The 55213-nt window shown below is 56.7% G+C and carries 55 protein-coding genes, 1 tRNA gene, 1 rRNA gene and 1 pseudogene (1 of these 58 cut by a window edge); 32 read left to right on the top strand and 26 right to left on the bottom strand.

Going from position 1 to position 55213, the window contains the following annotated elements:
• Positions 1-59, bottom strand: a pseudogene (locus tag EDC27_RS16620) (IS1380 family transposase); its annotated part reaches 169 nt to the left of the window's first position; the annotation flags it as partial.
• A gap of 33 nt (positions 60-92) precedes the next feature.
• Between EDC27_RS16620 and EDC27_RS14715 the strand changes: the two are divergent.
• The gene (locus tag EDC27_RS14715) at positions 93-605 is read left to right on the top strand and encodes a hypothetical protein (RefSeq protein ID WP_148045786.1); all 513 of its coding nucleotides are present in this window, start codon (positions 93-95) and stop codon (positions 603-605) included.
• A 127-nt stretch (positions 606-732) separates the two neighbouring features.
• Here EDC27_RS14715 and EDC27_RS14710 read toward each other — a convergent pair whose 3' ends face one another.
• From EDC27_RS14710 to EDC27_RS14700, 3 genes are read right to left on the bottom strand one after another with little or no spacing between them, the layout of a single operon-like run.
• Positions 733-2184, bottom strand: coding sequence for an efflux transporter outer membrane subunit (locus tag EDC27_RS14710; RefSeq protein ID WP_123291489.1), 1452 nt, complete (start codon positions 2182-2184; stop codon positions 733-735).
• A 26-nt stretch (positions 2185-2210) separates the two neighbouring features.
• The gene (locus EDC27_RS14705; RefSeq protein ID WP_123291394.1) at positions 2211-5339 is read right to left on the bottom strand and encodes an efflux RND transporter permease subunit; all 3129 of its coding nucleotides are present in this window, start codon (positions 5337-5339) and stop codon (positions 2211-2213) included.
• A 5-nt stretch (positions 5340-5344) separates the two neighbouring features.
• A complete protein-coding gene (locus EDC27_RS14700; RefSeq protein ID WP_170161851.1) occupies positions 5345-6574 on the bottom strand; it encodes an efflux RND transporter periplasmic adaptor subunit in 1230 nt (409 codons plus the stop codon).
• A gap of 283 nt (positions 6575-6857) precedes the next feature.
• On the opposite strand from EDC27_RS14700, the gene EDC27_RS14695 reads away from it, so the two are divergent.
• Complete coding sequence (locus EDC27_RS14695; RefSeq protein WP_123291392.1) at positions 6858-7523, top strand: TetR/AcrR family transcriptional regulator; 666 nt, start codon at positions 6858-6860, stop codon at positions 7521-7523.
• A 24-nt stretch (positions 7524-7547) separates the two neighbouring features.
• Here the strand turns inward: EDC27_RS14695 and EDC27_RS14690 are convergent, their stop codons facing one another.
• The 3 genes from EDC27_RS14690 to EDC27_RS14680 all read right to left on the bottom strand — a co-directional run bounded on the left by EDC27_RS14690 (position 7548) and on the right by EDC27_RS14680 (position 9406).
• Entirely contained in the window at positions 7548-7862 is a 315-nt protein-coding gene (locus EDC27_RS14690) for an AzlD family protein (protein WP_123291391.1), read from the bottom strand.
• Complete coding sequence (locus EDC27_RS14685) at positions 7855-8586, bottom strand: AzlC family ABC transporter permease (protein WP_211334924.1); 732 nt, start codon at positions 8584-8586, stop codon at positions 7855-7857. The genes EDC27_RS14690 and EDC27_RS14685 overlap by 8 nt, the downstream gene beginning before the upstream one ends.
• A gap of 70 nt (positions 8587-8656) precedes the next feature.
• Positions 8657-9406 (bottom strand): MBL fold metallo-hydrolase, encoded by a 750-nt coding sequence (locus tag EDC27_RS14680; RefSeq protein WP_245994626.1) that lies wholly within the window; start codon positions 9404-9406, stop codon positions 8657-8659.
• Positions 9407-9764: 358 nt separating this feature from the next.
• On the opposite strand from EDC27_RS14680, the gene EDC27_RS14675 reads away from it, so the two are divergent.
• From EDC27_RS14675 to EDC27_RS14665, 3 genes are all read left to right on the top strand, one after another.
• Positions 9765-9950, top strand: coding sequence for a hypothetical protein (locus EDC27_RS14675; RefSeq protein WP_170161850.1), 186 nt, complete (start codon positions 9765-9767; stop codon positions 9948-9950).
• Between the two features lie 276 nt (positions 9951-10226).
• Positions 10227-10649 (top strand): hypothetical protein, encoded by a 423-nt coding sequence (locus tag EDC27_RS14670; protein WP_148045785.1) that lies wholly within the window; start codon positions 10227-10229, stop codon positions 10647-10649.
• Between the two features lie 7 nt (positions 10650-10656).
• Complete coding sequence (locus EDC27_RS14665) at positions 10657-10836, top strand: hypothetical protein (protein WP_123291388.1); 180 nt, start codon at positions 10657-10659, stop codon at positions 10834-10836.
• Between the two features lie 748 nt (positions 10837-11584).
• On the opposite strand, the gene EDC27_RS14655 is transcribed toward EDC27_RS14665, so the two are convergent.
• The 5 genes from EDC27_RS14655 to EDC27_RS14635 all read right to left on the bottom strand — a co-directional run bounded on the left by EDC27_RS14655 (position 11585) and on the right by EDC27_RS14635 (position 16842).
• Positions 11585-13741, bottom strand: a complete 2157-nt coding sequence (locus tag EDC27_RS14655; RefSeq protein ID WP_211334923.1) for a tetrathionate reductase family octaheme c-type cytochrome — start codon at positions 13739-13741, stop codon at positions 11585-11587.
• On the bottom strand, positions 13738-14991 hold the full coding sequence (gene nrfD / locus EDC27_RS14650; protein ID WP_123291386.1) for an NrfD/PsrC family molybdoenzyme membrane anchor subunit: 1254 nt from the start codon (positions 14989-14991) through the stop codon (positions 13738-13740). The genes EDC27_RS14655 and nrfD overlap by 4 nt, the downstream gene beginning before the upstream one ends.
• Positions 14988-15914: a 4Fe-4S dicluster domain-containing protein gene (locus EDC27_RS14645; RefSeq protein ID WP_123291385.1), complete on the bottom strand. Its 927-nt coding sequence runs from the start codon at positions 15912-15914 to the stop codon at positions 14988-14990. Before EDC27_RS14645 ends, nrfD begins: the two co-directional genes overlap by 4 nt.
• Positions 15911-16360 (bottom strand): universal stress protein, encoded by a 450-nt coding sequence (locus tag EDC27_RS14640; protein ID WP_123291384.1) that lies wholly within the window; start codon positions 16358-16360, stop codon positions 15911-15913. The genes EDC27_RS14645 and EDC27_RS14640 overlap by 4 nt, the downstream gene beginning before the upstream one ends.
• 119 nt (positions 16361-16479) lie before the next feature.
• Complete coding sequence (locus EDC27_RS14635; protein WP_123291383.1) at positions 16480-16842, bottom strand: DsrE family protein; 363 nt, start codon at positions 16840-16842, stop codon at positions 16480-16482.
• A gap of 522 nt (positions 16843-17364) precedes the next feature.
• On the opposite strand from EDC27_RS14635, the gene EDC27_RS14630 reads away from it, so the two are divergent.
• The 10 genes from EDC27_RS14630 (at position 17365) to EDC27_RS14585 (ending at position 25700) form a co-directional block, all read left to right on the top strand.
• The gene (locus EDC27_RS14630) at positions 17365-17619 is read left to right on the top strand and encodes a sulfurtransferase TusA family protein (protein WP_123291382.1); all 255 of its coding nucleotides are present in this window, start codon (positions 17365-17367) and stop codon (positions 17617-17619) included.
• Positions 17620-17632: 13 nt separating this feature from the next.
• Positions 17633-18091, top strand: a complete 459-nt coding sequence (locus tag EDC27_RS14625; protein ID WP_123291381.1) for a hydrogenase iron-sulfur subunit — start codon at positions 17633-17635, stop codon at positions 18089-18091.
• A gap of 12 nt (positions 18092-18103) precedes the next feature.
• The gene (locus EDC27_RS14620; protein ID WP_123291380.1) at positions 18104-19414 is read left to right on the top strand and encodes a CoB--CoM heterodisulfide reductase iron-sulfur subunit A family protein; all 1311 of its coding nucleotides are present in this window, start codon (positions 18104-18106) and stop codon (positions 19412-19414) included.
• Positions 19415-19437: 23 nt separating this feature from the next.
• The gene (locus EDC27_RS14615) at positions 19438-21366 is read left to right on the top strand and encodes a CoB--CoM heterodisulfide reductase iron-sulfur subunit A family protein (protein WP_123291379.1); all 1929 of its coding nucleotides are present in this window, start codon (positions 19438-19440) and stop codon (positions 21364-21366) included.
• Positions 21367-21404: 38 nt separating this feature from the next.
• Positions 21405-21743, top strand: a complete 339-nt coding sequence (locus tag EDC27_RS14610) for a helix-turn-helix domain-containing protein (RefSeq protein WP_123291378.1) — start codon at positions 21405-21407, stop codon at positions 21741-21743.
• 42 nt (positions 21744-21785) lie between these two features.
• Positions 21786-22097 carry a 4Fe-4S dicluster domain-containing protein gene (locus EDC27_RS14605; protein ID WP_123291377.1) on the top strand — a complete coding sequence of 104 codons (312 nt, stop codon included), beginning with the start codon at positions 21786-21788 and terminating at the stop codon, positions 22095-22097.
• Positions 22090-23034, top strand: coding sequence for a (Fe-S)-binding protein (locus EDC27_RS14600; RefSeq protein ID WP_123291376.1), 945 nt, complete (start codon positions 22090-22092; stop codon positions 23032-23034). The genes EDC27_RS14605 and EDC27_RS14600 overlap by 8 nt, the downstream gene beginning before the upstream one ends.
• Positions 23035-23056: 22 nt before the next feature.
• Positions 23057-23425: a DsrE family protein gene (locus EDC27_RS14595; protein ID WP_123291375.1), complete on the top strand. Its 369-nt coding sequence runs from the start codon at positions 23057-23059 to the stop codon at positions 23423-23425.
• Positions 23426-23690: 265 nt separating this feature from the next.
• The gene (locus EDC27_RS15835; RefSeq protein ID WP_148045784.1) at positions 23691-23966 is read left to right on the top strand and encodes a hypothetical protein; all 276 of its coding nucleotides are present in this window, start codon (positions 23691-23693) and stop codon (positions 23964-23966) included.
• A 282-nt stretch (positions 23967-24248) separates the two neighbouring features.
• On the top strand, positions 24249-25700 hold the full coding sequence (locus tag EDC27_RS14585) for a sigma-54 interaction domain-containing protein (protein ID WP_245994623.1): 1452 nt from the start codon (positions 24249-24251) through the stop codon (positions 25698-25700).
• Between the two features lie 73 nt (positions 25701-25773).
• Here EDC27_RS14585 and EDC27_RS14580 read toward each other — a convergent pair whose 3' ends face one another.
• The 3 genes from EDC27_RS14580 to EDC27_RS14570 all read right to left on the bottom strand — a co-directional run bounded on the left by EDC27_RS14580 (position 25774) and on the right by EDC27_RS14570 (position 28229).
• Positions 25774-26112 carry a hypothetical protein gene (locus tag EDC27_RS14580; protein ID WP_123291372.1) on the bottom strand — a complete coding sequence of 113 codons (339 nt, stop codon included), beginning with the start codon at positions 26110-26112 and terminating at the stop codon, positions 25774-25776.
• A gap of 144 nt (positions 26113-26256) precedes the next feature.
• Entirely contained in the window at positions 26257-27483 is a 1227-nt protein-coding gene (locus EDC27_RS14575; RefSeq protein ID WP_123291371.1) for a SufB/SufD family protein, read from the bottom strand.
• Positions 27462-28229 (bottom strand): ABC transporter ATP-binding protein, encoded by a 768-nt coding sequence (locus EDC27_RS14570; protein WP_123291370.1) that lies wholly within the window; start codon positions 28227-28229, stop codon positions 27462-27464. The genes EDC27_RS14575 and EDC27_RS14570 overlap by 22 nt, the downstream gene beginning before the upstream one ends.
• 187 nt (positions 28230-28416) lie before the next feature.
• On the opposite strand from EDC27_RS14570, the gene EDC27_RS14565 reads away from it, so the two are divergent.
• Entirely contained in the window at positions 28417-30114 is a 1698-nt protein-coding gene (locus EDC27_RS14565) for a DUF6178 family protein (protein ID WP_123291369.1), read from the top strand.
• Between the two features lie 429 nt (positions 30115-30543).
• Here EDC27_RS14565 and mtaB read toward each other — a convergent pair whose 3' ends face one another.
• The 4 genes from mtaB to EDC27_RS14545 are packed head-to-tail and all read right to left on the bottom strand — an operon-like array spanning position 30544 to position 33855.
• Positions 30544-31845, bottom strand: a complete 1302-nt coding sequence (gene mtaB / locus EDC27_RS14560; RefSeq protein ID WP_123291368.1) for a tRNA (N(6)-L-threonylcarbamoyladenosine(37)-C(2))-methylthiotransferase MtaB — start codon at positions 31843-31845, stop codon at positions 30544-30546.
• 5 nt (positions 31846-31850) lie between these two features.
• Positions 31851-32933 (bottom strand): tRNA 2-thiouridine(34) synthase MnmA, encoded by a 1083-nt coding sequence (gene mnmA, locus EDC27_RS14555; protein WP_123291367.1) that lies wholly within the window; start codon positions 32931-32933, stop codon positions 31851-31853.
• Positions 32872-33363 carry a Fe-S cluster assembly scaffold protein NifU gene (gene nifU, locus EDC27_RS14550; protein WP_123291485.1) on the bottom strand — a complete coding sequence of 164 codons (492 nt, stop codon included), beginning with the start codon at positions 33361-33363 and terminating at the stop codon, positions 32872-32874. Before nifU ends, mnmA begins: the two co-directional genes overlap by 62 nt.
• 39 nt (positions 33364-33402) lie before the next feature.
• A complete protein-coding gene (locus tag EDC27_RS14545; RefSeq protein WP_123291366.1) occupies positions 33403-33855 on the bottom strand; it encodes an NIL domain-containing protein in 453 nt (150 codons plus the stop codon).
• Positions 33856-34090: 235 nt separating this feature from the next.
• Between EDC27_RS14545 and EDC27_RS14540 the strand changes: the two genes are divergently transcribed.
• The 6 genes from EDC27_RS14540 to EDC27_RS14515 all read left to right on the top strand — a co-directional run bounded on the left by EDC27_RS14540 (position 34091) and on the right by EDC27_RS14515 (position 39128).
• The gene (locus EDC27_RS14540; RefSeq protein WP_123291365.1) at positions 34091-35218 is read left to right on the top strand and encodes a M24 family metallopeptidase; all 1128 of its coding nucleotides are present in this window, start codon (positions 34091-34093) and stop codon (positions 35216-35218) included.
• Positions 35219-35246: 28 nt separating this feature from the next.
• Positions 35247-35690, top strand: a complete 444-nt coding sequence (locus tag EDC27_RS14535) for a CoA-binding protein (RefSeq protein WP_123291364.1) — start codon at positions 35247-35249, stop codon at positions 35688-35690.
• Positions 35691-35693: 3 nt separating this feature from the next.
• Positions 35694-36503: an LbetaH domain-containing protein gene (locus EDC27_RS14530; RefSeq protein ID WP_123291363.1), complete on the top strand. Its 810-nt coding sequence runs from the start codon at positions 35694-35696 to the stop codon at positions 36501-36503.
• Between the two features lie 92 nt (positions 36504-36595).
• Entirely contained in the window at positions 36596-37039 is a 444-nt protein-coding gene (locus EDC27_RS14525; RefSeq protein WP_148045783.1) for a methyltransferase domain-containing protein, read from the top strand.
• 138 nt (positions 37040-37177) lie between these two features.
• Positions 37178-38368 carry a pyridoxal phosphate-dependent aminotransferase gene (locus EDC27_RS14520; RefSeq protein WP_123291361.1) on the top strand — a complete coding sequence of 397 codons (1191 nt, stop codon included), beginning with the start codon at positions 37178-37180 and terminating at the stop codon, positions 38366-38368.
• Positions 38369-38372: 4 nt separating this feature from the next.
• Entirely contained in the window at positions 38373-39128 is a 756-nt protein-coding gene (locus EDC27_RS14515; protein WP_123291360.1) for an SPOR domain-containing protein, read from the top strand.
• Between the two features lie 335 nt (positions 39129-39463).
• On the opposite strand, the gene EDC27_RS14505 is transcribed toward EDC27_RS14515, so the two are convergent.
• Complete coding sequence (locus EDC27_RS14505; protein ID WP_123291359.1) at positions 39464-41422, bottom strand: ASKHA domain-containing protein; 1959 nt, start codon at positions 41420-41422, stop codon at positions 39464-39466.
• Positions 41423-41453: 31 nt separating this feature from the next.
• Between EDC27_RS14505 and EDC27_RS14500 the strand changes: the two genes are divergently transcribed.
• A complete protein-coding gene (locus EDC27_RS14500; RefSeq protein ID WP_123291358.1) occupies positions 41454-41648 on the top strand; it encodes a hypothetical protein in 195 nt (64 codons plus the stop codon).
• A gap of 131 nt (positions 41649-41779) precedes the next feature.
• Positions 41780-42217, top strand: a complete 438-nt coding sequence (locus tag EDC27_RS14495; protein WP_123291357.1) for a Smr/MutS family protein — start codon at positions 41780-41782, stop codon at positions 42215-42217.
• A gap of 142 nt (positions 42218-42359) precedes the next feature.
• Here EDC27_RS14495 and EDC27_RS14490 read toward each other — a convergent pair whose 3' ends face one another.
• Positions 42360-45347: a proline dehydrogenase family protein gene (locus tag EDC27_RS14490; protein ID WP_123291356.1), complete on the bottom strand. Its 2988-nt coding sequence runs from the start codon at positions 45345-45347 to the stop codon at positions 42360-42362.
• Positions 45348-45581: 234 nt separating this feature from the next.
• Between EDC27_RS14490 and EDC27_RS14485 the strand changes: the two genes are divergently transcribed.
• From EDC27_RS14485 to EDC27_RS14465, 5 genes are all read left to right on the top strand, one after another.
• Entirely contained in the window at positions 45582-46709 is a 1128-nt protein-coding gene (locus EDC27_RS14485; protein ID WP_123291355.1) for a branched-chain amino acid ABC transporter substrate-binding protein, read from the top strand.
• A 114-nt stretch (positions 46710-46823) separates the two neighbouring features.
• Complete coding sequence (locus tag EDC27_RS14480) at positions 46824-47729, top strand: branched-chain amino acid ABC transporter permease (RefSeq protein ID WP_123291354.1); 906 nt, start codon at positions 46824-46826, stop codon at positions 47727-47729.
• A complete protein-coding gene (locus tag EDC27_RS14475) occupies positions 47729-48685 on the top strand; it encodes a branched-chain amino acid ABC transporter permease (protein WP_211334931.1) in 957 nt (318 codons plus the stop codon). The genes EDC27_RS14480 and EDC27_RS14475 overlap by 1 nt, the downstream gene beginning before the upstream one ends.
• A complete protein-coding gene (locus EDC27_RS14470) occupies positions 48682-49446 on the top strand; it encodes an ABC transporter ATP-binding protein (protein ID WP_123291352.1) in 765 nt (254 codons plus the stop codon). Before EDC27_RS14475 ends, EDC27_RS14470 begins: the two co-directional genes overlap by 4 nt.
• 1 nt (position 49447) lies before the next feature.
• Positions 49448-50155, top strand: a complete 708-nt coding sequence (locus EDC27_RS14465) for an ABC transporter ATP-binding protein (RefSeq protein ID WP_123291351.1) — start codon at positions 49448-49450, stop codon at positions 50153-50155.
• 173 nt (positions 50156-50328) lie between these two features.
• Here the strand turns inward: EDC27_RS14465 and EDC27_RS14460 are convergent, their stop codons facing one another.
• Entirely contained in the window at positions 50329-51129 is an 801-nt protein-coding gene (locus tag EDC27_RS14460; protein WP_123291350.1) for an RNA 2'-phosphotransferase family protein, read from the bottom strand.
• A complete protein-coding gene (locus tag EDC27_RS14455) occupies positions 51126-52028 on the bottom strand; it encodes an arginase family protein (protein WP_123291349.1) in 903 nt (300 codons plus the stop codon). The genes EDC27_RS14460 and EDC27_RS14455 overlap by 4 nt, the downstream gene beginning before the upstream one ends.
• 105 nt (positions 52029-52133) lie before the next feature.
• Between EDC27_RS14455 and EDC27_RS14450 the strand changes: the two genes are divergently transcribed.
• From EDC27_RS14450 to rnhA, 3 genes are all read left to right on the top strand, one after another.
• A tRNA-Gly gene (locus tag EDC27_RS14450) sits at positions 52134-52208 on the top strand.
• A 71-nt stretch (positions 52209-52279) separates the two neighbouring features.
• Positions 52280-53299 carry a DHH family phosphoesterase gene (locus EDC27_RS14445; RefSeq protein ID WP_123291348.1) on the top strand — a complete coding sequence of 340 codons (1020 nt, stop codon included), beginning with the start codon at positions 52280-52282 and terminating at the stop codon, positions 53297-53299.
• A 128-nt stretch (positions 53300-53427) separates the two neighbouring features.
• Positions 53428-53874 carry a ribonuclease HI gene (rnhA, locus tag EDC27_RS14440; protein WP_123291484.1) on the top strand — a complete coding sequence of 149 codons (447 nt, stop codon included), beginning with the start codon at positions 53428-53430 and terminating at the stop codon, positions 53872-53874.
• 128 nt (positions 53875-54002) lie between these two features.
• On the opposite strand, the gene EDC27_RS14435 is transcribed toward rnhA, so the two are convergent.
• The 3 genes from EDC27_RS14435 to rrf all read right to left on the bottom strand — a co-directional run bounded on the left by EDC27_RS14435 (position 54003) and on the right by rrf (position 55113).
• Positions 54003-54506 (bottom strand): SoxR reducing system RseC family protein, encoded by a 504-nt coding sequence (locus EDC27_RS14435; RefSeq protein WP_170161849.1) that lies wholly within the window; start codon positions 54504-54506, stop codon positions 54003-54005.
• 51 nt (positions 54507-54557) lie between these two features.
• Positions 54558-54929 (bottom strand): hypothetical protein, encoded by a 372-nt coding sequence (locus EDC27_RS14430; protein WP_123291346.1) that lies wholly within the window; start codon positions 54927-54929, stop codon positions 54558-54560.
• Positions 54930-54996: 67 nt separating this feature from the next.
• Positions 54997-55113: ribosomal RNA gene (gene rrf / locus EDC27_RS14425) — 5S ribosomal RNA — on the bottom strand.
• Positions 55114-55213: the final 100 nt, after the last annotated feature.

Below are 55213 nucleotides of genomic sequence, written 5' to 3'. Positions count from 1 at the left end.
GGTGCGCCATCTCCCAGCAAGCCAAGCTGACCGATAAAGCGCAAAATGTTGGAGGTCAGAACGTTAAAAGCAGCCCTTGCCCGGACCGGACGATGGCACGTTCCGTCACCACTTCGTGGAAACTGGGGGACGGTGCGTCGATTCCTCAGTGTCCCGCCGTCGATGTGCCGGAAGCTCTTCAGGAAGGTCACCTTCGAGCCCTGCTCCTGCAAGACAGTGCGCTCTGGCAAGAAGGATTTCCGCAGGCTTGGGAATCTTTGAATCGGCTGGAATTTCTCGTGCTTCAGGACAACCTTTTGGGCCCCGCGGCCCGGTGGGCTCACGTGGTGCTGCCCACGGCTGGCTTTGGACAACAGGATGCCAACATGATCAACCAGGTGGTGCGCCTGCTGGCCCTGCACCAAGCCTGGACCGTCATGGGGAAAGTTTGCACGACTGGGACGGCATCAGCCGCCTCATGGCTGCCGACGGGGCCGCCTTTCCCAAAAGCCTGGATTCCGTTTAACAGGAATGGGCGAGGCTCTTTTTCGACAGCGCCGTGGCCGATGGGAACAAGGCCGCTGGCAAAAAAACAGCGCCTGGCGAATCTTTTGGTCAAGGCCTAGCGTGTTGGGAAAAACCCTTGTGGATGAGCTCGGCACGATCTTCTGTGGGAGCACGGCACGGCGCCAAAGGCGGGGCGATAACAGCCTGCAGTTCAAGGCCGCGCGTTGACAAGCGCTCAGGCTCCGCTCACGGATTCGCCGACGTGCTCGGCTGCCAGCCGCCTCCCAAAGCCTTGTAAAGCCGAATCAGGTTGGCCGTGACGGCGCCACGGCTTTGAGCGCGTTCGTCTTGAAAATTCTGCAGGGTACGCTGCGCATCTAAAACATCGGTAAAATCCACAAGGCCCGCTTGGTAGCGGTCTCCGGCGCGAAACGCCGCCTTTTGGGCGGCCTCAACGGCTTTATTCAGCTGCTCCAGCCGCCTTTGTTCCTTGGCAAAGGCCACAAGAGTATTTTCCACTTCTTCCAGAGCGTTCAATAAGGTGGATTCGTAGCGCAACAGGGCCTGCTCCTGCTGCGCGGTGCGAACCTCGATGGTCTGGCGAATCTTTCCGGCATCAAAAAGGCGCCATTGCACGGCGGGACCGATGGTCCAAAAACGGCTGGCCCACTCCAGAAGATCTGGTGCCCTTAGGGATTCCAAGCCAATGGTGCCCACAAGGCGAAATTTGGGGTAAAGCTCTGCCGATGCCTGGCCAATGCGGGCCGTGGCCGCTGCCAGGTTCCGTTCGGCTAGCCGAATGTCGGGGCGGTTTCGAAGCGCTTCGGCGGGAATGCCCACGGCCACGCGCGGTGGCACCGAAGGAATAGGGCGAGATTCGCCCAAAACCTTTTCCAGCGTTCCGGGTTCCTTACCCGCAAGCACCGCCAGTCGATTCTTTGCCGCTTCCAAACCGGCTTCCAGAGGGGCAACGGCGGCTCGCGTGTGTTCCAAATTGTAGAGTGACTGCTGAACGGGCAGTTCGTCAATAAGGCCCGCTTCATAGCGCGAGAGGTTCAATTCGTAAGTTTCCTCCTGCACGGCTATGTTTCGGCGCGTCAGATCCAAGCGTTCCTGAAAGGTGCGCAGTTCGACGTAAGCCAAAGCCGCTTCGGCCATGAGGCTCGCCCGCACGGCATCGTGGGCTGCTTGAGCGGCTTCCCAGTCGGCAAGGGCCGCCTCCACGGCCCGGCGCGTTCCGCCAAACAGGTCCAGCTCCCATCCTGCGTCAAAACCGGCCCGGTAAAATCCCGTTTCCATGGCCCGACTGGCGGTGCCATGCGCGCTGGTGCGCTGCCGCAAAGCTTGGCCCGCCGCATTCAGTGATGGAAAAAGATCGGCTCTTTGGGTGCCGAGAACCGCTCGAGCCTCTCGAACACGAGCTACGGCCACTTTGAGGTCCCTGTTGGCCTGCAGGACGCGACTCTCCACTTCGGTAAGAATAGGGTCGTCAAATGTTTTCCACCATTGAGCCAGAACGGCCTCGCTCAGGTTCGCGGCTTCAAACGGGCCGGTCTCCTGAGCGTGCCAGCGCTCCGGAACCTTGTTTTCCGGAGCGGTGTATTGAGGACCCACGGGAGCACAGCCCTGAGCAATGAGGGACATCACGACGACCCCTCCCAGAACCGTCCTTAAGAGCGCCCGTTCAAACCACGCCATGTAGCCTTCTCCCTTTCTGAACTCCATCAGGGTGTGCCACGATGCTTTTCGCGCCACGCTCGACCTTTTTCCCGCGCCGTCTGAAACACGTAAAAGAGATAGGGAATCAGAAAAATACCCACAAGCGTGCACACGAGCATGCCCGAAAAGACCGTGGTCCCGATGGCCCGGCGGCTGGCTGCGCCGGCTCCGGTGGCAATCACTAAGGGCGCCACCCCTAGAATAAAGGTGAATGCCGTCATGAGAACGGGGCGGAACCGAATGCCGGCACCCGCCAGCGCCGCTTCGGGGATGGACAAGCCACGCCTTCGACTGTCTCGAGCAAATTCCACGATGAGAATGGCATTCTTGGCAGACAGCCCCACCAGAAGCACCAATCCGATTTGCGCATAGATGCTCAAAGGCATGCCCATCACAGTCAGTCCGGCCAGAGCGCCTAGAGCTGCCACCGGGACATAAAAGATGATGGCCAGAGGAATGTTCCAGCTTTCGTATTGACCAACAAGAAACAGGTAACCAAAAAGAACCGCTAGAAAGAAAAGCCAGACCACCTGACCTGAGGCTTGTTTTTCCTGAAAAGACACCGACGACCATTCAAAGCCGTAGCCTGGCGGCAGCACCTTGGAAGCCAATCGTTCCATGGCCTCCATGGCTTGGCCGGAGGAATAGCCCGGGGCCGCCTGGCCGCTGAAATCCGCGCTGGGAAACTGATTGTAACGCTTCATCAATTGAGGACCCAGAATGGTGGACAGGGTGGCAAGGCTGGTGAGAGGAACAAGGGTTCCGGCATCACTTCGCACATACAGCCTTTGAATGTCGGAAAGATCGTCGCGGTAGGTCGCTTCCGCCTGCACCTTGACCTGGTACGTGCGATCCTGCAGGTTGAAGTCATTGACATAGGCCGATCCCAACTGGGCCTGCAGCGTTGAAAAAATGCGGCTTACGGGCACTTTCATATATTCGGCGCGGGTTCTGTCCACGTGGAGAAAGATCTGAGGCGTGTTGGCCGTGTAGGTGGTAAAGACTCGGGAGAGGGCCGGATCCTGATTGGCGGCCATCATGAGGGAGAGGGCCACGCCAAAGAGTTCCTGCGGGCTTTGGCCTTCTTGGGCCAAAAGCCGAAAATCAAAACCACCCGTCGTGCCCAGCCCGATGATGGCCGGTGGCGCAAAAGCAAAGGAATTGGCTTGGGGAATGGCGGCCAGGCGTGCCTGGACCTGCCTGACAATGTTCTCCACATGCAGTCGAGCGCCTGGCCTTTCGTCCCACGGCCTGAGAATGGCAATGCCAAATCCCACGTTGGCCGCACGGCCACTCAATAGGCTGAATCCGCTCACCCCGATGACGTCTTTCACGCCGTCGATAGAACGAATCTCTCCCGTGATGCGCTTCATCACTTCGTAGGTTCGTCCCAAGGACGCCCCTTCGGGAAGCTGCGTGTTAAAAAAGAAATAGCCCTGATCCTCTTCCGGAAGAAAACTGCTGGGGCTCCTTTGAAACAAAACCCCACTACCCACAAACACCCCGATTAGAATAAGCAATCCAAGAACAGCTTTGCGAATGAGCAAGGCGGATCCCGCCACGTAGCCTCGGCGCGCCCTAGCCAAGAACCGATTAAACCAAGCAAAAGGGCCGCGTTGAGGCGGCCGATGAGGCCGGAGGAGGATGGCGCACATGGCGGGACTCAGGGTCAGAGCGCACAGAGTGGAAATGAGCACCGAGGTGCAGATGGTCACAGCAAACTGTTTGTAGAGCTGCCCCGTGATGCCGGGCATAAAGCCCACCGGGACGAAAATGGCCAGAAGCACCAAGGTGGTGGCAATAATCGGGCCGGTCACCTGCTCCATGCTCTTGATGGCCGCATCCTTTGGCGAAAGGTTTTCCTCCGCCATGAGGCGAAACACGTTTTCCACCACAACGATGGCGTCGTCGACGACGAGACCAATGGCCATGATGAGGGCAAACAAGGAGATGGTGTTGGCGCTGTAGCCCAGGGCAAGAAGGACCGCAAAGGTCCCGATCAAAGATACCGGAATGGTCACCGTCGGCACCAAGGTCGCGCGCCAGTCCTGCAAAAAGACGTAATTGACGAGAAGCACCAGAAGAAAGGTAAGCCCTAAAGTCCATTGGATTTCTCGAATAGCTGCCGACACATAGCGAGTGGTGTCCAGAATGATTTCGTAAGCCATGTCCTGGGGCATGAACCTCGACAGGCGCTGCAGTTCGGCTCGAACGGCCTGCATGGTGTCCAAGGCGTTGGCTCCGGTGGCTCGGTACACGGCCAGCGTGGCGGCAGGGTTTCCGTTGAGCATGGAGTCGGTAGAATACTCCTTGGCGGCCAACTCCACGCGGGCAATGTCCTTCAAACGCACCAGCCCCCCCTGGTCGTTTCCACGAATGACGATGTTTTGAAATTCCTCGGGTTTATCCAGCCGCCCCTTGGCTCGAATGGTAAACTGAACCTGCTGTTCCGGCCCCATGGGTTCCCGGCCGATGGCCCCGACGGCGGCCTGAATGTTTTGACGCCGCACCGCGGCGATAACATCCTCAGCCGTCAGCCCCATGGCCGTGAGTCGGTCCGGGTTCATCCAAATGCGAAGGCTGTACTCCTTTTCTCCAAAGATGAACACGTCGCTCACCCCGGGCAGGCGCACCAATGCGTCCTTGACCACATTGCTCATGAAATGGCTCAGGGAAAGCATGGTTTGAGTGCCCTTGGGAGAATAAAAACTGACCGCCGCCATGATGTCCGAAGAACGGCGCCGCACCGTGATCCCTTGCGCCACCACTTCCGCAGGAAGCTTGGGTATGGCCAGTTGCACCCGGTTTTGCAAATTCACCTGGTCGATGTCGGGATTGGTGCCCACGGCAAAGGTGACCGATAACTGATAGGTGCCGTCGTCGGAACACGTGGATGACATATAGAGCATGTCTTCGACGCCGTTGACTTCCTTTTCGATGGGAGCAGCCACCGTCTGGGAAATCACCTCAGCCCCGGCGCCGGGGTAGGCGGCAGTGACGAAGATTTCCGGCGGTGTAATCTGAGGGTATTGGGCCACGGGGATGTTGAAGAGAGCAATGAGCCCTCCGATGGTGATGACGATGGACACCACCGCCGCAAGGCGCGGTCGTTCGATGAAAATCCGAGAAAACATGACCGCTACCCCCTTTGTTCCGTCAACACTTCAGGGCGCACCGTCTGGCCGGGCCGCACCTTCTGAAGGCCCTGCACGATGACCTGTTCCCCCTCCACCAGCCCTGAGGTCACGGCCCACTCGGTGCCCAGGGTCGGCCCAAGGCTGATGTATCGAGCCGCCACCGTGCCTGAAGCATCCACAATCAGGACGTAATGACCCTTTTGATCCACCAGAACGGCCGACTGCGGCACCACCGGCAAGGGGTTAGGGTCCCGAGCCTTGACCAGCACCGTGACGTACTGGCCGGGAATCAACAGCCCGTCCGGGTTGGGAAATACGGCTCGCACCGCAATGGTTCCCGTCGAAGGATCCACCTGGTTGTCCACAAACTGTACGGTACCCGTGGACGCATAGGCCGTCCCGTCCAGAAGCCGCAAGGAGGGGGCCAACACCCGATTGTTTTTTCCGGAAGCGGCTTCCCGCAAGGCGGCCTGAACCGCCGCCACATCGTTTTCACTGACTCCGTAGACGACACGGATCGGGTCTTCTTGGACAATGCGCGCAAGGACTCCGGAACTGGGCCCCACAAGGTTCCCCACCGTATAGGCCGTACGGCCGATGCGCCCGGTAATGGGTGAGGTCACCACCGTGTAGCTTAATTGGAGTTGATCGATGGCCAGCTGGGCCTTGGCCGCCTGCAAGCGCGCCGCTGCTTCCGCTCTTGCCGTCACCGCATTGTCCATGTCTGTGGCGGGAACACTTTCCGCGCGGGCTGCCCGAAGCCTTTTAAGATAGCGATCGGCCCGGTCCAGCGCGGCTTCGGCCTGGGCCACCTGGGCCTTGGATGCTTCCACACGGGCCTTGTAAAGGTCCTGCTCAATCACATAAAGCACATCGCCGGCACGCACCCGCGCTCCTTCCCGAAAACGCACTTCTTGAAGAAAACCCTCCACGCGAGCTCGAAGGTCCACCGTCTGCAACGCTTCCACATGGCCCACGTATTCCGTGGCCGGGTTTACGTCTTTGACTCGAACGGGCACGACACCTACGGGCACGGGCTTGTTCTGCCCCGAATTCGAAGGGTCGGCTCCAAGAATGGGATCGACCCCGGCCCACCCCAAAAGCCCAACCGTTAAAAAAAGAGCCGCCCACCACCTGGCGACTCTGACCGAGTTGTCGGCACAGCACACTCCGGCGCATCGCCTCCAATAGCGGCTCAACTCCTGACTCCTAAACCCTTTGCGCCCCTGCATGAACAAGCCCTCACCAAGAAAGGGTTGACAAATCCAAACGTCTACTTCAAATTGTGTTTTGAATTTCATATTTAAAAATTCGATGTGAAAAAGTCAACGGTTCTTTGGAAAGGCCGCGCACAGGGCAGGGCGGATCGGGCAGTGTCACCGGCCATCACCTTTCAAAGGGCCGCTCAGGGTCGACAAAAGGGCGGGATCCCTCTTGCCGGTTCAAGACCTCGTGGGTCATCTTCCGTGAAGGGCGCGGCTTTCACGCATCGAATGCGAAAGGACGGAGAAAAAAATGGCTCTGCGACGCGACGGGCTCGCCACACGCACACGGCTTTTGGAAGCCGCCTGCGAGGTCTTTGCCGAAAAGGGCTACCGCGGGGCCCGCCTCGTGGATATATGTCGTCGCGCAGGGGCCAACATCGCAGCAGTGAATTATCACTTTGGAGACAAGGCTTCCCTTTACGTGCAAGCGTGGAAACATGCCTTTCGCAAAGACTTGAAAGAGGGGCCTGTGGTGTCCGAGCATGTGCCGCCGCGGGAACGGTTCGCTGCCCTGATTCGTGACCTGCTGATCAACTTTGTGAAAAAGAGCCGCCACGGGCAGTTTACCCGTCTCTACTTTCAAGAACTGGCCAATCCCACAGGCCTCATTCGGGATGCGCTGCAGGAACTTATTGAGCCCCACCGCCTGTTTCTTCTCAAGCTGCTTTCCGACTTGACGGGACTGCCCACCAACGACGAGCGTCTTCTTTTCAGCGAACTGAGCATCATCAATCAGTGTCGGGCCGTCTTTACGGTGCGCCCGGAAGACCTGGAATACCTCTTGGGACAGCCCATATCCCAGGATCTCATCGACCGACTGGCCGAACATATCATTCGGTTTTCTTTGGGTGGGCTCAGGGCCGTAACCCCTTGCCTCGCCGTGGATGAAGAAGAGGATGCGCCACGGCCTTCCTGAGGCAAGCTCGCCTCACCGGTTCTTTCAGCCGGGAAACAGGTGTCGGGCCAGGCCCACAATGGTCATGCCCACCAGCATGGCCAGGAAAAGATTCTTTGTTTTCGCCGCGAGGGCGGCAGTGCACGCGGCGGCGAGAAAACCCCACGATCCGGCCGCCAAAATGTTGGGTGCCACCAAAGACACCAACAGGGTTCCCGGCAGGGCGTCCATAAATGTTCGAAACCGGCCGTGTTGAGGCAAGCAGTTGGCAAGAAGCAAGCCGCCGAGACGGAGGGCATAGGTGGTTAGAGCCGCGGCGCCAATGGCCAAGAAAGCTTGCATTTCCTGAACACTAGCCATGATGCCTCACACTCCCGCGCTTGCCGTCCATGAGCACGGCGCTCAAGGATCCCGCCGCCGCACCGCCGAGAATGTACCATTTGCCCGGAAGGATTTTTTCCACAACCACCGCGGCACATGCCGCAACCAACCACGGCACGGCGTCCTTTCTCCCACGCCACAAAGACACGGCCAAAGCCGTAAACACGGCCACAAAGGCAAAGTCCAGAGCGTAGGCGGCGGGGTTCTCAATGGCGGCGCCCAAACAATGTCCCGACAAGGTTCCCAGACACCAGGCCGAAACAATGCAGAGGCCACCGCCCAACAAAAAAGACGTGGACACCGCCCCGTTGCGGCGTCGAGCTGCCATGGCCACGGCCCAGTTCTCATCGGCCACCCAGTGCATTCGCGTGGCTTTGTGCCATAGGGAGGTGCCTCGAAAAAGGGGCTCCAGAGAGGCCCCGATCAGCAGATAGCGAAGATTGATGGCCAAAACGGCCAGGGTCATTTCCGCCAAGGGCAACGGCGGCACCCACAGGTCCACCATGACGAACTGAGCCGACCCGGCAAACACGGTGAGGTTCATCACAAGCAACTGCAGCCAGGTGATCTGTTTTTGAGCGGCCAGCATGCCGAGGACGCTGCCGTAGGCAGCCACACTGACCGCCACCGGCAGGTTGGCCACAAAGCCACAACGGAGTTCCTGCCTCGAGGAAGGTTGCATCACAGATAGGCTTTCAAGCATACCCATCCACCTCGTGTCTGCACCAAACTTAACCCCGGCAGGAGCAACACCAATAGTCCAGCATGGGCCCTCACTTTTCCAAGGGCAGCACAATGACCGGAACGGTCGCCATGGCCTTAAAGCGAGCGGCATCGTCCAGGGATCCGATGCCTTCGCCCACATGCATGGGCACGGCCACCCTGGGGCCAATGGCCGCCGCGGCGCGCACCGCTTCCTCCGCCGTCATCACATAGGTGCCGCTCACCGGCAACAGCGCCACATCGGGAGCGAGTCCGGCCATTTCTGGAATATGGTCCGTATCTCCCGCGTGATAGATTTGAAGGCCGTCCACCGTGATCAGAAACCCCACATGGCCGGCTTCCTTAGGGTGAAAGGGAACCCCGGGACTGCGAAACTTGGTGAGGTTATAAGCGGGAAGGGCTCGAAGGCCGACTCCCCTGACCGTCAAGGCATCGCCAGGTTTCACGGTGCGAATGTCTCCGGAAAACTTCGCCGCCGCAGCGGCTGTGGTCACGATGACGGAGTCCGCCTTACGAATCTTGGCCACGTCGGCCGGGGAGGCATGGTCAGAATGTTCGTGGGTGATGAGGATGAGATCGGCTGGTGGGCCGTCTTTGATTCGATAGGGATCGATGTAGACGACGGCATCCTTGCCGTCGATTCGAAAGCTATCATGCCCCAGCCAGTGAATTTTCTCCACCAGCGCTTGCACGTCCTTGACTTCGGCGGCCCGCGTGCCGAAAGCCATGCCCAGAAATCCAACGCCAAAGGCCGCAACCCCAATAACCAAATTCTTGAAAATCGAGCAGCCTTGGTCCATGGTTCATTCCTCCCTGTTGTCATGTCTTCTTGATCGCAGGTTCCGTGACAACTGTGATGAACAGTAGGCGCCAAGGCTCGTTTGGTCAAGCGGGCTGTGCGCTTGGCTTTCTGAATCGGCGCCAAAAGCGATTGCCGAATAAGTGCTCGCCGCGGCGCACGCCTCTTCCATCCCTTGATTGAATGCCGGAAAGGGTAGAATCTGGGCCGTTTCGTGGACTCGAGCCGGTCGGGGCCACTTAATTGGTGCAGCAAGCCGTGTGTGGAATGATTTTCTCGGACAAAGTGGGCAGCGATCTAAAGGGGCCTGGGCCGCGCAGCGCCGGCTCAACACGGAACCTATGCAGAAAGGAAACGCGATGATCCAAACAAGGCCCTTGATTGTTGGGGGTTGGGAGCTTGCGGTGTGCGGTCTCCGCATGATGCAAACGGCGGCTGCGGCGCCCACGAAAGTTCGCGCGCGCTCGGCCATTCTGGTGGACTTCACAGACGGTCATGTTCTTTACGAGCAGAACGCCGACGAGCCCATCGTCTCGGCCTCTTAGACCGAGGTGGTGATCCTTTACCTGGTTCACGAAGCCATCGAACAGGGCCGTCTCAACCCGTGGAAACACGGGCGCGTGAGCCGTGAGGCTGCTGCAGGCGAGTCTCGAATGGGGCTTTGAGCCGAAGACTTAGCCGGGGCGGGGAATTGATTGAGACCTAAACAGAGCGATTAAAGCATCAAAAACCTACCTCATGGGCTGCTGACGTGGTCGAGTAGCGTGATCGGGTGCATCCCATAACCGCGCAACAGTAGCCCAAAAGGTGGGCACATCACCATGAGACGTACCTTAACCGCGACAAAAGGCAAAGCAACGATCGACGGCGTTGAGGTGACCCACAATACGCTCACAGGCCTCGACGGTTTGCGTCTGTTTGTTCGCTATCTTTGCAACATCCAGATTTTTCGGCAGATCGGTACTTTCTTTGGCTCCACGCGAGGCCGCCGCACGGGGCAGCCGATCATCGAGATTTTCAAGCAACTGCTGTGTTTTTTTATGGACGGCACCGGGGCCGGCACCTGGTCGACATTGACGCCCAGGCCAAGGACGCGGGCTATGCTGCCGTACCCCGAGTGTGAGCCAGACAGATTGGTTTCCTTCCACGGCGTCAAGTCGTTTCGTCGAGCGCTGTTTGGCCGTCCGCAGGATCAAGATGCTCAGATGGTGCTGCCTTTTGCCCGGCCCCACACGGTGGGGTGACCTGGGCATGGGACAAGCCATCCATGCGGCGCTCACCAAAGCTGGATACGGTCCATGGCTTCAAGGGCAAGGGATCCTCGTCGGGGACCACAACCGGGGCAGTGAAGAGCTGGTGAGCCGGGCACTGAAGGATTTCGGCTTCGAGCAGCAGCCTTTTAAGCGCTTTGCCCCGCCATGCGGGCTTTGACGCCACGATGCTGGTGTTCTTTTTTTCTCTACGAGAGCTTCACGCACGACGTCTGCACGCCGGTGGTCGAGCCCGTAAGCTAAGCCACCTCGCCGCGCCGTAGGGTGATGGACATGGCCGCCAAGATCGTACGGCCCGGCCGCCGTGTGGTTTTGAAAGTGACGGGGGCAACCTTTGAGGCCCTCCATTACGAGAGGCTCTGGCAAAAAAGCGGGACGCCGCCCTGATATTGCTAGGGGTAAGGGACGTGCAGTGCCGAAGAGATGACCTGCACAGGAGGAGAGGTGTTTTCAAAAATGGCGTACATTTGACGATACACGAAACAGCAGGGCTCATTCGCAAAAGACATGGCCCAGTTCAGAAGCTGAAAGATGGCGATCGGTGAGCCCAAATCGACGCTTCAATGGTCAGCCAGACCATCGCCGGCTCTGTCGCGCTCCAGAATCGCTCCAATGAGGTTCCCACAGAGCAGTCCGCTCCAGCGCTTAACCCGTTTCGATTTTCGGGAAAAAAGGTCGCGCCTACAGCGCCCAAAGGTCCCTCAAAGGGTCAAAAGGCGGCCGGCATCTGTTTCCAGGGCGAGCCCGGTTGACACAAAGAAAATCCCTATAGGCCCCGTCAGCGCCGCCAAAGGGCAAGGTTCTTCAGGCACTCAGGCCGGCAGGGCAACTGCGACATTCGGCAGAGAAAAGACCTAGGGGATTCTTTCTCGAAGCCCCAGGGGCGGGCTCGCCCCTGGGATGGTGGTCTAGGGATTCTTCGGCAAGCTGGGTCCCTGGCCAAGGGGCAGTTGCTTGAAACGCCCGCCGTACACAATGGGATCCCCTTTGTAACCCAAGGATTGAAAACCGATGTAGTCCGTGACATTCAGAAGCTCGAGCGTGTCTCGGCCGGCATAATAGAGTTGCTGAAAATCAATGCCGCGGTAGGCCAAGGCCTTGAAATCAATGGATGCGGTGTTTTGATGGCATCGACCACAGTACGGCTCCTGCCTTAAACTTTCGTGGCACTGGACACAGGAAAGGGCTCGATTCTTAGGCGTGATCTCATGATTCAAGCCCCAGTACATGACCGTGTCCACCCACTTGAATGTCCCGCTGTAGGCAAGTCCGGCCGCCTTCATTCCGTTTTCTATGGACTTTTTCCAGTCAAGCGTCTTCCAATAACCGCCTTCGCCGAACAGGTGCGGCACCGCAATGACATTCCTTTGCGCGTCGGCAGGTTGGCGTCCTCGCATCACCTTGAAGGCATAGATTTTGGCCTGGGGATCTTGAATATCTCCGACGGGTTCCGTGAGCTTGACCGGGCCGTTGGGTTCAAAACGATCCCCAAGCACATAACGGCGCACTTTGCCGTTGTACCAGTAGTATTCAGGCTTAGCACTTTCCTTCCAGATAAATTCTCCCTTTTGCCACGAATAATCGGGCATGCCGTACTTGTCTTTTTTGGGTTTTCTTTTTTTATCACCGGCCTTGGACCAATCCCAAAACACTTTGGTCGCCTTGCACTTGGCGTAAATGGGGCTATGGCATGTGACGCACGCCACATGTTCGGTGTGCCGGTTCAGATGATGATTCAAGACGTTAGAGGCATCCCCGTGGGGCTGCGCCGTATGGCACGTTTCGCACGAATGGCTTCCTTCGACCACCGGAACGGAAGTGCTTCGGCCGGAAATCTTGTGATTTCGCGTCTTGTGGCAGTCTACACACTGAAAATCCATACCCCCCATGTGCACGTCACAATTGCGGGAAGGGTAGTAGAGGATGCTGTTCATATCTCCGTGCTTGACCGCATCGCCACCGCCTCCTGAAAAATGGCAATCACCGCAGTTCTTTCGAGTGGGCCGGCCGACATTTTGCGCGATTTTTCTCAGGTCCAATTCCTTGTAGGGCATACCCGCGCCCGTGGGAATCTTGGCATAAGTGCCGGTCGCGTCGTGGCACACAAGACAATCGATGCGTGTTCTGTCAGTAAAATCAAAGTTCGCGTCTTTCCATCCATAGCCGGCATGACAACTTGTGCACCGAGGCCAATTGGAAGGCAGAGCAATGCAGAAGTTGTTCACCGTTTTTGCTGCCTTGCCCAACGACACATCCTTTTCATGACCTTCAGTGTACGGAGAGGGACCTCGCAACAGCCAGTGAGTACTGGCAAGCATATCTTCCCCCGCTTTGGCATGGCACCTCAAACATTCCTTGGTGACGTCCATGGGTTCGGGATGGGGCGGCAGTTTCACCAAGGTGGAATGGTCGGGGACATTCTTGGCGTGGCACTCCGTGCAGCCCACGGGCCCCTTATCCCTTTCCATATGGCATCCCACGCATTGGAGATGGTAAGCGGCTTTCAGGCCGGGGCGCTCGGGCATGCCCGCCTGAAAAGCTTTTTGATGGCAGGCGGAACATCGCGTGGTCTCTTTGGCCGCTGGATCCTTTGGCCGGTAATGGTGACACACCGTGCAGTCGCCCACCACCACCGCATGTTTCTTGTGCATGAAACGCACATAGCCGTAATGATTTTCTTCGGCCTCAATCATCGGGCTCTTGAGCACCATGTAATCGATGGTGAGGTCCGTCAGTTTGGGAAAGGCATCCCCTAAGCGCCTCTTTCGCTCTACGGGCGTCTCCTTGACAACTTCCTTAACCAAAGGCACAGTTTCGCTTGCTCTCTTGAGGGCTTCTTCCAGATCCACGGCCCGCCACGGCGAGCCGTCTTCAAACACGGCCTTGGGCGGCGGTGGAGGACCCTTGGGAGCTTCCGCCCCGATAAGGTTTTGAAGATTGGAGAAAAGCAAAAGACCCATCGCAAGCAAAGCCACTCCCACAAATCCGATGAGGCGCCGCGGGCCAATCGAAAAACGGTGCAAGACGAGGGTCTTTTTCAGGCCTCCCGAGGATCGTCTTGTCATGACTCAGCCCTCCCTGGCACGGAGTGTGTTACGCCCAGCGATGTTCCATGGCTTGGGATTCGAGGCGGCAACACGGGAAGATAGGTCACCAGTACCCGATACAAAAACACGATGGCCGCCGTGAGCGCCGTCGTCACCGCCAGTTCCCCAATGGACGGCCAGTAACCTACGACCGCATAGGGAGACCTGTAGCCCACGAGAAACACATTAAGGCGATTGAGAACAACACCGGCAATGATGAGGCACGCACTGATAAAAAGCCCTCTTCGAGATCGCCGAACCGTCGGCATTCCCAGCAAAACAAAAGGTAGAAAAACCCCCACCACTATTTCCACCAGAAAAGAAAAGCTCTGCGCACTGGCTTCAAAAAGAAAGCGGTACGTTCCACGCACAAGAAGGTCCCCGATCTTGAGGACACCATAAATTCCAATAAACAGGAAGGTGTATCGGCTGAGCTGGGATAACACGGGTGTCTCGTCTTCTATGGGCAGGGATGCCGAGGCCAGCACGTTTTCAAATATCACCATGGGAAATCCCACGGCCACCGCCGAAATGAGAAACAACAGTGGCAAGATGGGCGTATACCATAGGGCGTGCAACTTGGTGGGAGCAATGAGCATGAGGGACCCCAGACCGGACTGATGCATGCAAGAAAGGACCACACCTGCGAGAATGAACACCCACATGACACGATCAAGTGTTCGATCCGCCACTTGAAGAAATTTTTCCAAAACGCCGTTCAAGACGGAAAGAGGACCGGGAAGACGCACGCCGTGCTTGTAACGTTCCGCCACAATGGGAAGGAATTCGATATAGAGCACATTGGTGTAGATCACCACACACATGGCCACTTCAAAAAGAACTGAGTTGCCCTGCCAATAAATGATGGGATGCCAAATGGCCCAATACCGGCCGATGTCGATCATCAAGGCAATGGGCACGAACGTGTAGCCAAGCATGGCCGTAAGAAGGGCCGGGCGCGTAATCGTTTCGTAGGCTTGCCGGCCAAACACATGGGCCAAAGCGGCCGTGGTGAACCCTCCCGCCGCAAGGGCTACCCCCGTGGCGACATCGATGGCAACCCAAATACCCCAGGGGGATGTTTGACTGAGGTTTGTCACGGCCCCCAGGCCACCCACAAACCGCGCAACCACAAAAACAAAACCCGGAATCATCAAGGCCACCAACACCAAGACCCCGGGCGTCCACAAAGGAACCGCCAGCGGGGCGGCCCTATGCCGCTCGCTCATGGTCCATCTCCTTTGTCCTCGGACGTTTGCTGTTCCTGCTTTTGTCGCCGATGGGTTCCGTACATGATGGCTCCCAATAGCCCATAGAGCGTGAGGGGCGCCCAAAAGTAGGCAAAAATCCCATGTTGAATCGATTCAGTCGTCTGAGGAATGGGCCGGTGCGGAAGCGTAAGAAATCCTAGCTTTTCAAAAGGTTCTCCGCTGATGTAGAGCCATGAGGTTCCGCCTACTTCCGATGCCCCGTATATGTGCGGAATGTAACGCGCAGGTTCTGCTTCAATTCTCTGGGCTGCCAACGCCAAGAGAACATTGCGCTTGCCAAAGGTGATGGCTTCCACAGGGCAAATGGCGGCGCAGCCGGGAACACCACCAGGCTGAGAAATCCTCTCAAAGCAGAAGGTGCACTTGCGCACGCGCGGCGTGATGGGGTCATTATACTCGTATTGAGGAATCTGAAAGGGGCAGGCGATCATGCAATAACGACATCCGATGCATTTGGATTCGTCATAGTGCACGGCGCCGTTGTCCCTTTTGGTCAGGGCGCCCACAATGCACGCCGACACACAGGCCGGGTCTTGGCAGTGCATGCATTGAACCTTGACGTAGGTGGGCACGAGCCGGTTTCGGTCGTCCACTTTTCCAGTATGGTATCGGTTGACAACCGTAAAGGACTGCGGTGTGGGGCGGCGTTGTGAGTCAAAGACCAGCATGTCGTCAAATGGGACGCTCGGCGCCGGAAGGTTGTTGACGGTGTTGCAGGCCTGTTCACACTTACGACACCCCACGCATCGAGTAAGATCCACCAGACATCCGTAAGGGTCATCGGGAACCCTTCGGGACACTCCCGGCCACGCGGACGAGGGAGCCACCGCCGCCGACGCAACTCCCGTAGCCGCCCATGTCAAAAACGTTCGCCGATTCATGGACTCAACGTCTCCTTCGCTTCACGAGGACATGGCACCAGCAAGACCGGGCACGGGGCGGTCTGGGCAATGGTGAGCCCCACCATTCCCAAGCGCGTAATGCCTGGCCGGTCACCCACTTGATGGCATCCCACGACCACCAGATCCGCCCTCGTCTCCTCGGCAAGTTTCACAACCTCCACAGCCGGGTCCGCTTCCCAACAGTTAAAGCCAAACCGCGAAACCCCTTGAAGAAGCGGCCGACATTCTCTGGTAAACCGTTCCTCGATTTCTCGCGTCATCTGCAGTATGCGTTCATCGGGCGTTTGCGGATGCGCAAGCCTGTAATCCAACGCATGAAAAATATGCAACCACGCCCCATGGACACTGGCCAAATAGGCCGCCATTCTCAAAGCTTCTAGGCCGGATTTGGAAAAACGAAAAGCGACAAGGATCCTTTTCACCATGGGGCCCAAACCGTGGGTTAAGGTTAGCGTGGCGCCACTGCCCCGCCGACATGCATAAAGTTTACGGAAAAAGGATGTTGCACTTCCCGTCGCCTAACGCCTAAAGGACTCCACTTTTTTTAGAACGTGAAGACCTTGTACTCGGGATCGGTCATCATCTTCACCAATACAGGCGCTGGCGAGATGACGGCACCTTCAATAAGATCATCTGGAGAAATCAAACGCTTGTCCGCGCAGGCCTTACATACGTGAATGGGGGCTTTTCGTTCAATGAGGGTATCCAAGAGATCTTTCATGTGTTCGCCCGTAGAGGAACGAATTCCTTCCGCCATGCCGATCTGAGCCCAATGAATGGCATCGTCGATCAAAAACACTTCCACGTGATGGCCATCAGCCGCCGCCAGACTTGCAAACTGCATGGCCCGCGTCGCACTGCCCGAACGCTCAAACCCAATGGAAATGACAAAACATAGTTTTTGCATCGTCCTCCTCCTCTGTCTTTGGGTGATCTTTTTCCTCGGCGCGTCTCGCCATTTCAAAACACAGGCTTTCACCAAATCCGCACCCGTTGAACTTCGAGGCAACTTGATGCAAAGTTCCCGCCACAATCCTCTTAAAATGAAAGGCAAAGGCCGGTGGGCTTGGCGTCTGTTTCCACGGGCCCTTCGTCGATGCGTCACCCCGGCATGTGTTAAGAATATGTAAACAGATGTTAACTTCTGATGTAAACGGGCGTTAAATATTTAACGTTCGCCGGCCGCGCGACAAAACGCCGCAGGCGTCCTTGTCAGGGAAAGCTCAGGCCCAAAAAAGTTCGGCTGCGTTTCGAAACCCGCATGGCCGGCCGGCTCAAGCATCGTTGTCGGCCCGCCCCGATGCGGGAATTCCAGCCTTTGTGTGACCAAGGTGTTTCCTGGCATAGGGTTTGCCTGGAAACGATAGCGGTTGTTAGGTCGAGTCGATTGGGTAACCCAAAAAATTCCACGATAAGAAAGGAGTATTTTATGTCTACAGTAGATTTGAACACGTTGCAAGTGGCTTCTGTGGTCGATGCGCGAGGAAGCGCCTGTCCGGGGCCTTTGTTGGAAGCCAAGAAAGCTATTGGCAAAGTTAAAGTCGGCGAGGTTTTGGAAATTCTTTCCAGCGATCCCGGCACCAAGAACGACATTCCCGTGTGGGCCAAGAAGGTGGGCCATGAATATCTGGGTCATTTAAGCGCGGCTGGTTACGAGCGCATTTTCGTTCGCCGCAAGAAATAAGCAAGGAAACCCAATGAATGCTGCCCCTTTTTCCGGCAAAATTTTGATTCTGGCGACGGAAAGTTGCGCCTACCCGGGGGCCGACGCCGTCGGGCAGGCGCACATGAACTATCCGCCCAACACTTACATTATCAAGGTAAAAGCGCCCGTCATGTTCCCGGAGAGCTTCTACCTCAAGTGCTTTGATAAGGGCATTGCGGGCATTCTCATCATGAGTTGCGGCGTGGAATGTCCCTACGAGGGGGCCTACGAAGCTTTAGCTAAGCGCATCGATCGCGTCTATCAGCTCATGAAAGAACGGGGTTTGGACATTCGCCGTCTTCGGCTCACATCCATCTGCACGGTGTGCACTCGAGCCTTTCTTAATGAGGTCCAGCAAATGAACGATCTAGTTCGCGAGCTGGGACCTCCGGGCCGTGAGCAGACGATGGCGAACCCTTCTGAAAAGGGGCTCAAAGCGGTGACCGCTTGAATGAGGTGAATCATGACATCGCGTGAGACGCTGCGCTTTGACGCGCTCGTGGTGGGAGGCGGTATTGCCGGTCTGCAGGCGGCTTTGGACCTGGCGGATCAAGACTACACGGTGGCGGTGGTGGAAAAGGACGCCTCCATCGGTGGCACCATGATTCGCCTTTCCAAGGTGTTTCCCACGTTGGATTGCGCCAGTTGTATCACGACACCCAAGATGGCCGCAGCGGCCCATCATAAGAACATTAGGCTTTTTACCTTTTGTGAACTGGAATCCCTGCACCCCAACGGATCGGGAACCTTTGAAGCACGGATTCTAAAAAAGCCCCGCTACGTGGACGAAAACCGATGCATTGGCTGTCGCCAATGTGAGTATCACTGCCCGGTGTACGTGCCTGACGAAAATCAGGGTGGTTTTGCGGCGCGCAAGGCCATCCGTGTGCCGTTTTCCAACGCAGTGCCTCAAATAGCCGTTCTGGACGCGGAGCACTGCATGCTTTGCGGCTCGTGTGCCACGGTATGCCCGACGGATGCCGTGTGCTACGATCAGGAACCGGACCCTGTGGTCCTGGAGGTCCTCGCCGTCATCGTGGCCACCGGATTTTCCACCATGCCTTTGGAAGACAAGCCTCAGTATGGCCAGGGCACCGTTCCCAACGTGATCACCGCTTTGCAGATGGAGCGCCTCTTGGCACCTCACGGGCCGTATAACCGGGTGCTCCGTCCTTCGGACGGCATGGAACCCGACTCCATCGCCTTTGTGCAGTGTGTCGGTTCTCGGGACAAGAGCCTTGGCGTTTCCTACTGTTCTCGAGTGTGCTGCATGTATGCCATCAAGCAGGCCATGCTCCTCTCTGGAGCCCTGCCTCTAGCCGACATCACCATCTATTACATGGATATTCGTGCTTTTGGAAAGAACTATGAGCAGTTTTTTCAAAACGCTCAGGCTATGGGCATTCATTTCGTGAAAGCCAAGGTCGCGTGGATAGAAGGAGCAGAAAACGGATCCGTGGCGGTACGCTACGAAGACCAAATGGGCAATGGAGTGACCACAGCCTGGCATGACCTAGTGGTCTTGTCCGTGGGCAAACTTCCCGGTTGGAATCCGGTGGGGCGAACGCCTCTTGAGACGGAAAGCGACGGCTTTCTTCGGAGTCCTTACGCCAAGATCGCCCCCACGATCACCGGGGTGGATGGCATCTTTGCGGCCGGAGCCGCCCTGGGGCCGAAGGATATTGTGGACAGCATTGCAGAGGCGAGTGCGGCCGCAGCTCATGCTGCCAGTTACCTCCTCCAGCGTAAAAGGGACCTGAATTGGGCAGCGTGATCCTCTCTTAAGGAGTGTTTTCAATGGAAAATCGAGCCGAAGCATCCGCAAGGAATGACCAAACAGCCCGAGTGGGTGTTTACATTTGCCACTGCGGCGGCAACATTTCCGACCATGTGGATGTGGAAAGCCTGGCGGACAAGGCTGAGCATCTTCCCGGCGTGGCGGCTGTTCGCCGCAATATGTTCATGTGCTCCGACCCGGGCCAGGCAATGATTCTGGAAGATCTCCAAAAGGGCGTGGTGGACCGCGTCGTGGTGGCGTCCTGTTCCCCGAGCCTGCATGAGACGACTTTTCGCCGGGTCTTGGAACGGGCGGGAGTCAATCCCTACATGTATGAGCATGCCAACATTCGGGAACAGGTGAGTTGGGTGCATCATGGAGACGCCGCCACGCAAAAGGCCTTAACCTTGATTGCCGCCGCCACAGCCAAAGCACGGCTTCTGCAGCCTTTGGATCCCTTGCGTGTGGAGGCACGGCAGCACGTCACGGTCATCGGCGCCGGCATGGCAGGCATGCGTGCCGCCTTGGATCTGGCAGACCGAGGCTTTAGCGTGGCGTGCATCGAAAAGACTCCGTGGGTCGGTGGCCGTGCTGCCGCCCTAGATCGCGTGGCACCGACGGGGGAGGCCGCCTCGGACCTCATCCTCTCCTTGGCTCGGCGCATCATGCAGCATCCGTCCATCACGTTTTATCCCTGTGCTCGGCTCGTGGGCTTTGATGGGTATGTGGGAAACTTTTCCCTGGACGTGGAAATTGTTCCCCCGGAGGTACCGAACGATGAGGAGCTGCGGCGGGCGCACGAGGCGTGGACGGCAAAGGAACCTGTGTTTGTGCCATCTCGAGGGGCCTTGATTGCGCCTGTGCCGTCAACTCCCCAGAGGTTTCGCTTGGAGACCGGTGCCGTGGTGCTGGCCACAGGGTTTCGGCCATACGTCCCAAAACACGGAGAATACGGCTACGGCGTTTATCGAGAAGTCCTCACGCTTCCCCAGTTTATCGAAGCCCTTCGAGATACAGCCCCTCAGAAAGGCTCGACGCTCACCATCGACGGGCGCCCCATTCGCAGTATGGCAATGATCCATTGTGTTGGAAGCCGTCAAATTCCAGGCCTTCACGAAGAAGGACCCTCAGGACACCTCAACGAGTACTGTTCACGAACATGCTGCGCAGCGACCCTCTTTGCCGCCGCACAGGTGCGGGAACGCTTTCCCCAAACTCACGTGTTTGACTTTTACAGGGACATTCGAACCTACGGGCGAGGACAGGAAGAAATTTACCAGCACGCGGCCAAGAACAAGGTGTTGTTTTTTCGATTTGAACCGGAAAACCCGCCTCAGGTGCAGCCCTTTGACGGCCCGGGCGGTTTCCCGCTCACCGTGAGCGTTCAGGACACGTTGACTTTTGGCGAGGAGGTGCATGTTCCGGTCGATCTCGTGGTGCTCGCCGTGGGTATGGAGCCGTCCGACATCGGCGACCTGGTGCATTTAATGAAACTTCCCGTTGGAGCCGATCGGTTCCTGCTGGAAGTCCATCCCAAACTGCGCCCCGTTGAAATGGCCACCACAGGGATCCTGCTCGCCGGAACTTGCCAAGCTCCCATGGATATCGGCGAATGCTGTAACGCCGCTTCCGCGGCCGCATCCAAGGCCGCGGTGCTTCTGTCCAAGGGTTTCGTGACCTTGGATCCCTTTGTGGCCGAAGTCGATGCCCAAAAATGCGAGGGCACCGGCGCATGCCTGGAAGCGTGCCTTCGCGAAGGCGCCATTCGATGGGTCGAAGGGCAAAGGAATGGTCAAACCGTTCGTCACGCCGAGGTGGTTGCCGCCCTGTGCCTCGGGTGCGGAGCCTGTGTGGCCGTATGTCCCACGGGCGCTATACAGGTCAAAGGATCCACGTTGGCCCAGTTTGAAGCCATGGTGGAAGCCATCGCCGCTGAAGTAGCGGCGTAGATGAAGGCCATGGCAGACGGGCCGGGAAGGAAAAGGCCATGGATTTTCTCACAGAGCGCAAGCCGACTAAAGCTCAACACAAGGAAACGCTCAAGCGCCTTCGCACCCTTCGTCAAGACACCGTGCAGCGCGTGGCCGCTCAGGTGAAAGCTCAAAAGAAATGCATCGCCTCGATCAAGAGCGCGCTTCGTGACGGACCAAAAACGGTGCCGGAAATCGCCGAAGCCACCGGCCTCTCCCCCCAGGAAACCCTTTGGTGGATTGCCTCCTTAAAAAAATACGGCATGATTTTCGAGAGGGACAAGTCTGGTGCCTACTTCACCTATGGCCTTGCAGAAGATCAGGTGCCGAAAAGCGCGCCACCCACCGAATCTTGACACACTGTGGTTTTTAGAAACGAACCAAAACGGAGGCCGACCATGGCACTTGTCGATATTAACTTTGCCGATGAATTGGAGCAGTTCGGAGCGCCCAAGACCCTCGAATGTTTTCACTGCGGCACGTGCGCTGCCATCTGCCCTCTCATCGATCAGCATTTCCCCCGTCAAATGATTCGTTACGCTCAAATCGGGGCTAAGGATCGCATTCTGGAACGGGGCGCCGAACTGTGGCGCTGCCTTCACTGCGGTCTGTGCACCCAGACCTGCCCTCGAGAAGCCGACCCGGGAGAAGTCATTTTGGCCCTGCGGCGCTATGTGCTGCATCATTGGAGGAGTTCCGATCATGTATGATCCTCAGTCCATCATTCAACTCATTGCAGGCAATGTCCGGGCCACGCGTAACCCTTTCGGGGCCTTTTCGTGGGTCCTGAACCGGTGGTGGAAAGGCCTTGGGCTTCCGCGACAGGGAGACACCTTACTGGCCACAGGCCTCATGGTCCAGTCGGTTCCCTTCATTGAAAAGATCACGGGGCACCTTGAGAGGCTGGAGGACACTCGCTGGGCCCCTTTTGTGGGCTACGGAGCATGGATTCCAAAGAAACTGGTGCAATTGGGGTCCCTTTTCATGGTGAGGCCCAAGGAGCAGGCCCCATACAACCAAATCCTCAAGGATGTGGTGACGCTTCTTCGCCATTCCGGCATAAGGTTCGCCTATCGCCCGGACCTGGATTTTTACAGTGGCATCCTGCTCTACGATTTAGGAGATCACGAGGCATTCGTGGCTCACGCACGTTTTGTGGCTTCACAGTTGCGCAAGGCGGGCGTTCGAACCCTCATCACAGTCGATCCTCACACAACCTACGCCTTCAAGGTCTTGTATCCACGATATGCCCAAGCCGTGTTCAATGTGCACCCCTATTTTGAACTCCTGCGGCTTAAGGCGCCTCAGAACGGCCACCGAGTCACCGTGCATGATCCCTGTTTTTACGGGCGGTATGTGAAGCTTTCTCATATACCTCGCCATGTGCTTCGCGATGCGGGTGTCGTCGTCTGCGACGTGCCGCAGTCAGGGCTTCTGACCCATTGCTGTGGGGGGCCGGCCGAATCCGTGTCGCCCAATTTATCCCGGCATATCGTGACTCGGCGAGTGGAACAGTTGCAGCGCACCGGGGCCCCCATTTTAGCCATGTGCCCAATATGTCTTGGCAATCTGAAAAAGGTCGGAGCAGAGGTAGAAGATCTGGCCTCCTTCCTGGTTCGGCATGTCCTCAAACCTTCGAAACATTAAACACACAGAGGAGTCGGGAAAAATGGCAGAGGCAGAAAAAATCGTCTACATCGTCACCCACGCCGGGGACGACCCAGAGCGGGCCAGTCTTCCTTTTGTGCTGGCCAATGCCGCCCAGGCCATGGACGTGGAAGCTGTGGTGGTGCTGCAAGGGCCAGGGGTTTTTCTGGCCACCCATGGCTGTCTGGAGCATGTGTTTGCGGCCGGGCTTCCGCCACTTAAGGATCTGGTGCAAAACTACGTGGATGCCGGTGGGAAAATTCTCGTGTGCGGCCCGTGCATTAAGGAGCGCCACATCGAAGAAAGCGAGCTGATTCCCGGCGCTCAAGTGACCGCCGCCGGCGCTTTGACCCAACACATTCTGGAAGCCAAGGCCACGCTGGTCTACTGAACCCACGGAGCGATAAAACAGCCGGGCGCCTTACAATGCGGCACAGACGACCATGCGTTTCAGTTCCGCAAGGTTGTGCGCCACCGCACTCAGGCGCCTTTCCAACCAGAAACGTTGCGCGCGGAAGGAAAGCCCCTCCAACAGCCGGTTCAACCTCTGGTTATTTTCCATCCATGGCTTCAAAAGATCCGCTCTCACGTGGTCTAAAGGGTTTGTCTTTCTTATCCAAGCGATGTTCCACCTGCGTTCCAATGGAGTTCATGCGATGGTTGGTGTCATGGATGCGATCCTGGGGTTCATCGATCCGCCGGCCCAATGCAGCCCGGACCGCGTCCATTCGCTCGCCTCGTGCAGATCGAACGGGCGGAATCCGCTGGGCCAGCTCAGCCCGGGCCGTTTCAATCTGCGGCCTTACCTCCACGCGCAACGCATTCGTGCGGCGGCTTCGATCCGTCAGGTGAGCGTTGGCGTCTTTCAGCTAGCTGTTGAAGTCAACCGGCCATCTTTCAACCGCGCCTGCCTGCGTCTGGAGGTCTTTTAATTCCTCCATGCGGACTCCAAATTCAGGAAGAAAGATTTCCTGGAGGGTTCCTGGAGCGGAAACCTCCACTCCCGTGCTAGGCACCTCGGCTCTCATGGGCTCACCACGCCCAACAGAGCCTTTTCGCAGCACATTTCGCAGCGCTGCATTCCATTCAATCGATCCTTTTTGGAGGAGCGATGCGAAAATCATGGCCATCTTTTCGCCGGCTTTCATGCGGACGCAGGTTACGGGCACTTCTGGTTGACACGAGAAAATGATATATAAGGATCGAGAAGCATAATGGCAGACAATCACCAACGCCGCGTGACGCAAGAGCACCACCATATGCCGGCCATTCAACGCCATCTCGAAGACATCGTGAACACCATGAACGACGGTCTGATGGTCGTCGGACCGGACGGATCCCTTCTTTTGGTTAATGACGCCCTCTGCCGCATGATCGGTTACCGACGAGATGAACTCCTGGGTCGATCGTGCACTCTTTTGGACTGCGACAGCTGCGAAGGGATCCTCCGTCATGGGGGCACTCACTGGTGCCGTCTTTTTACCCTTGGCAACATCCACCATAAGCGCTGCGTGGTGATGCGCAAAGATGGCAGTTACGTCAGCGTGCTCAAAAACGCCGCCGTGCTCAAAGACGACAAGGGCGACATCATCGCCGCCGTGGAAACCCTCACGGATATTTCCGAACTCGACCGCAAAGATGAACAAATTGTGCGCCTTTCCCGCCTCTTGGACAGTGAAAAGGGTTTTCGAGGCATCATCGGCCTTTCACCCCCCATGCAAAAGGTGTTTGATCTGACGGAAAAGGCCGCCCAGAGTGACGCGCCGGTGATCATCTATGGGGAAAGCGGCACGGGCAAGGAACTCATTGCTCGAGCTATTCATGATCTGGGCCCGCACCGAGAAGGCCCTTACATTCAAGTCAATTGTGCCGCGCTGAACGAATCGCTTCTGGAAAGTGAGCTGTTCGGTCATGTGAAGGGGGCGTTTACGGGGGCGACCAGTCATCGGGAAGGGCGTTTTGAAGCCGCCAACGGTGGCGACATTTTTCTTGACGAAATCGGGGATGTGCCGCTGTCCATTCAGGTCAAATTGTTGCGCGTCTTGGAAAACAAAACGGTGGAAAGGGTAGGGGACCATCGCCCCATTCGCGTGGACGTGCGCATCATCACAGCAACCAACCGCGATTTACCCAAAATGGTTCGCGAAGGGACTTTTCGGGAAGATTTCTTTTATCGCATCAATGTGATCCCGATTTATCTTCCTCCCTTACGCCAGAGAATGGAGGACCTGCCCCTTCTGGTGGATTTCTTTCTCGAACAACACCGTCGCAAAGGAAAGAGGGTTCAGGGTGTGCATCCTCAGGCCATGGCTGCCCTCATGGCCTACCGTTGGCCGGGAAACGTTCGAGAACTCAAGAGCACTCTGGAATATGCCTGCGTTGTGACTGAAGACGGGCTCATTCGGCCCGAGCACCTGCCACCCCATGTGATGCAAGCCCAAGATGTTGTGTGCACGACAAGAACCGCCCCATCTGGCTTTCCGCAAAAATCGACCGTTGATGCTCAAAAACCGCATCGAGACCGCCGCCAGGAGCTCATTGATGCGCTGCGCCGCACCGGGGGCAACCAGAGCGAGGCGGCTCGAATCCTTGGGATCAGCCGCGTCACGGTTTGGAACCGCATGAAGCGCTATCAGATTGATCTACGCAAGGTTATTGCCGAATAAATGAATTCGGCCATCGAAAGCGCCGAGGCATCGAGAATGGCGTGCCGTTTTCACGAAGGGCATTCCAATGGGATCACCGGGCCGTCAATTCTCCGGGAAATTGGCCCAGTGGTCGCTGGAAGGTATAGGCAAAGGGTTCAGCCACAAGCTTTTCGGTCACCGCATCCACACTGCCTGAAAAAGCCGCAAACGGCAAAGCGATAACCGTTCCCACAAGCCCGACAGCACACGCGGCAATGCCGATGGGGCGGGCAATGAGCACGTCAGCCAGCATAATCCCACCGTCCGGGCTCGATTCGGCAGCCTTCTGCTGGGCGTACGTTCCCGGGTTCTCGGCCCAGACGGGTTGCCATGCCATTAACACACCGGCTAAAGCCATCGCACAAACCCACAAGATGCCCCATCGTTTCATGATAAGCCCCTTCTAAGACCCTATTGGAAAATGCTCTTAGAGCCTCTTTCGGTGGGAGCAGTGCACCGCGAGCTCGTCTTGGACGGCTCGCGCCGCTCCCACCGATTCCGTGTCCTAACTAGTGTCTGTAATCTATGGAATAAACTACATAACATCCTTATCGCTTTGCTCCACGGCGCGATCGATTTCCGCTTTGAGCTGAGGCGGCAATCCCGGAATGTCCACGCTGAGAAATCCTCGCACGATGGTGGCAGTCGCCTCGTCTTCCGTGAGACCGCGAGACATGAGGTAGGCGATCTCTTCTGCGGCAATTTTCCCCACTGCCGCCTCATGGCTCATTTCCACACCGTCCACGTGACCTTCCAGTTCGGGAATGGCGTGAATGATCCCACCGTTAAGGATCAAGCCCTTGCATTCCAAATGCGCCTTAATGTCGGGCACTTCCCCGATGAGGTGCCCTCGCGCGATGATCTTTCCACCGTTGCTGATGGTTCGGGCCACAATTTCCGCCCGGGTGCCGGGTTTTTTTAGATAAACTCGGCCTCCCACATCGTACTCCGATCCCGGACTGCCCACGATAATGCTGTAGAATCGAGCGATGGAATTGTCGCCCACAAGGTGCGTGGTGGGATACATTTGCAGGGAACGCACAGGTTTCATGCACACATAGTTGTTGAGAAACAAGCCGCCTTCTTCCACCCGAGCCACGGACCGGGGCCGTACGGCCATGTCCTCTGCCCAGTTGTGGATCATGGTGAAGCTCAACTTTGCGTTCTTCTTGACAAAAAATTCCGAAATGCCCAGATGCGCGCCGCGCGTCATGTGGGGCGATGTGGAACATCCCGTGATGATGTGCAGTTCAGAATCCTCTTCGGCAATGATGATATTGTGCACGTTTTGTTGCAGGTTTTGCTTGTCAAGGTACAGACACGCCTGCACGGGGTAAATGGATTTGGCCCCCGGCAGCGCTCGAATCACATAGCCGTCATGCAGGTTCAGTTCCACGGCGGCGGTGTATTTATCCGCATCCACCGGCACGAGTTTCCAGTAGTAATCCCATATCCAGTCGTATTTTTCCAGAGCCTCTCTAATAGGTAGGACTTCAATCCCTTCCTGTTTCGCACCACAGCGCACCACAGAGGTATCCATTTGAATGTAGGTGCCGCTGCGCTCGGATTCTGTCACATCAAAGCCGGCCATGAGCAGCCTCTGCTTCTCCATAGCGGGAAGGGACAAAAGCTCCTCTTTATCCATAGGTCGGCGTTCAACCGGGCTTGTATTGAACTGACCCAGATCGATGTCGGCCCCAAGGGCCGCCGGCTTGTTCACCGCCTTGAGGGCTCTTTCTCTCAATTGCTCGCGATCGTGCATCGTACACACTCCTCATATCCCATTTCGCTGATACAGTGCAGAATTTCACGGGGATTGTCAGAACAGCTGAGCACCCCGTCATAGAGCACCTGGCCTTTGTCCGCGGTGAGATATTCCAGAATGTAGCCCGTGTGGGTAATGATGAGCCCCATCTTGGTGCGCTCCCGCTTGACCTGAAGCATGGATTTGATGTCCGTGGGAGCGCATTCTTTTTGAAGCAATCGCGCGATGGTCTGACTCACCAGCGCGATGTTTTCCATATCCACGCCGGATTCCGGCTCATCAAAGAGCATTAGGTCCGGGTCTTGCGCCATGAGCTGCAGCAGTTCGGACCTTTTGATTTCGCCGCCGGAAAACCCCGCGTTCACGTCTCGATCCAGGAAATCCTGAAAATTCACCTTGCGCGCCAACTCATGAACGTTGATCTCTCGGTCGCCGCCGCAAATCTTGACCATTTGATGCGTTTTGACGCCATGAATGGTCGGCGGTCTTTGGTACGCCATACCGATGCCCAATTTGGCCCGTTCATTGATGGGCAGGTGCGTGATGTCCACCCCCTTGAAAAAGATCTTGCCCCCGGTGACTTTGTACTGAGGGTAACCCATGATGGTCATGAGCAGAGACGTCTTTCCCGAGCCGTTGGGGCCGAAAAGAATGTGGGTTTCGCCCGGCTTAATTTCCAAGTCGATGTGTTTGAGGATTTTCTTTCCGGCCAGTTCCACTTCCAAGTCTTCGATCACCAGCATGGATGAACTCCTTTGTGTCGTCGTTCTCGTACCAACTTTTACAATTTCTACCCTAAGCACTAAAAACCCTGCAAGCAAGCGAAATCTTTTACTCCGCCTTGACTTTACCCCACCAGGGTGAATATGAGTCTTTGCCGAATTGCTCACCGGGCAACGACTTCAAGATGCACATTGGGATAGGAGACTCATGGCCAAAGACGTGATCGACTTGGAAGCCAAGCGATGGACCAAATTGCCGCCGCGTCTTCTGGCTCGGCACCTCATGACCCTTTCCGCCAAGGAACGCATGGAAACCATTATTTCCAGGCCAGATGCGGAAGCCGTGGCGGCCGCCTTATCCGACCAGGACTTCTACCTGACCGTCAAGGAAATCGGCGCGGAGGATGCCTTACCCTTGCTGGCTGTGGCCTCACTGGATCAGATCACCCACGTTTTTGACCTGGAAATGTGGCGCAAGGATCGCATCGTTCCCGGCCCGGCCATCCAGTGGTTGGATCGGCTGTTTCGCGCGGACCCCAAGCGCATGTTGGCCTGGCTCTATGCCGCGGATTTTGAACTGCTCGTTTCCCTGTTTAAAAAATGGATTCGCGTGGCTCAAAGGCCCGATGAGATCGATCCCTTGGAAGCCGTGGATTTTCTGCCGAAAAATACTTTGGACGATCAATACTATTGGGAAACGTTTTACCCCCAGTTTGAGCATCTCATTCGCCAAGTCCTGAGCTACCTTTTCGAGACGCACTACGGTTTTTACAAGGAACTCATGGACCACCTGCTGTGGGCTTTGGAGCCGGAAATGGAAGAGGAGGCCTATCGTTTTCATCGAGGCCGTTTGGAAGACCGCGCCATTCCTGATTATTACGATGCGCTGGAAATCTACAAGCCCTTGGACCTGCGCAGCATCCCTTTTGAAAAAATTCCTCTAAGCGAACCGTCGCAAGATGAGGGCCCGTCATCCCCGGGATTCGCGCTCATACCCATGGCGGAAGGAGCCTTACTACAGCGGGCTCTGGCGCAAGTGAACGATTCCCGCCTTGTGGACACTCTGCGCTGGGAAATGGCCGCCTTGGCCAACAAAATCGTGGTGGCTGACGGACTCGCTCCCGATGTCCCCGACGACTTGCACGAAGCGGCCGAAAAGGCCGCAGCCATGGTGAACCTTGGCCTGGATCTGCTCAGCGCGGGAAACGAGTCCCTGGCCTTAAGAGCTGTCCAGGAAGTGTACATGGAACACCTCTTTCGAGCAGCCCAGGCGAAGGTCTTCGGCGTGCAAAAAAGGCTGAAAGCGCTCCTGCGCGACGGCTGGATCGCGCGCTGGCCCCTGGGACAGACCATTCTGGACACTCCATGGGCCGAAAGGGTTGCCGCCCTTTTGCATAAAACCCCAAAGTTGTATCGAATCCAGGGGGCCAAACGGCCTCGCGTCGTGGAAACCTTTCTTCAGGACCGTCGCGATCTGCACGATGCCAGGACGTGGGTCGCCGTGGTGGAATCGGTCGAGCCCTTGTTTGACGTGGTCCAGGTCACCGTGGAAGACCTTCAAGGAAAGCTGTGGCTTGAGGGCCAGGTGCGCGTTCTCGAAGAGGTGACCCTGGGCGTTTTGCTTTTGACTGCTGCCGGTACCGCCCTTTTGACGGAACGATGGACCATGAAGCCCATTCCCCTGGCCCAGTGGCCTCGACTTTTTAGCCGAGCCACGCCCCAACGCTTAGAAACCCTTTTGCAAGAAATCGTGCACAGCAAAATTCAAGATTCCCAACAACGGCGCCTGGCATGGATCTACGTGGACGGGTTGCTCCAAAAGTATAGGGAAGAAACGGAATCCTTTGCCCCCCACAATGCGCCCGATGCGCGGCTCATGAGCCTCTTTCTCTTTGACCCCACCTAGGACGCCATGAAGATCCCTCCCAACTGTTACGCCCGCGCGAGTGGGAGTCTATAGATCATCGGCCATTGCGTCCCGAACCGAGCATCACCATGGCCTTTGTCACTGCCCTCGTCACTCCCGCGTAAACGGGAACCCATCCGCGTTTTGCCTTTTCCGTGGAACAACACCCAATCGTCACTCCCGCGCAAGCGGGAGTCTATCACCCACCATCTGGGCCTTCCGGGCTTTTGCTCGGGGTGCAGGCATATCCCACTCGAAAGGTGTTTCTGAGGCCCTGGCGACAGCGATGGGATAGAACGTGGAGTGTCATTTCGGTTGAGCGGCTTGCCGTCCGTTACAAAGGCATGCACCTCAAGAGCTTTAATAGGAGACTTGCTTGTTCGCCGCGATTATGCCTTATGCCGTGGCCGGGGGTGAAGAGCTTTTGGGTCAATCCAAAATGGTGCCAAAGAGGCCGGCGTCGGTCAACCGATTCACGCGAACCCGCACGAGACGGCCCGGTGCCACTGGGTGTTTTGTGGAAAAATGGATCGTGAGGTAGTTCTCCGACGTCCCTTTCCAGAGATTGGATGGCAGAGCGTTTTCCACTAAAACTTCAAGTACCGCCCCCACAAAACGTTGCTGAAAGGCCCTTTTTTTGCGCCGGCCCAGATCCCGCAGCACGCGCGCTCGCCCCTTGAGCACGTCGCCCACGGCCCGACCCTTCATGGCGGCCGCTTGCGTTCCAGGCCGCGGGGAGTACGGGAACACATGAAGGTAGGTCACAGGCAAGGATTCCAAAAGCCGCACCGTGCGCGAAAAATGCGCGTCCGTCTCTCCGGGAAATCCCACGATGACGTCAGCTCCAAAAGCCGCATGGGGAAATATTTTGTGCAGGGTCTGCACCGTGTCGGCATATTCTTCGGGGCCGTAAGGCCGGCCCATGGCGGCGAGAATCTCCCCATCGCCGCTCTGCAACGGCAGATGAAAATGGGGGCAAATCCAGGTATAGGTGGTGAGCGCTTGAAGAAGATTGCCGGTGATTTCTTTAGGTTCCAAAGAGCTGAGGCGAATCCTTGCGGAATGGCGCACTTTGTCCATGGCCTTTAGGAGTTCGCCCAGGCCGTCCACACCCAGGTCCAGGCCCCATTGCCCCAGATGAATACCCGTCAAGACCACTTCCCGATATCCAGCAGAGATCAGCCGCTCCAATTGCCGAATCACTTCCGAGGTTTCGAGGCTTCGGCTGCGCCCTCGACTGAACGGGACGATGCAGTAGCTACAAAAGGCGTCGCATCCATCCTGAACCTTGAGAAAGGCTCGGCTGCGATCGCCCAGCATGTTCGTCACGGGAAGGGGTTCCAAGGGACCGTAGCGCCGAGCATCTCCGACGGCGACACAGGGCTCATGCAATGAACCCGGCTTTTTCAACCAGGAGAGCAGTTGAAACTTTTCCTCGGTGCCCACGATATGGGTGGCCAGGCGTTCCTGAGCATACCGATCCCGGTGGATTTGCGCATCACAGCCCACCACGGCGATGTGCGCCTTGGGATTCGTGCGTGAGGCACGGCGCACAAGCTGCCGCGTCTGGTATGAGGCCTTGTTGGTGACCGCGCAACTGTGCACGATGTAGAGATCGGCTCTGGCGGAAAAAGGCACGGGCTGCCAACCAGCTCGAGTCAGGCTTTCAAAAAAGGCCGAACTCTCGTACTGGTTAACCTTGCAACCCAGTGTCTCCAAAGCGAACCGCATGAATCTCAAATCTCCCCTGAATTTTTCTGCAACACACCGCCGCCCAGGACCGTGCTTCCATCGTAAAAGACGGCGGCCTGCCCCGGCGTGACAGCCCGCTGTGGCGCTTCAAAGCGCACGCGCACCGTACCATTCGACTGAGGAAGAATCACGGCCGGAGCCGCACGATGCTGATAGCGAAGGCGCACGAAAGCTCGAAGGGGTTTCGAGGGCGGGTCGATGGAAACCCAGTTCAGTTGGCCCACAAGGGCTTCCGAAGCCAGTAGGTCCCGGGCCCGACCGACCCACAAGGTGTTGGTTTTCGGATCCAACGCCAGGACGTAATAGGGGGCTGTGGACGGAATATCAATGCCTCGGCGCTGTCCCACCGTGTAACGATAAAGACCTTTGTGACGACCAATGTAAGCCCCTGAAGTGTCTCGAACCGGCCCTTCGGCATGGAGCGTGGCCTGCGGCCAATATTCCTCCACAAAACGCCGATAGTCGCCCGACGCAATAAAGCAAATTTCCTGGCTTTCTTCGTGAAGAAGCGCGTCAAAGCCGTAGGTGCGAACCCAGAGTCGTGTGGATTCCTTGGTTTCATTGCCGAGAGGAAAAAGGGCGCGAGCCAATTGCTCCTGGCTCAACCCGTAAAGAAAGTAGGATTGATCCTTTCGCGCATCGGCGCCACTCAGCAAAGCGTAGCGCTCAGCGGGCCTTTCAGGAGCCTTCAAGCGCACATAATGGCCGGTAGCCAATTTGTCGGCTCCGGCCTTGAGAGCCTGCTGAAGCAGATAGCCGAACTTGATGGTCGGGTTGCACAAAACGCAGGGATTTGGCGTGAGCCCCTCTGCGTAGGCTCGAAGAAAAGGGTTGATGACCTTCTGGAAAAAAGTTTCGCGGCAGTCCACCACAAAAAGAGGGATATCCAGCCTTTGCGCCAGAACTTGAAGGCGGGATTCCCTGTGCCGGTCGGTTTCGGCGGTATCCGCCAAGCCGAAGGTAGGAAGCCGCATGTGAAAGGCCATGACCTCATGGCCGGCCTCCTTAAGAAGCCATGCGGCCCTCAGACTGTCCATTCCCCCGCTCAGGGCTATGGCAACACGCATGCTGCGGTTCTGCTTCCTGCTCCAAGTGCTCGTCTTCCAGAGGCACCACCTTTTCCGGGTGCCCGTTTTTTCTCCAATAGTCGTTTACGGCGGCCTTGAGGGCGTCCGTGCCCAAATTGGAACAATGGAGTTTCTTTTCCGGAAGCCCTCCCAGGGCTCGAGCCACCTCATCCTGGTTGATGCGAACGGCCTCTTCCAAGGTTTTTCCCTTGGCCATCTCGGTGACCATGGAACTGACGGCGATGGCGGCACCGCATCCAAAGGTTTTAAATTTGACGTCGGCGATGCGGTTGTCTTTCACCTGGATGGTCATGCGCATGATGTCACCACAGTTCACGTTACCGATTTGCCCGATGCCGTCGGGATTTTCCAATTCACCGACGTTTCTCGGGTTCATAAAGTGGTCCATGACAATGTCGCTGTAGTTCATGGGGTGAACCCTCCTTGAAGTGGGTTTTATGCCGCCAACCTATGCTTGATGCCTGGGATCGTCATCTTCCAGGGTCATTTTCTGGTCAAAAAGCACGATCATGGCGCGCGACGGACATGTCTTGACGCACAGCTCGCAGGCGCTGCACCGTTCCGAATCAAACAGAACTTCCATTTCGGGCCTCTTGATGTAAAGCGCTCCCGTAGGGCACACCGCCGTGCAGGCACCGCACTGGTAACATTTTTCTTCGTCTCGGCGAATTCCCTGCGCAATGGATTCCACAATGACCCCGATGTCTTTCAGATACTGCAGGCCCCGCTCGTAGTCTCTTCGGTTGCCCCGTAGTTCCATGACCATGAGGCCTTCCTTGCGCGGAAAGATTTGCGCCTTGAGAATGTTAAAGGAAAGGTTGTAATTGCGTACGAGATTGGTCACGATGGGCTTGTCGACAATCTCTTTGGGAAAGCGTAAAACGAGCATGCGTGCATACATGGCTGAACCCTCAAGAGCCCTTTGCTTTTTTAAGGGGCTGAAATGGGTCAACGTCACATTTGAGGATAAACGTCCAGACAGCTCTGCTTAAAGGAGCCGAAAGGTTCTGTCAAGACACCTCGAAACCCAAGACCTTTCTGGCCCTGGATGGCGCGTTCCAAATGGACACATTTCAAAAAGAGCGCACACCCACTCATACTCTTGTTTTTACTAAAAAAACAAAGAAAGGAGCCTCATGATTTCAGAACCTTTCGCCTCCCGTCTTCATGCCCTCAGAACCACCATGGAAACTCTCGCCCTGGACACCATGCTCATCACGGTACCGGAAAACCGCTACTACCTCAGCGGCTTTCGCGCCGAAGACATGAACCTAATTGAAAGTTCCGGTCAACTTCTCATCGGCATGGACCGCCAGGTTCTGCTCACAGACTTTCGCTACGAGGAACAGGCCGCTTCGGAAGCTCAGGGCTACGAGCTGGTCACCTATCGAGAAGGCTGGGAGCAGGTGCTGCCCGATCTTCTGCGCTCTTTTCACACACGCCGAATGGGTGTGGAAGGGCACCACCTGACATGGGAACGGTTTCGGCAGCTGGAGACGGCCCTGCGGGACGTGTGCCCTCAAGGGGAACTGTGGGGGGAAGAGGCTCTGGTGGAAAAGATGCGCATGGTCAAAACGGACTCAGAAATTGAAAGCATGCGCCAGGCTCTGCGCCTGACCGAAATGGTTTTTGATCAGATTTGGCAGGAGATGGTTTCGGGGCGAACGGAAAGGGACGTGGCCTGGGCCATTGAAAAGGGACTTCGAGAAGCGGGAGCGGAGGCGGTCTCTTTTCCGCCCATTGTAGCTTCCGGCCCCAACAGTGCTTTACCTCACGCAGTCCCAACAAATCGGCGCATCACGGACGAAGACGCCGTCATTGTGGACCTGGGAGCCAGGTACAAGCTCTATTGCTCGGACATGACCCGCACATGGCTTGGGCCAAAGGCTCCTCAAAAGCTCAAGGACATCTACCGCATTGTGCGGGACGCGCAGCGGGCGGCCATGGAAGCCATTCGAGCTGGCGTGGATTCCCATGATGTGGACGGTGTGGCTCGAGGGCTCATCGATCGCGCGGGCTACGGCGCCGCCTTCGGCCATGGCCTCGGGCACGGTATTGGACTTGCCGTGCATGAAAAACCAGGATACGGAAAAAAAACATCCGTCGTGCTTCAAGAAAACATGGTGCTCACCGTGGAACCGGGAATCTACATCTCAGGCCTCGGAGGGGTACGCTTGGAAAATATGGTTCGAGTGACCGCCAACGGCTGCGAGTGTCTCAGCCGAAATGACTGGTTTCTCGATGCATCGTTGGAGCATATTTGAGAAGTCCCAAGGGAAAAGGAGGTGTTCCATGGCCGAATGTGAAATACCCCGTGAAAATCTGCCCGATCCCGAAATCAAGGAACTTCTGCAAAGGGCCCAAACCATCGCCGTGGTGGGGGTGTCCCACAAGGAAGATCGGGACAGTCACAAGGTGGCCCGTTACCTCAAAGAACACGGCTACACCATGATTCCGGTCAACCCCAAGTACAAGGAGGTCCTCGGAGAACCCTGTTACCCGGACCTCAAATCGGTGCCCGTGCCTGTGGACATTGTGAACATCTTTCGAAACATCGAAGCCATTCCCGGCATCGTGGACGAAGCCATCGACGTGGGGGCCAAGGCGGTGTGGATGCAGCTGGGTTTGTGCCACAACGCCTCTGCTGAAAAAGCGCGACAGGCCGGCATGCAGGTGGTCATGAACAAGTGCATCAAGATTGAACATTCCAGGCACTTCGCCACGCACAAGGAATAAGCCATGGAAAGACTGAAAGCCACCACGCTCTTTGACCTTCAGGAGTTTTCCCATCGCGACGTTTTTCCTGCCGAAGCGCCCGTGTGGGAAACCCTCTCGAACCTCAAAGGCTATTTGGAACAACACCTTGTGTCTTCCATCATGGGACTCAGTTCCTACGGCATGCCGCTTCCTCAAACGGTGGTGCTCTTTGAAGGGCGGGTCTGGTATGACGGTTTCGAAATTCTTGGCGGGAACGTGACGAAGGGAAATTTCCGAGTGCGCGTCCGGGGTCAAGAGACACTGGAAGCCACCGTGCTTTATGCCGGGTCTGTGTTCATGGACCCTTACGTGCAGCTGGGCAAAGGCACGGTGGTGGAGCCGGGAGCGCTGATCAAGGGGCCGACCATCATCGGGAACGGCACGGAGATCCGCCAAGGAGCGTATCTTCGCGGCACCTGTCTGGTGGGGGACCGCTGCGTGGTAGGCCATACGACGGAAGTTAAGGGAAGCATCTTTTTGGACGGCGCCAAGGCCGGGCATTTTGCCTATGTGGGAGACAGCATAGTGGGCAGAAATGTAAACCTCGGCGCCGGAACCAAGCTGGCCAACCTCAAGATCAAAGGCAATGCCATTCGCATCAGGACGGAGAGCAGCATCGTCGACACAGGACGACGCAAACTGGGCGCCATCATCGGAGATGGCACCGAAATCGGGTGCAACGCCGTCACCAACCCCGGCACCATCCTAGGTCAAAAATGCCTCGTCTTTCCGCTCACCTCAGTCCCCGCAGGAATCTACAAGGACCGCAGCGTCATCGGGGGAAAAAAGTGACCGGGTTTCCCGAGGCAGATCTCTGTGCCCGAGTCGTCGCCCACTTTTCCCAACGCCACCGCGAGTATGAAAAAAAGGGAGGCGCCTACAAGATGACTCCACGGGGGGTCTGGGCCACGGCCTCGCCCCAGGCGCTGCTGGAGTTCTTTCATGCGGTGAAGTTGCAAAGGTACAGCCGGTTCGCAGACCTCGGATGCGGCGATGGTGTCGCGGTGTGCTGCGCGGCCCTTTTTTGCCGTGCCGTGGGCATCGAGGCGGACGAGGGCCTGTGCTTTGAGGCTCAGGAAAACGCTCGAGCCTTGGGGCTCATGCACAGAACAGCCTTTGTGTGCGCCGACTTTCAGCATCTTCGACTCAGTTCCTTTGACGTCCTTTACATTTACCCCGACAAACCCTTGGCCGGGTTGGAGCGAAAACTGACGAGCTGGAGCGGGACTCTTCTGGTCTACGGCCCGCACTTTTCCCCAAAGGGCTGCAAACCCGCGCAGGTATTCCGATGGAAAAAGGAAACCCTGAGCCTTTATGCCTTCCCGTAACCCCATGCAAAGGACACACACTGGAAAGCCCTTGAAAGCCGGTGACGCAACGTTAGTGTGTCCTTGCTGAAACGGCACGATTCTGCTAGCTGTACCTCGTGAATCTCGTTTCGCATTGACAGGAGGGGGAAAAAGTCCATGGGCATTTCGCATCAGATGCGCACTTACATTGATCGAGCCTCGTGGATTCGCAAAATGTTTGAGGAAGGAGCCCGATTGAAGCAGATCCACGGAGCTGATAACGTTTATGACTTTAGCCTCGGCAACCCCAACCTGCCACCACCCCCTAAGGTGAAAGAGGCGCTTCTGCGCATCATTCGCAACGGGGCGGCGTCCCTTCACAGTTACATGCCCAACGCCGGGCTACCGCAAACTCGGGAGAGATTGGCGGCGTATCTGGCTCGAGAACACGGCACGCCGCTTCGCGCGGAGCATGTGATCATGACATGCGGCGCCGCGGGCGCACTCAATGTGATTTTAAAAGCCCTTCTCGACCCTGGAGACGAAGTGGTGGTGCCGGCACCGTTTTTTGTGGAATACGGCTTTTACGCGGAAAATCATGGCGGTAGCCTAAAAACCGTTCCCACCACTGCCGATTTCTCTCTGGACCTGAACGCTCTTGACGCCGCTGTGGGGCTTAAGACCAAGGTGGTCCTCATCAATTCCCCGAACAATCCCACAGGACAAATCTACGACGCCAATGCGCTAAAGGAATTAGGGGAACTCCTTCGCCGAAAGAGTCGAACGGCCCGGCATCCCATTTTCCTCGTTTCGGACGAGCCCTATCGGAAAATTGTCTATACGGCGGAAAAACCGCCTTCCATTTTTCAGTACTACGAAAACGCCCTGATTGCCACGTCCTTTTCCAAGGACTTGTCACTGCCCGGGGAGCGAATCGGTTACATCGCCATGCATCCTCAGGCCGAGGATCAAGCGGCCCTGCAGGGAGCGCTCATCTTGGCCAACCGTATTCTTGGCTTCGTCAACGCTCCGGCGCTCATGCAGTGGATCCTGCCGGACCTTCTTGAAGAATCGGTGGACGTATCCCTTTATCGAGCCAAACGGGATAGGCTACTCGATGGCCTGAAGCGCGCAGGCTACTCTTGTTTTGAACCTCCGGGAGCCTTTTACCTCTTCCCCCAAAGCCCTTTGAAGGATGATGTCACCTTTGTGCGGCTTCTGGTGGATGAAAAGATTCTCGCCGTTCCCGGCAGTGGTTTCGGAGGGCCAGGATACTTCCGCCTGGCCTATTGTGTGGACGATCAAACCATCGAAGGAGCCCTGCCGGGTTTTGCCAGGGCCATGGACAAGGCCCGATCCATGAGGTGATTCCATGTCAAAGAAGAATGTTTTCGTTCCCAAACCCGGCACGCACCACAACAGGAGTGGCATTCCCAAGGCGTTGCTTGGGCGGATTTTCATTGCCTTGTCCATTGGGGTGGTTTTTTTGGTGGTGCTGTCTTTGATCTGGCGGCAAAACGCGCAACCGCCCATCGGTGACACGAAGGACGCCGGAAAGCCGAAAGTTTTTCGAGAGATTCCCAAGACGACCCTGCCGGAACCTCAGGTTTTGAGCCTGGACAAGGCCTCGCCCCACGAACCCTCGGGAACTTACGTCAAGCACGCCGTCCCCGTCTTCGAATCCAAACCTTTGGGAGCACCGGCGCCTTCGGAACCGACTCCTCCATTGGAAAATCCTCCAGAGACGGCTTCTGAAAAGTCCGTGACTCAAACCGATAGCGGCTCTTCGGCACCCGCAGGGATCACAAAAACGCCGAACCTGCCCAGCACTATGTCCTCCGAGTCTCAAAAGCTCTCCACCTCCCAGATCACCCCCTCTTCATGGGTTTATGCCGTTCAAGTGGGGGCTTACTCTAAGAAGGAAAATGCTCAAGAGGCCGTGGAGCGACTGAAAAAAATGGGACTGCCTTCCCAGATCACTCCTATCAGTCACCCCAAACTCGGGGCGCTGTATGCGGTCCGCGCCGCTCCTTTTAACACCCAGGAAGAGGCTCAAAAAGCGGCGGAAAAAATTGCCAGAGTGGAAAAGGAAAAACCGTTTATTGTCAAGGTGCCTGCCATCCGCTAAGGGCTTTCCACGGATGAGTTAAGCCCAGCGAAAGGCTTTTCAGGACCGTTGTCGCAAAGTTTTTTCCAAAGCCGCGGCACACGCCTCGGCATCCGTGGCGTGGGCGTTTGTCCCTTGCTGACACCGTCTTTTGATTTCCCGGCGGCACAGTTCCCAGATGACGCATGCTGTTCGGTGTCTACAATATAGTGCAGGGTCCGTGCACGCTGTGCACGCATCCAAACACTCTTGACAGTAACCGTACTCGAACTTTTCACAGCGAACGACAGCCGGCCGATCCGGATGGAATCTGCAAGAACCCATGAAAGAAATCCCTTTCGCCTCGTGAATGGCCTTCACCCTTGCGCTTCGGCGGAAGCTTTGCGCGCCATCAAATAGTTCTTGACCGATGGAAATATATCCATGTTCGTATGCGGCAGAAATAGGGCCGCGATAAATTCGTTCATGAAACCGGGATGCACGGACAGTTCAAAATAGGTCATCTGCCGGGCAATGGCCGAGGCCTTTCGAAAGGCGTGGGTGGAAAGAAGGCACTGTCGTGCGCCGGCCACGGAGCTGTTGCCGATAAACTGCACACGATCCAACGGCACGTCAGGAAGAAGGCCGATGCGAACGGACTTCTCGATATCCAAGTGCGCACCAAACCCACCGGCCACATAGATGCGTTCCAGACTGTCAAAGTGCAAGCCCAGGTTTTCCAACAGGATTTTCATGGCAGCCAAAACGGCCGCTTTGCTTTTCATAAGGTTGCCGATATCGTCCTGGGTCATCACAACCGCCTCTCCCGTTTCGCTTTCATGAGGAAAGGCCACCACGAATTCGGGGACGCCATCTACCACTCGCACCTGGGGATGATCCAGGCGAATGAATTTGCCGCTCTGATCGATAATGCCTTCAGCGGCCAATTCCGCCATCAGATCGATGAGGCCGGAACCGCAGATTCCTTTGGCTTTAGCTGCTCCCACGGTCTCATACGTAACCTTGGAACCGTGAATCTGCACCTTTTGAATCGCGCCTTTGGTGGCCCGCATGCCGCACCTGGTGCCGCCACCTTCAAAGGCCGGCCCCGCAGAGGCCGAGCAGCACACCAGCCATTCGTTATTGCCGATGACGATCTCTCCATTAGTCCCGATGTCGATGAGGGCGCTCAGTTCCGGCTTGTCATTCATGCCGCAGGCCAAAACGCCGGCCGTGATGTCTCCACCCACATAGCTGCTCACGCACGGCATACAGTGCAACACGGCCTCCGGATGACCGATCAGCCCCACATCTGCAGCCCGAACCCATGGAAACCGCGTTGCCGTGGGAATATAAGGCTCCAGGCGTATGGTGCATGGCTCAAGACCCAGCAGCAGATGGGTCATGGTGGTGTTCCCGGCGGCCACGAAAGCGATGATGTCCTGAGGTTTGATCCCCGCCGAGGCCATCAGTGAAGAGATCAGTGCATTGATGGTGTTGACCACGGCGTTTTTCAGAGGATCAGTACCTCCGCGACCGCAGGCAAAAATCATTCGAGAAATGACATCTTCGCCGTAACGGGCCTGCTGGTTATGGCTGGCTTCCACGGCGGTGACCTGCCCGGTTCGAAGGTCCACAAGCTGCGTCACGATGGTGGTGGTGCCCACATCGATGGCCACCCCAAAACTTCGCCGGCTCGTGTCTCCGGGCTCCAGTGCTCGTAGGTGGTAGCAATGAGGATCCAGCATGTGAGCCAAGGCCGTCACTTCCCATCGGCTTTCCCGAAGAAGGCGCGCCAAATTCTTGAGGCAGCTGAAATCCGCCTCCCATTTGACGTCGGGAAATTTTCTATGGAGTTCTCGGTAGATACGCTCCAGGTCCGAAAGGTTATCTTTGAGGGACGGTTCAGGAAGATTCAGAAAAATCTTGGCACACAAGGGGTTGAAATAGGGAATGGAAGGGGAGGCGCCCCCCTCTTCAAGCACTTCGGGGGCCGTATAGTGGACGAGGTGATCGACCGTGAGAATCTGTTCTTCTTCTTGGCGCGATTCTGGAGGAATCCAAACCTCCACATCGTCTTGAAGTAATTTGGCCTGGCAGGCCAAAACGTATCCTGCATCCACTTCCTTGCGATCCAAAAAGCCCACACCCTTGCTGGAAAAGTCCACCGATCCTTTGACGACCTTTAAACGGCACTTGCCGCACACGCCTTGCCCACCGCACAGGCTGTTGATGCTGATGCCCGCATTCCCGGCAACATCCAACAGCGTGTCACCGGGGGCGGCGGAAACGGTTTTGTTTTCCGGCTGAAATGTCACGCGAACGGATGAACTCATGGCAGGCTTCCTCCATTAGATGGTCGAGTAGATGGTCAAGGTCATCGGCAAAACGATCATCTGTGCGATGCGGCAAAAATACGCCTTGGAGTTGAATCCTTCGATGCTTTATAAGATGCTCCAAGAGCTATGGCAACCCTCAGCACCATGGGCCGGCAAAAGCCACCCCGGTCGTCGCGACGCTGAATTTGAAAATGGCCCCTTTTCCCGCGCGATGTGGACATGAACCCGGAAATTTTTTTCGGTTTTGTCCCCGAACTTTTGACAGGGGGCATCGACGAACAGCGTTCCTTTCGTGACGGCGAATTTCAAAAGCAAGAAATCTGGTGAGGTTAGCAAAAGTAAAGGTTGAAGAGGATGAGACGCGACAAAATACCTGACTGGAATGAGGCGGTGGCCGTTCCGGTCGAGCCCGTATTGGACCTTCACACCTTCGACCCTCGAGAGCTCAAGCCTCTTTTGGAAGACTATCTTGAGGAAGCCCATGAAAGGGGATGGTCCCAAGTCCTGATCATTCACGGAAAGGGCCGAGGCGTTCTGCGACATCGCGTTCGAGCGCTTTTGGCCCGACACCCTCGAGTGGCCGCCTATCATGATGCCCCGCCGACTTTGGGATCGTGGGGAGCGACCCTGGTACATCTCAACGTGGACAAGGACGGCAATATACAAGACCCCGCTACCGGAAAATTTTTCTACAATCTGGACGGGCCGCTAGGCCCCTCGGCTTGGCTTTGGCTGGGCGTGGGCGTGGTCCTGGGCGTGGCGCTTGGTGCCGTGTGGTGGTGGCTGCGATGAAAGGTAAATCTTCGGACTGGCGCAAGCCGCAATAGGGGACCGCGCTCTATGGCCAAATTGGCCTTGCCCTGCTCCCACAAACCGAGGCCTGGCGTGCCCGGCGCACGGGATGTGACCCTCCCCATCAAAGAATGCTGAACGGTCATTCCTCCGAGGGGGCGAAACCTCGCCGCAGCGTGTTTTCCACCACGTTTCTTGGAACCATGAACTGAAGCAAATAGTCCGGACCCCCGGCTTTGGATCCAATGCCGGACATTTTGAACCCACCGAAAGGATGCCGTCCCACGATGGCTCCCGTGCAGCCTCGGTTGATGTACAGGTTGCCCACACGAAAGGCTCTTTTGGCCTTGTCGATGTTTTCGGGACTGCGGCTAAACACGGCGCCCGTCAAGGCATACGGTGTGCCGTTAGCCACATCCAAGGCTTCATCAAAGGAGCTCACCTTGAGAACACTGAGCACGGGGCCAAAGATTTCTTCCTGAGCCAGGCGATGGTGCGGTTGAATGTCCGTAAAAATGACCAGCGGAACATAATGGCCGTTGGGATCGCCAAAAGAGCGTTCCACCAGGACTTTCCCTTCAGATCGGCCGACCTGAATGTATTCCAAAACTTTTGCCTTGGCACTGGCATCGATCACAGCGCCCATCAGGTTCTTGGGATCTTCCACGGGGCCCAATTCGAGGCTTTCCGCGGCGGCCTTCAAGCGCGCGATGAACTTGTCATAGTTCTCCTCCAAAACGATCAGCCGCGAACAGGCGGAACACTTCTGGCCCTGATAGCCGAAGGCCGATTGCAGCACGTGCACCACGGCTTCATCCAGGTCGGCATCCGCATCGACGATGATGGCATTCTTGCCGCCCAGTTCCAACACCACGTTTTTGATCATCGAAGCGGAAGGCGCCGTTTCATGGGCCCTCTGAAGGATATTTAAGCCGACGTCTTTGCTGCCGGTAAAGGCGATCATGGCCACATCCGGATGGCTGACCAATATATCGCCCACCACCGAACCAGGCCCGGGCACAAAATTCAGCACTCCGGAAGGCAACCCGGCCTCTTCGAACAGGCGCACCATCCGCCACCCGATCACGGGGGATAGGGAAGACGGTTTGTAGACCACGGTGTTTCCCGTGACCAAAGCGGCCGAGGTCATGCCCGTGGAAATGGCCAGAGGAAAGTTCCAGGGGGCGATGACGGCCGCCACACCTCGAGGTTCATAGAAAAGGTGGCTCATTTCTCCGGGCACGTGACCCATGCGCTGCGGTGTTCCCAGGCGAATCATTTCACGGCCGTAGTACTCCAGAAAATCAATGGCTTCGCACACATCCGCATCCGCTTCCTTCCAGCTCTTACCCACTTCAAAGACCTGAAGCGCCGCCAGCTCAAACCGCTGCGACCGTGCGATCTGCGCGGCCTTAAAAAGATAAGCCGCTCGGTCCCGAGGCGCCGTGTCCCGCCAGGCCGCAAAAGCCTCCTTGGCGGCTCGAATGGCCTCCTGCACTTCGCGGCGGCCGGCCGACGCCACGTGGCCCACCACTTCCCGCATGTCATTAGGATTGGTCGACGCAAACTCCCGATCGCCCGTGATCTTCTGTCCGCCCACCATCAAAGGAACTTTGACGGGAAAGCTTGTGCGCACCTTGGTCAGAGCCTGTTGAAAATCCCGACGCACCTGGGATTGTGTCCAGTCCCAGGGCGGTTCGTTGGCAAAGGGTGGTGGGGCATCGATTTCCATCGATGGCCCCGGCGCCGCAGCCTCAACGGACTGCTCGGCCAGAATCTCCAAGGGGTCTCGAAGCAGAGCCTCTCGAGACACGCCTTCGGTAAAGCTCAGCCGCAAAAACGATTCGTTGCTTGTATTTTCTAGGAGGCGCCGCACGAGGTAGGCCATGCCGGGAATGATTTCGCCAATGGGGGTGTAGAGCCTAAGAGGCAGCCCTGCCTTTTTAAGGGCCGAACGCACTGGTTCGGCCATGCCATAAAGAACTTGGTATTCGAGACGGTCCGAAGGGACACGCAGTTCCTTGGACAATTCCAGGACATAGGCGAGGCTTCGAATGTTATGGGACGCACAGGCGCAGGAGACCACAGCATGGTTTTCCAACACAATACGGGCCAGTTTTTCAAACTGGGCGTCCGTTTCATGTTTGCGGGTAAAAACGGGAATGGGCCATTGATTCTGCCTCGCCCAGACCACTTCCGCATCCCAATAGGCCCCTTTCACGAGCCGCACCGTGCAGTGCCGTCCTCGTTTTCTGGCCCATTCGATGAGGGAACGCACATCCTGCTCACTGTCCCGAAGATAGGATTGAATGACAAGGCCCGTGTGGGGATAATCCCTGAATTCTGGCTCATCCATCAGACTTCGGTAGAGGGCCAAGGTCATGTTCTTGAGGGCCGTGTGTTCCATGTCTAGACACACAAATGCGCCCCTCTCCATGGCTTTGCGAAAGATGGGTCGTAAGCGTTCCTTGGCCCGATCCACTCCATAATCAAAGGCCACGGGGTTCATCTGCGAGTATAGGGCTGAGGGCTTTAAGGAGATGTTGACTTTGGGCGCAAAGCCCCAGTCCAAATTTCCTGATCCTCCACCCAAAGGAGCCCACCGCGTGGAGGCGTCTCCAAGAAAGTCCAGAAGCTCCAAGTACCTCGATAAATACACCTCCTCTTCTTGACGGGACACGACGGCTTCACCCAAAAGGTCCACCGTAAAGGCCAAGCCCTGAGCTCTGAGGTTCTCCAGGGTCCCGATGGCCTCCTGAGGTGTCGCCCCGGCAATGAATTGCGCTCCCATGGATTCAATGTTTTTGGCCATGCTCTTGGCCACCATCTTGGCCGCAAAAGATGTGGGCGACAGGTGCCGAAGGCCCCATTGAAGCGCCACTGGAAAACACTGATCGGGACGGCAGAAATATTCCTGAAGGTGCTTGGCCACGGACTCCGGTCGAGTGAGGTAGGGGAAAACGTCGATAAACCGGAACATTTCCACCTTGAACGCCTCATTGTGCATGCACCAATCCATGACCTTGCCGGTCCAGTAATCCTTGCGAAAAATGGACGGGGTTTCGTCTTCGATCAGTTGGTACAGCCACATTCCGGTCTGACGAATCCTTCGCTCGAGATCGTTTTTCATGGGCCTCGCTCCTTTGCGTTCCGTCGGCGATCCATAAGCGTTCCAACAAGGGCATTTCCCGCCGCCCCGACCAACTCCGGCTTAAACAAATCGGGTTGTGCACGAGTTGTCAAGTTGACAGGCTCCAGTTTTTTCTGATATGTTCCGCAAACTTTTTTAAGGATCAGAATTCAGGCGGCAAAAGGTGTGATGGCTCAGGCTCAGGGGTTTCAGAAAACGAGGAGGGAGGTATCCATGAAGAAAGGGCTCGTTGTACTGGCGGCGATGTGTCTTCTTTTTTTGAGCGGTTTTGTTTCGGCCCAAGCAGACACCATCAAGATCGGCCTCATGGGCCCCATGACCGGTCCGTGGGCCAGTGAAGGCCAGGAAATGAAACAGGTTTTGGACCTCCTTGCTGCAGACCTGAACGCGAAGGGGGGCGTTTTGGGCAAGAAGGTTGAAGTCATTGCCGATGACGACGGCGGAGATCCTCGCACGGCGGCTCTGGCAGCCCAACGCCTGGCCACGCAGGGTATCGTGGCGGTCATCGGCACCTACGGATCTTCGGTCACGGAAGCCACCCAAAACATCTATGACGAATCTAAGATTATCCAAATTGCCAACGGCTCCACCGCCATTCGGCTCACCGAAAAAGGGCTCAAGTACTTTTTCCGCACGTGCCCTCGAGACGACGAACAAGGCCGAGTGGCCGTGCAAACCATGGCTAAACTAGGGTTCAAGAACGTTGCCATCCTTCATGACAACACCACCTACGCCAAAGGCCTTGCGGACGAAGCCAAAGGGCTCCTGGAAAGCCAAGGTACCAAGATCGTCTTTTTTGATGCGTTGACTCCCGGGGAACGGGACTACACCGCCATCTTGACCAAGCTCAAAGGCGCCAACCCCGATGTGGTCTTCTTCACGGGCTACTATCCCGAAGCTGGGCTGCTTCTTCGACAGAAAAAAGAAATGAACTGGAACGTGCCGTTCATCGGCGGGGACGCCACCAACAATCCGGATTTGGTGAAAATCGCCGGCAAGGATGCGGCTCAGGGCTTTTATTTTCTCAGCGCGCCGTTGCCCAAAGATCTGCCTTCACCGGAAGCCAAGAGCTTTTTGGATGAATTCAAGAAAAAATATGGCTCCACTCCCAATTCTATCTACGCCGTGCTGGCCGGGGACGGTTTTCGCGTGATCACCGCGGCCATGCAAGCGACACAATCCACGGATGTGGACAAGCTCGCCGCCTATTTGCACACGAAATTGAAGGACTTTGCCGGCTTGACCGGGAAAATCTCCTTTGACGAAAAGGGTGACCGTGTGGGCGAGGTGTATCGCGTCTATAAGGTGGATGCGGAAGGAAATTTTATTCTACAACCATAACGGTGGGAAAATTGCCCCTGCTTGCAGGAGCGCTTTCCGAAGGCAGCACACCATCGAAGCGCTCCTGCACGCATTCGAGAACCATGTGCCAGCGGGCGATCGACTACTGACTCCATGGAAGAATTCTTTCAGCAACTGACCAACGGGCTTGCCGTGGGCGGCATTTACGCTTTAATCGCCCTGGGCTACACCATGGTCTACGGAGTTCTCAAACTTATCAACTTCGCCCATGGCGATTTGTTTACCATTGGATCCTACTTGGGCCTCACCCTGCTCACCTCCCTGGCTCTGACAGATCGTTTAGGTCCTGCGGCGGGCATTGCGGTCCTGGCGCTCATGGTCATGGGCCTGGTGGCTTTGGTGGGAGCCCTGTTGGAACGCATGGCGTATCGACCTCTTCGCCAATCCCCGAGGTTGTCCGCGGTGGTTTCGGCGCTGGGCGCCTCTATCTTTTTCTCCAACACCGTCATGCTCATCTATGGCGCCCGCTTTCAGGTGTATCCTCAGGGAATTCTGCCCAAAACGGCTATCGAACTCTTCGGCCTTTACATTCCTCTGGTGCGGGTGCTCATTTTGGGCTCGTCCGTGGTGATGATGGTGGCTCTTTACACCTTCATTCAACGGACGAAGATCGGCACGGCCATACGCGCAGCCGCCATTGATCAGGACGCGGCGCGCCTCATGGGCATCGACGTCAACCGCGTGATTCTTTTGGTTTTCCTCATCGGGCCGGCCTTGGGTGGCGCCGCGGGGCTCATGGTGGGATTGCACTACGGTCAAATCAATTTCACCATGGGCTGGGTTTATGGGCTCAAGGCTTTTACGGCGGCCATTTTGGGAGGCATCGGCAATATACCGGGCGCCATGGTCGGTGGCTTGCTTCTCGGGGTCATAGAGGCACTGGGTGCCGCCTATCTTTCGGTGGCCTGGAAGGATGCCATTGCCTTTGGAGTCCTGATTTTCATTCTTATCGTGCGCCCCACGGGACTTTTGGGCGAACGGGTCGCGGAAAAGGTATGATGCGGAATCGGATGCTGATCTACGGAGCCGTTGCGGTCGCCTTGGCCGTTAGCCCTTTGTTCCTCAATGCCTACTGGACCGATGTGCTCAACAACATCGGGCTCTACGCCGCCCTGGGACTCAGCCTCAACCTCATCGTGGGCCACGCGGGCCTTTTTAACCTGGGACACGCCGCCTTTTACGCCGTGGGCGCCTACACGGCGGCCATCCTAAACACCCATTTTCACATTCCCATTTTGGTGCTTATGCCCCTATGTGGGCTTACGGCAGGGCTCTTTGCCCTCATCGTCGCCCGACCCATCATTCACCTTCGAGGTGACTACCTGTGCATCGTTACCATCGGTGTGGGAGAAATTGTTCGCATCGCGCTTATCAACAATGTTTTCGGCATCACAGGAGGCGCCAACGGTATCTTTGGCATCGCTCGACCCAACCTGTTCGGCTGGGTGGTTCGCAAACCCCATGAATTTTTCTACCTCATCTGGGGCTTCGTGGCCGTGACCGCCTTTTTCTTTCATCGCCTGGAAAATTCCAGATTCGGCAGGGCCTTGAATTATCTTCGAGAAGATGAGACGGCTGCCGAGGGCAGCGGCATCGACACCGCCCATTACAAGCTCATGGCCTTTGTCCTTGGAGCGGCCTGGGCGGGCATGGTGGGCAACATTTATGCGGCCAAAATGACCATTATTGCACCGGAATCGTTCAGCTTCTGGGAATCGGTGATCATGTTCACACTGATTATTTTGGGCGGATCCGGAAGTATTCCAGGAGTGCTTCTGGGAGCCTTTCTCGTCGTGGGATTGCCCGAAGTGTTTCGAGGCTTTACCAATGCGCGCATGATGATTTTTGGGGCCGCCATGATTGCCATGATGATCTTTCGCACCGGGGGGATTCTTCCAGCTCGGCCGCGCCGTTACACCGTGCCAGACCGACACTTGGCGGAGGAATCGGCGTGAGTTTGCTGCGTCTTCGGCGTTTGACCAAGTCCTTTGGCGGCCTCACAGCGGTCCACAACGTCTCATTTGACGTAAATGTTGGCAGCATCGTGGGCCTCATTGGGCCTAACGGCGCCGGAAAAACCACGGTCTTTAACCTGATCACAGGCATCTATCAACCGGATCAGGGAGAAATCCTCTTTAACAACACCTCGCTGCTGGGCTTGCGCACCCATCGCATCATCGGCCTCGGCATCGGTCGAACTTTTCAAACCATTCGCTTGTTTCAGAGTCTCTCCGTTCTGGAAAATGTGTTGGCGGGATGCCACTGCCGTATGCGCTCCGGCGCCTTTGCGGCCATGCTGGGCCTGGGGCGGCATCGGCGGGAAGAAAAAGAAGCTCTAGAGCAAGCCATGAACGCCCTTGCTTTTGTTGGACTTGACAAGAACCCTTTGCAGCCGGCCAAGAACCTTTCCTATGGCAACCAAAGGCTCCTGGAAGTGGCTCGAGCTCTGGCCACGCAGCCTAAGCTCCTTATCCTGGACGAACCCGCGGGCGGCATGAATGAACAGGAAACGGAAGCCCTCATCGAACTGATTCGAAGAATTCGATCCCGCGGCATCACGGTGCTGCTCATCGAACACGACATGAACCTGGTCATGCGAGTGTCCGAAAAGATCGTGGTTCTCGAACACGGGTCCTGCATCGCCGAAGGCACACCCTGGGAAATCAAAGCAAACCCTCGCGTCATCGAAGCCTACCTGGGGACGGAAGAAGACTGAAATGCTTCAGCTCGTGGATCTTCATGTGAAGTACGGCCAAATCGAGGTGCTGCACGGCATCCAGATCACGGTAAACCCTGGGGAAATCGTAACCATTCTCGGTGCCAACGGTGCCGGAAAGTCGACCACTTTGCTCACCATTAGCAGCCTGGTTAAGCCGTCGAAAGGAGCGGTGATGCTGGAAGGTGCACCCCTTCATAAACTACCGCCTCACGAAGTGGTGCGCCGAGGAGTGGCCCACGTGCCGGAAGGGCGCCGCATCTTTGGCACCCTCACGGTTCAGGAAAATCTGAATCTTGGAGCCTTTACGCGAAACGACACGGCCCGCATTCACCAGACTCTGGATTGGATCTACGAACTGTTTCCCATTTTGGCGGAAAGGCGCCGACAACTGGCCGGCACTTTGAGCGGCGGGGAACAACAGATGCTGGCCATCGCGCGAGGGCTCATGAGTCAGCCGCGAATTCTGCTGCTGGATGAGCCCAGTCTGGGCTTGGCTCCGCTTCTTGTGAAAACCATCTTTCAAACTATTCGGAACATCAACGCGTCGGGCGTCACCATCGTCTTGGTGGAACAAAACGCTCGAGCAGCCCTCAAGCTGGCCCATCGAGGCTACGTGCTGGAAGTGGGCCGCATCGTGCTGGAAGACTCGGCCCAGGGACTTCTCGCCAATCCCGACGTCCAAAAGGCCTACCTGGGTGGCGCTTAACCTAACACTCAAAGGGGCAACGACGCCACAACCATCGTTCCCTATGGGCTCCGGCGACAAATCCGATCCCAACGAGTGCGTAACGCCCCATTGTTCATGCGAAGCGAGTCGGGAATTCTCCATGTCTCTCCCCAAGATCCTCACCCGGGGCAGAGCAGGGTAGGGCAAAGGAATCACACTTCGCGCTTGCGCCGTTCCTTGCGCGCAGCCTTTTTCCAGCTCCCATCCTTCTTAGAGCCTTTCTTTCCCGAAGAGGCCTTGGTGCGGGGTCCTTGAAGCCCTCGGTCCGAAAAGAGCCCCTGCAGGTGATGAGCTTCCAGACGAAAGGAACCGAAATCGGCGCGAACCTCCTGCTTGGAAGCAAAAGGTGCCGGGCGACGGGGCGGCTGAGCCTCCGGCTCTTTTCCCTTCGTCTCCTCAAGGGCAATCATGGGAAACACCACATGAGCCGCATCCACAGCCCTAGCCAGAAAAAAATCTTCCCCGGCCTGATAAAACACTCCGCCAGCCTCATGGGCTTCTCGAGCTCGAATCTCCAACACCAAAGGCCGGGCCACGCGGCGCCGAGCCATGCGTTCCGCGGTGCCTTGATTCGCCCACAGAGGAACATAGGATCGGTGCAGGGCTCGAAGGCCTTCTGCGCGCACAGCGGCAAGGTGCCGAGGGCGAATGCCCGTGTACAGGCGATCTGGAGGGTCCACGCAAGGGTATGGCCGAGCGGGCGAAGCGTCGGCGATCCGACGCAAGCGCGACCCATCCAGGACAAAGGGTAGGGTGTACCCTAAGAGAGTCAGCTCCTTTAGAGTGGATTCGCGGACGAAACGCAGCCGAGGATCCTCCAGCAAAGCCCAATAAAATTCCTTCCACGGCATGGTGCCGTCGTCGTCCCAAAAGAGGCCGTACTCGTGGGGTGACGCGCAAGCCATGGTGGTCAAAATCTTGGCCAGGGTCTTAAGAGGCACACGCCGGCTCATGGGTTAAGCCCTCCCAAAATGGCAATGATGGGGGGAATGCAGTGGCGGGCAATGTCACTGCGCGAGCCGCCACCCAAGACCACTTCCAGGCGCCCTGCGCAAGTCTTTTCCGCTAGTTCTTTCATCATGCGGGCGATGAGCAGGTACGCTGCGCGGCTCAATCCAATGTCTCCGTAATCCCCGCGGTGCGTATCGAAACCAAAATACCAAAAGATGAGCTCGGGCTGAAAATTCAGGCACCGTTCATAAAAAGATCTTCGCGCCGTTTCGTAATAGCGGCGATCCGTGTCCGTTTCGAGGCCGGACGGCTCATCCTTTACGCCTTCAAACACCCGCCACATAATAGGGCCACCCGGCACGGGTACATCCACCTTGGTGCCGTCCGGGGATTCGTAGGCACTGTAGCACAAACACACGTGAAGCACATCCGGATCGTGGCGCACCAGGTCTCTTGTGCCGTCACCGTGATGCGCGTCCGTGTCCAAAATGGCAAAACGGCGCAACCCATGGCGCTCCCGCAACACTGTGATGGCCAGCACCACGTCGTTGAAACAGCAGTAGCCTCCAAAAAAATCCCGACCGCTGTGATGACCCCCGGCCCCGATGAACGCAAAAGCGTTGCGGATTTCCCCCAAAGCGATCTTTTCGGCCCCCAACACCACACCGCCGGCGGAATGCCACGCTGTGGAACAGAGCGTATCCCGCATCACGCCATCCAAAAGCTCGCGGCTGTGCACTTTCAAAATCCATTCTTCAGAAATGGGCGGGGATTCCATGAGCACAAAGCGCGCATCCTGCAGCAGGGGTTGGAGAGCTTGAGGAAAATCCTGAAGTCGCGATCCCTGGGTGAGGTAACTGCGGCGACTGAAACTGGGATGATAGACAATTCCGGTGACCATGACGCCCTCGCTTTTTGGTTTACATAATATACATTATCGGACGTTAGTGGAAATTTTTCCTTGACATTGTCCCGGTTCTTGGCTAAAGATCCGCTTGAGGGCTGAGCGGGAATAACTCAGTGGTAGAGTGCGACCTTGCCAAGGTCGAAGTCGCGGGTTCGAATCCCGTTTCCCGCTCCACGAAAGTTTCAAGGGGTGGTTCGCCACCCCTTTTTTCTTCTCTATCCAAAGACCTAAGCGGCACGGCTTCCATGGCGCCCAATAAGCCTCCGGGATTTTCCGCATCCTTAAGACCTCGCTCTCGAAAGGACGCTCTGCAGCGCCTCTATAGCTTGGTGCAGAGCAAAGACCGCATCCTCATCACGATCGATCCGGACCCGGATTCCATCGCCGCCGCCTTTGCCCTGAAACGGCTGCTATGGCGCCGTGTCTATTCCACCACCGTCGGTATCATTCGACCCATTCGTCGACTGAACAACCTAACCATGGTTCGCCTGCTCAAACTTCCCCTTGTGCTTCTTGAGGACAAGAAGCTTGACGAGTTCAATCGCTTTTTCCTGGTGGACGGCCAGCCGACCCATAACGAATTCTTTCAAAAGTTCGACTACTCCCTGGTCATCGACCACCATCCCATCACAGCACTGCCGGAGATTCCCTTTGTGGACATTCGACCCGAGTACGGAGCCACCTCCACGATCCTCACGGAATACCTCAAGGCCGCCAAGATCAAACCATCCAAAACCCTGGCCACGGCACTCATTTACGGCATCAAAACGGACACTCGAAACTTCGAGCGCCAGAGCCGCGAAGAAGACGTTCGAGCGTTCCACTATCTCTACGACAAAGTGTACCAAGGGACACTGCGCAAGATCGAAATCTCCGACCTGTCCCTCAAGGATTTGACCTATTTTTGCGAAGCCATCAAGAACAAGACGGTGGTCAAAGATCGCATCTACACCCATCTGCCTCTGGTTCCTTCCGCCGACATCTTGGTCATCTTGGCTGACTTTCTGCTCAAAGTCCATGACATCTCTTGGAGCATCGTCAGTTCTGTTGTGGACAACACCCTCGTGGTCATTGTGCGCAACGACGGCTACCGCAAGAACGCCGGCCGAAGCGTGCAAAATGCCTTTGGCGCCTGGGGCAGCGCCGGAGGCCATCGAGCGGCGGCGCGGGCGGAAATCCCTTTGGAACGCCTAAAAACCGTGGTGAAGAAAAAGACCCCCATGGCTTATGCCAGGTTCGTTCGCCACCGACTGCGCGCGTCCTAAAACCGCCATGAGCACGAAACGGGCCAGTTCAACGCCGCCCCCAATTGAGAAACGCGCAAGGATACACGGCGCTCCCTTTGATGAGGCTTTCAAGAACGCCCATGGCTTTGAATGATACAAAGCATCCCATGAAAACCGTGGAAATTTTCACCGACGGGGCATGTTCGGGCAATCCAGGGCCCGGAGGCTGGGCTGCGCTGTTGCGTTATCAGGGTCACGAGAAGACCCTAAGCGGCTCATCACCGTGGACCACCAGCAACCAGATGGAACTGACCGCCGTCGTGGAAGCGCTCAAGGCCTTGAAGGAGCCGTGCCATGTGGTGCTTTATACCGATTCCCAGTATCTGCAAAAGGGCATGACCCAGTGGATCCACAAGTGGAAGAAAAACGGCTGGAAGACCAGTCGCAAGGAACCTGTAAAGAATAAAGATCTATGGGAGGCACTGGATCGCCTAGTTCAAAAGCATCGAGTGGCATGGCACTGGATCGCGGGGCATGTAGGCCATCGGGAAAACGAAATCTGCGACACCCTAGCCCGGGCGGCCATTCCCTCGAAAAATCGGCGGCCCACGTGATGTTTTGAGACCTTGATCGCCATCGTGGCCAAGTCATCGAGATGATTGGGTCGCGCCGCTTTGCTCTGCAAAAATCACGGCGTCTTGCGGCGCTTCCACAAAAGAACGCGTCATGGAGTCCTTTGAAATCATGGGCTCATTTTAGACACGCTCCTAAATTCTCCGTCGGCACGACCAGGTGTTCTTGGGTCTTGTAAAGTCGGCGCCATGGCCGTGACGATCCGCACAATCGTCGGAAAGCCTTCCTCCCCGCGGTTTATTTTTCGATAAATCAAAGTACTTAAAACCAGAGCGAGGCCGAGAGCCGCGCAGGCGCTCATGACGCATGCCGCCGTGGACGTCCATCCCACCAGGGAAGCCCAAACGCTTCCGAACAGCACGGCCCCTGCGGGAAGCCCAAAGAAAAGAACCGAAAGCGTCCACAAGGACTTGGCGGGAAACAGAATTTCTACCCTCTCTCCCACGCGAACCCCTATGGGGTCCAAAACTTCCAAAGGGCGCTTCGCTTGTCGTGAGCGCGGCGGCGTGCAAGCGCCGCGAGCAGAGCATGTGGGACAGTTTAGCCCGCCGCTTTCCACAACCACGAAAGCCCGCCCCGTGGCAACCTTGAGCACCGTGGCGCATCGAACCATCGTGACAAGACTCCATAGAAAACAGATCATTCGGCTTCAAAGGCCCTTTCCCTAAACGGCGTAACGAAATGCCGGAAGGCCGTCTTCGTGGGGAAAAGGCGTTCGAGCGATCACCTCACTGGGAAGGGGTGACGTATCGTCCCAGACGTCAAAGGCAAAGTACAGGAGATTGAGTTTTTCTTCATAACGCCGTTCCAGCAAAAAGGCGTAGAGGGCACGAACTCGGGCGGGGTGTCCGTCTTCATTCTCCTGCGAGGAACGCCGTTTGAGGAGAGCCTCAACGAAAGGCAATGGGGGAATCAACAGAGCTGCTTCAAAGGCGTGTGGGTTAAACCCCAGCCATTCGGCGTCCGGCTTAAAGGTTTGAAAGGCCGCGAGAAGCGGTTCCCAGGATATCTTGTCAGCATCGGGTGTTGGCAGCATGTCGTTTGTGGCCTTGGCACGAGAAAAGCCGGTCAGAGTAGGGGACCGGCTTGTGGTGGGAGGATTGGGCTGGCAGCGACCGACTCTTCCACGCGGTTTCCCGCGCAGTACCATAGGCGCTGAGGAGCTTAACGGCCGTGTTCGGGATGGGAACGGGTGTGGCCTCCTCGCCATAGCCACCAGCCCAAAAGGGAAGAATAGGGTGAGTGTACGATTGCGAAGATCCATTTCCTTCAGAGAAGGGATGGTCAAGCCTCACGGCCGATTAGTACCGGTCAGCTCCA

This window comes from Desulfosoma caldarium (genome assembly GCF_003751385.1).
In the GTDB taxonomy this organism is placed as follows: domain Bacteria; phylum Desulfobacterota; class Syntrophobacteria; order Syntrophobacterales; family DSM-9756; genus Desulfosoma; species Desulfosoma caldarium.
The sequence above is the reverse complement of the archived record's forward strand: the minus strand, read 5'-3'. Positions and strand labels throughout refer to the sequence as shown.

Coding starts and splice junctions, on each gene's coding strand:
- EDC27_RS14475 (WP_211334931.1), top strand. CDS start 47,729: ATGCGGAATCGGATGCTGATCTACGGAGCCGTTGCGGTCGCCTTGGCC.
- mtaB (WP_123291368.1), bottom strand. CDS start 31,845: ATGCGGTTCGCTTTGGAGACACTGGGTTGCAAGGTTAACCAGTACGAG.
- rnhA (WP_123291484.1), top strand. CDS start 53,428: ATGAAAACCGTGGAAATTTTCACCGACGGGGCATGTTCGGGCAATCCA.
- EDC27_RS14715 (WP_148045786.1), top strand. CDS start 93: ATGGCACGTTCCGTCACCACTTCGTGGAAACTGGGGGACGGTGCGTCG.
- EDC27_RS14535 (WP_123291364.1), top strand. CDS start 35,247: ATGGCCGAATGTGAAATACCCCGTGAAAATCTGCCCGATCCCGAAATC.
- EDC27_RS14455 (WP_123291349.1), bottom strand. CDS start 52,028: ATGGTCACCGGAATTGTCTATCATCCCAGTTTCAGTCGCCGCAGTTAC.
- EDC27_RS14515 (WP_123291360.1), top strand. CDS start 38,373: ATGTCAAAGAAGAATGTTTTCGTTCCCAAACCCGGCACGCACCACAAC.
- EDC27_RS14665 (WP_123291388.1), top strand. CDS start 10,657: ATGGGACAAGCCATCCATGCGGCGCTCACCAAAGCTGGATACGGTCCA.
- EDC27_RS14710 (WP_123291489.1), bottom strand. CDS start 2,184: ATGGCGTGGTTTGAACGGGCGCTCTTAAGGACGGTTCTGGGAGGGGTC.
- EDC27_RS14585 (WP_245994623.1), top strand. CDS start 24,249: ATGGCAGACAATCACCAACGCCGCGTGACGCAAGAGCACCACCATATG.
- EDC27_RS14520 (WP_123291361.1), top strand. CDS start 37,178: ATGGGCATTTCGCATCAGATGCGCACTTACATTGATCGAGCCTCGTGG.
- EDC27_RS14430 (WP_123291346.1), bottom strand. CDS start 54,929: ATGCTGCCAACACCCGATGCTGACAAGATATCCTGGGAACCGCTTCTC.
- EDC27_RS14685 (WP_211334924.1), bottom strand. CDS start 8,586: ATGCTTGAAAGCCTATCTGTGATGCAACCTTCCTCGAGGCAGGAACTC.
- EDC27_RS14645 (WP_123291385.1), bottom strand. CDS start 15,914: ATGAATCGGCGAACGTTTTTGACATGGGCGGCTACGGGAGTTGCGTCG.
- nrfD (WP_123291386.1), bottom strand. CDS start 14,991: ATGAGCGAGCGGCATAGGGCCGCCCCGCTGGCGGTTCCTTTGTGGACG.
- EDC27_RS14675 (WP_170161850.1), top strand. CDS start 9,765: ATGATCCAAACAAGGCCCTTGATTGTTGGGGGTTGGGAGCTTGCGGTG.
- EDC27_RS14485 (WP_123291355.1), top strand. CDS start 45,582: ATGAAGAAAGGGCTCGTTGTACTGGCGGCGATGTGTCTTCTTTTTTTG.
- EDC27_RS14640 (WP_123291384.1), bottom strand. CDS start 16,360: ATGGTGAAAAGGATCCTTGTCGCTTTTCGTTTTTCCAAATCCGGCCTA.
- EDC27_RS14610 (WP_123291378.1), top strand. CDS start 21,405: ATGGATTTTCTCACAGAGCGCAAGCCGACTAAAGCTCAACACAAGGAA.
- EDC27_RS14695 (WP_123291392.1), top strand. CDS start 6,858: ATGGCTCTGCGACGCGACGGGCTCGCCACACGCACACGGCTTTTGGAA.
- EDC27_RS14630 (WP_123291382.1), top strand. CDS start 17,365: ATGTCTACAGTAGATTTGAACACGTTGCAAGTGGCTTCTGTGGTCGAT.
- EDC27_RS14465 (WP_123291351.1), top strand. CDS start 49,448: ATGCTTCAGCTCGTGGATCTTCATGTGAAGTACGGCCAAATCGAGGTG.
- EDC27_RS14620 (WP_123291380.1), top strand. CDS start 18,104: ATGACATCGCGTGAGACGCTGCGCTTTGACGCGCTCGTGGTGGGAGGC.
- EDC27_RS14530 (WP_123291363.1), top strand. CDS start 35,694: ATGGAAAGACTGAAAGCCACCACGCTCTTTGACCTTCAGGAGTTTTCC.
- EDC27_RS14655 (WP_211334923.1), bottom strand. CDS start 13,741: ATGACAAGACGATCCTCGGGAGGCCTGAAAAAGACCCTCGTCTTGCAC.
- EDC27_RS14625 (WP_123291381.1), top strand. CDS start 17,633: ATGAATGCTGCCCCTTTTTCCGGCAAAATTTTGATTCTGGCGACGGAA.
- nifU (WP_123291485.1), bottom strand. CDS start 33,363: ATGAACTACAGCGACATTGTCATGGACCACTTTATGAACCCGAGAAAC.
- EDC27_RS14700 (WP_170161851.1), bottom strand. CDS start 6,574: ATGCAGGGGCGCAAAGGGTTTAGGAGTCAGGAGTTGAGCCGCTATTGG.
- EDC27_RS14570 (WP_123291370.1), bottom strand. CDS start 28,229: ATGCTGGTGATCGAAGACTTGGAAGTGGAACTGGCCGGAAAGAAAATC.
- EDC27_RS14525 (WP_148045783.1), top strand. CDS start 36,596: ATGACTCCACGGGGGGTCTGGGCCACGGCCTCGCCCCAGGCGCTGCTG.
- EDC27_RS14575 (WP_123291371.1), bottom strand. CDS start 27,483: ATGCACGATCGCGAGCAATTGAGAGAAAGAGCCCTCAAGGCGGTGAAC.
- EDC27_RS14490 (WP_123291356.1), bottom strand. CDS start 45,347: ATGAAAAACGATCTCGAGCGAAGGATTCGTCAGACCGGAATGTGGCTG.
- EDC27_RS14690 (WP_123291391.1), bottom strand. CDS start 7,862: ATGGCTAGTGTTCAGGAAATGCAAGCTTTCTTGGCCATTGGCGCCGCG.
- EDC27_RS14615 (WP_123291379.1), top strand. CDS start 19,438: ATGGAAAATCGAGCCGAAGCATCCGCAAGGAATGACCAAACAGCCCGA.
- EDC27_RS14540 (WP_123291365.1), top strand. CDS start 34,091: ATGATTTCAGAACCTTTCGCCTCCCGTCTTCATGCCCTCAGAACCACC.
- EDC27_RS14580 (WP_123291372.1), bottom strand. CDS start 26,112: ATGAAACGATGGGGCATCTTGTGGGTTTGTGCGATGGCTTTAGCCGGT.
- EDC27_RS14460 (WP_123291350.1), bottom strand. CDS start 51,129: ATGAGCCGGCGTGTGCCTCTTAAGACCCTGGCCAAGATTTTGACCACC.
- EDC27_RS14635 (WP_123291383.1), bottom strand. CDS start 16,842: ATGCAAAAACTATGTTTTGTCATTTCCATTGGGTTTGAGCGTTCGGGC.
- EDC27_RS14495 (WP_123291357.1), top strand. CDS start 41,780: ATGAGACGCGACAAAATACCTGACTGGAATGAGGCGGTGGCCGTTCCG.
- EDC27_RS14600 (WP_123291376.1), top strand. CDS start 22,090: ATGTATGATCCTCAGTCCATCATTCAACTCATTGCAGGCAATGTCCGG.
- EDC27_RS14670 (WP_148045785.1), top strand. CDS start 10,227: ATGAGACGTACCTTAACCGCGACAAAAGGCAAAGCAACGATCGACGGC.
- EDC27_RS14680 (WP_245994626.1), bottom strand. CDS start 9,406: ATGGACCAAGGCTGCTCGATTTTCAAGAATTTGGTTATTGGGGTTGCG.
- EDC27_RS14505 (WP_123291359.1), bottom strand. CDS start 41,422: ATGAGTTCATCCGTTCGCGTGACATTTCAGCCGGAAAACAAAACCGTT.
- EDC27_RS14480 (WP_123291354.1), top strand. CDS start 46,824: ATGGAAGAATTCTTTCAGCAACTGACCAACGGGCTTGCCGTGGGCGGC.
- EDC27_RS14545 (WP_123291366.1), bottom strand. CDS start 33,855: ATGTATGCACGCATGCTCGTTTTACGCTTTCCCAAAGAGATTGTCGAC.
- EDC27_RS14500 (WP_123291358.1), top strand. CDS start 41,454: ATGGTCAAGGTCATCGGCAAAACGATCATCTGTGCGATGCGGCAAAAA.
- EDC27_RS14705 (WP_123291394.1), bottom strand. CDS start 5,339: ATGTTTTCTCGGATTTTCATCGAACGACCGCGCCTTGCGGCGGTGGTG.
- EDC27_RS14605 (WP_123291377.1), top strand. CDS start 21,786: ATGGCACTTGTCGATATTAACTTTGCCGATGAATTGGAGCAGTTCGGA.
- EDC27_RS14435 (WP_170161849.1), bottom strand. CDS start 54,506: ATGGTTCGATGCGCCACGGTGCTCAAGGTTGCCACGGGGCGGGCTTTC.
- EDC27_RS14445 (WP_123291348.1), top strand. CDS start 52,280: ATGGCGCCCAATAAGCCTCCGGGATTTTCCGCATCCTTAAGACCTCGC.
- mnmA (WP_123291367.1), bottom strand. CDS start 32,933: ATGCGTGTTGCCATAGCCCTGAGCGGGGGAATGGACAGTCTGAGGGCC.
- EDC27_RS15835 (WP_148045784.1), top strand. CDS start 23,691: ATGGTTGGTGTCATGGATGCGATCCTGGGGTTCATCGATCCGCCGGCC.
- EDC27_RS14565 (WP_123291369.1), top strand. CDS start 28,417: ATGGCCAAAGACGTGATCGACTTGGAAGCCAAGCGATGGACCAAATTG.
- EDC27_RS14595 (WP_123291375.1), top strand. CDS start 23,057: ATGGCAGAGGCAGAAAAAATCGTCTACATCGTCACCCACGCCGGGGAC.